Source organism: Parasutterella excrementihominis YIT 11859 (assembly GCF_000205025.1).
Taxonomy (GTDB): domain Bacteria; phylum Pseudomonadota; class Gammaproteobacteria; order Burkholderiales; family Burkholderiaceae_F; genus Parasutterella; species Parasutterella excrementihominis.
Genome location: NZ_GL883677.1, coordinates 53,579 through 110,813, shown reverse-complemented (window position 1 = coordinate 110,813; position 57,235 = coordinate 53,579). Strand labels below are relative to the sequence as shown.

At 50.8% G+C, this 57,235-nt stretch carries 53 protein-coding genes, 1 other RNA gene and 1 pseudogene (2 of these 55 cut by a window edge); 38 read left to right on the top strand and 17 right to left on the bottom strand.

Features of this window, described 5'->3' with window-relative positions:
- From serC to htpX, 10 genes and pseudogenes are all read left to right on the top strand, one after another.
- A protein-coding gene (gene serC, locus HMPREF9439_RS01230; RefSeq protein ID WP_008863398.1) for a 3-phosphoserine/phosphohydroxythreonine transaminase crosses the window boundary here: on the top strand, positions 1–865 show its 3' portion. Its footprint begins 203 nt before the window's first position; 865 of the gene's 1,068 nt are visible here — the last part of the coding sequence; the start codon falls outside the window, past its left edge; it ends in the stop codon at positions 863–865.
- A gap of 10 nt (positions 866–875) precedes the next feature.
- Positions 876–1,997 carry a prephenate dehydratase gene (gene pheA, locus HMPREF9439_RS01225; protein WP_008863397.1) on the top strand — a complete coding sequence of 374 codons (1,122 nt, stop codon included), beginning with the start codon at positions 876–878 and terminating at the stop codon, positions 1,995–1,997.
- Entirely contained in the window at positions 1,994–3,121 is a 1,128-nt protein-coding gene (gene hisC, locus HMPREF9439_RS01220) for a histidinol-phosphate transaminase (RefSeq protein WP_008863396.1), read from the top strand. The genes pheA and hisC overlap by 4 nt, the downstream gene beginning before the upstream one ends.
- Complete coding sequence (locus HMPREF9439_RS01215; protein WP_008863395.1) at positions 3,118–3,978, top strand: prephenate dehydrogenase; 861 nt, start codon at positions 3,118–3,120, stop codon at positions 3,976–3,978. Before hisC ends, HMPREF9439_RS01215 begins: the two co-directional genes overlap by 4 nt.
- A gap of 11 nt (positions 3,979–3,989) precedes the next feature.
- Positions 3,990–5,285, top strand: a complete 1,296-nt coding sequence (aroA, locus tag HMPREF9439_RS01210; RefSeq protein ID WP_008810805.1) for a 3-phosphoshikimate 1-carboxyvinyltransferase — start codon at positions 3,990–3,992, stop codon at positions 5,283–5,285.
- Positions 5,285–5,947 carry a (d)CMP kinase gene (gene cmk, locus HMPREF9439_RS01205; protein ID WP_008810806.1) on the top strand — a complete coding sequence of 221 codons (663 nt, stop codon included), beginning with the start codon at positions 5,285–5,287 and terminating at the stop codon, positions 5,945–5,947. Before aroA ends, cmk begins: the two co-directional genes overlap by 1 nt.
- A gap of 93 nt (positions 5,948–6,040) precedes the next feature.
- Positions 6,041–7,735 (top strand): 30S ribosomal protein S1, encoded by a 1,695-nt coding sequence (gene rpsA / locus HMPREF9439_RS01200; RefSeq protein WP_008810807.1) that lies wholly within the window; start codon positions 6,041–6,043, stop codon positions 7,733–7,735.
- A 17-nt stretch (positions 7,736–7,752) separates the two neighbouring features.
- Positions 7,753–8,037 (top strand): annotated as a pseudogene (locus HMPREF9439_RS01195) (integration host factor subunit beta); the annotation flags it as partial.
- Between the two features lie 165 nt (positions 8,038–8,202).
- The gene (locus HMPREF9439_RS01190) at positions 8,203–9,372 is read left to right on the top strand and encodes a lipopolysaccharide assembly protein LapB (RefSeq protein ID WP_008810809.1); all 1,170 of its coding nucleotides are present in this window, start codon (positions 8,203–8,205) and stop codon (positions 9,370–9,372) included.
- 124 nt (positions 9,373–9,496) lie between these two features.
- Entirely contained in the window at positions 9,497–10,393 is an 897-nt protein-coding gene (gene htpX, locus HMPREF9439_RS01185) for a protease HtpX (protein ID WP_008863394.1), read from the top strand.
- Between the two features lie 86 nt (positions 10,394–10,479).
- Here the strand turns inward: htpX and HMPREF9439_RS01180 are convergent, their stop codons facing one another.
- The 7 genes from HMPREF9439_RS01180 to HMPREF9439_RS01150 form a co-directional block, all read right to left on the bottom strand.
- Positions 10,480–10,806 carry a helix-turn-helix domain-containing protein gene (locus tag HMPREF9439_RS01180; protein WP_008863393.1) on the bottom strand — a complete coding sequence of 109 codons (327 nt, stop codon included), beginning with the start codon at positions 10,804–10,806 and terminating at the stop codon, positions 10,480–10,482.
- Positions 10,807–10,911: 105 nt separating this feature from the next.
- Positions 10,912–12,303 (bottom strand): MATE family efflux transporter, encoded by a 1,392-nt coding sequence (locus HMPREF9439_RS01175; protein WP_008863392.1) that lies wholly within the window; start codon positions 12,301–12,303, stop codon positions 10,912–10,914.
- A gap of 16 nt (positions 12,304–12,319) precedes the next feature.
- Positions 12,320–14,044, bottom strand: a complete 1,725-nt coding sequence (locus HMPREF9439_RS01170; protein WP_040603340.1) for an ArnT family glycosyltransferase — start codon at positions 14,042–14,044, stop codon at positions 12,320–12,322.
- A 95-nt stretch (positions 14,045–14,139) separates the two neighbouring features.
- Entirely contained in the window at positions 14,140–14,436 is a 297-nt protein-coding gene (locus tag HMPREF9439_RS01165) for a type B 50S ribosomal protein L31 (protein ID WP_008810814.1), read from the bottom strand.
- 150 nt (positions 14,437–14,586) lie between these two features.
- The gene (rho, locus tag HMPREF9439_RS01160) at positions 14,587–15,843 is read right to left on the bottom strand and encodes a transcription termination factor Rho (protein WP_008810815.1); all 1,257 of its coding nucleotides are present in this window, start codon (positions 15,841–15,843) and stop codon (positions 14,587–14,589) included.
- Positions 15,844–15,980: 137 nt separating this feature from the next.
- On the bottom strand, positions 15,981–16,301 hold the full coding sequence (trxA, locus tag HMPREF9439_RS01155) for a thioredoxin (RefSeq protein ID WP_008810816.1): 321 nt from the start codon (positions 16,299–16,301) through the stop codon (positions 15,981–15,983).
- Positions 16,302–16,647: 346 nt separating this feature from the next.
- Positions 16,648–16,893 (bottom strand): hypothetical protein, encoded by a 246-nt coding sequence (locus HMPREF9439_RS01150; RefSeq protein WP_008810817.1) that lies wholly within the window; start codon positions 16,891–16,893, stop codon positions 16,648–16,650.
- 120 nt (positions 16,894–17,013) lie between these two features.
- On the opposite strand from HMPREF9439_RS01150, the gene ffs reads away from it, so the two are divergent.
- The 10 genes from ffs to ansB all read left to right on the top strand — a co-directional run bounded on the left by ffs (position 17,014) and on the right by ansB (position 25,517).
- Positions 17,014–17,109: signal recognition particle sRNA small type (gene ffs / locus HMPREF9439_RS12855), an RNA gene on the top strand.
- Between the two features lie 21 nt (positions 17,110–17,130).
- Positions 17,131–17,640 carry a GNAT family N-acetyltransferase gene (locus HMPREF9439_RS01145; RefSeq protein ID WP_008810818.1) on the top strand — a complete coding sequence of 170 codons (510 nt, stop codon included), beginning with the start codon at positions 17,131–17,133 and terminating at the stop codon, positions 17,638–17,640.
- Positions 17,641–17,898: 258 nt separating this feature from the next.
- A complete protein-coding gene (gene dnaX / locus HMPREF9439_RS01140; protein ID WP_008863389.1) occupies positions 17,899–19,980 on the top strand; it encodes a DNA polymerase III subunit gamma/tau in 2,082 nt (693 codons plus the stop codon).
- Positions 19,981–20,015: 35 nt separating this feature from the next.
- A complete protein-coding gene (locus tag HMPREF9439_RS01135) occupies positions 20,016–20,324 on the top strand; it encodes a YbaB/EbfC family nucleoid-associated protein (protein ID WP_204901988.1) in 309 nt (102 codons plus the stop codon).
- Between the two features lie 4 nt (positions 20,325–20,328).
- On the top strand, positions 20,329–20,940 hold the full coding sequence (gene recR / locus HMPREF9439_RS01130; protein ID WP_008810821.1) for a recombination mediator RecR: 612 nt from the start codon (positions 20,329–20,331) through the stop codon (positions 20,938–20,940).
- Positions 20,941–21,065: 125 nt separating this feature from the next.
- The gene (locus HMPREF9439_RS13535) at positions 21,066–21,194 is read left to right on the top strand and encodes a hypothetical protein (RefSeq protein WP_008863388.1); all 129 of its coding nucleotides are present in this window, start codon (positions 21,066–21,068) and stop codon (positions 21,192–21,194) included.
- A 92-nt stretch (positions 21,195–21,286) separates the two neighbouring features.
- The gene (locus HMPREF9439_RS01125; RefSeq protein ID WP_008810822.1) at positions 21,287–22,330 is read left to right on the top strand and encodes an ABC transporter substrate-binding protein; all 1,044 of its coding nucleotides are present in this window, start codon (positions 21,287–21,289) and stop codon (positions 22,328–22,330) included.
- Positions 22,331–22,402: 72 nt separating this feature from the next.
- Positions 22,403–23,212 carry an ABC transporter ATP-binding protein gene (locus tag HMPREF9439_RS01120; RefSeq protein WP_008810823.1) on the top strand — a complete coding sequence of 270 codons (810 nt, stop codon included), beginning with the start codon at positions 22,403–22,405 and terminating at the stop codon, positions 23,210–23,212.
- A gap of 1 nt (position 23,213) precedes the next feature.
- The gene (locus HMPREF9439_RS01115; RefSeq protein WP_008810824.1) at positions 23,214–24,050 is read left to right on the top strand and encodes an ABC transporter permease; all 837 of its coding nucleotides are present in this window, start codon (positions 23,214–23,216) and stop codon (positions 24,048–24,050) included.
- 423 nt (positions 24,051–24,473) lie between these two features.
- The gene (gene ansB, locus HMPREF9439_RS01110) at positions 24,474–25,517 is read left to right on the top strand and encodes an L-asparaginase 2 (RefSeq protein ID WP_008810825.1); all 1,044 of its coding nucleotides are present in this window, start codon (positions 24,474–24,476) and stop codon (positions 25,515–25,517) included.
- 87 nt (positions 25,518–25,604) lie between these two features.
- Here ansB and HMPREF9439_RS01105 read toward each other — a convergent pair whose 3' ends face one another.
- The 4 genes from HMPREF9439_RS01105 to tal all read right to left on the bottom strand — a co-directional run bounded on the left by HMPREF9439_RS01105 (position 25,605) and on the right by tal (position 29,879).
- On the bottom strand, positions 25,605–27,905 hold the full coding sequence (locus HMPREF9439_RS01105) for a RelA/SpoT family protein (protein WP_008863386.1): 2,301 nt from the start codon (positions 27,903–27,905) through the stop codon (positions 25,605–25,607).
- A 110-nt stretch (positions 27,906–28,015) separates the two neighbouring features.
- On the bottom strand, positions 28,016–28,216 hold the full coding sequence (gene rpoZ, locus HMPREF9439_RS01100; RefSeq protein WP_008810829.1) for a DNA-directed RNA polymerase subunit omega: 201 nt from the start codon (positions 28,214–28,216) through the stop codon (positions 28,016–28,018).
- Between the two features lie 18 nt (positions 28,217–28,234).
- Entirely contained in the window at positions 28,235–28,879 is a 645-nt protein-coding gene (gmk, locus tag HMPREF9439_RS01095; protein WP_008863385.1) for a guanylate kinase, read from the bottom strand.
- Positions 28,880–28,910: 31 nt separating this feature from the next.
- Positions 28,911–29,879 carry a transaldolase gene (tal, locus tag HMPREF9439_RS01090; protein WP_008863384.1) on the bottom strand — a complete coding sequence of 323 codons (969 nt, stop codon included), beginning with the start codon at positions 29,877–29,879 and terminating at the stop codon, positions 28,911–28,913.
- Between the two features lie 65 nt (positions 29,880–29,944).
- Here tal and HMPREF9439_RS01085 point away from each other — a divergent pair, with 65 nt between their 5' ends.
- The 6 genes from HMPREF9439_RS01085 (at position 29,945) to greA (ending at position 37,667) form a co-directional block, all read left to right on the top strand.
- Positions 29,945–30,538: an autotransporter outer membrane beta-barrel domain-containing protein gene (locus tag HMPREF9439_RS01085; protein ID WP_341459695.1), complete on the top strand. Its 594-nt coding sequence runs from the start codon at positions 29,945–29,947 to the stop codon at positions 30,536–30,538.
- Between the two features lie 431 nt (positions 30,539–30,969).
- Positions 30,970–32,160 (top strand): glutamine-hydrolyzing carbamoyl-phosphate synthase small subunit, encoded by a 1,191-nt coding sequence (gene carA, locus HMPREF9439_RS01080; protein WP_008863381.1) that lies wholly within the window; start codon positions 30,970–30,972, stop codon positions 32,158–32,160.
- The gene (gmhA, locus tag HMPREF9439_RS01075; RefSeq protein WP_008863380.1) at positions 32,157–32,759 is read left to right on the top strand and encodes a D-sedoheptulose 7-phosphate isomerase; all 603 of its coding nucleotides are present in this window, start codon (positions 32,157–32,159) and stop codon (positions 32,757–32,759) included. Before carA ends, gmhA begins: the two co-directional genes overlap by 4 nt.
- A gap of 6 nt (positions 32,760–32,765) precedes the next feature.
- Positions 32,766–35,990 (top strand): carbamoyl-phosphate synthase large subunit, encoded by a 3,225-nt coding sequence (carB, locus tag HMPREF9439_RS01070; RefSeq protein ID WP_008810835.1) that lies wholly within the window; start codon positions 32,766–32,768, stop codon positions 35,988–35,990.
- A gap of 54 nt (positions 35,991–36,044) precedes the next feature.
- Complete coding sequence (locus HMPREF9439_RS01065) at positions 36,045–37,049, top strand: ornithine carbamoyltransferase (protein WP_008863379.1); 1,005 nt, start codon at positions 36,045–36,047, stop codon at positions 37,047–37,049.
- Between the two features lie 144 nt (positions 37,050–37,193).
- Complete coding sequence (gene greA, locus HMPREF9439_RS01060; protein WP_008810837.1) at positions 37,194–37,667, top strand: transcription elongation factor GreA; 474 nt, start codon at positions 37,194–37,196, stop codon at positions 37,665–37,667.
- A gap of 21 nt (positions 37,668–37,688) precedes the next feature.
- Here greA and yhbY read toward each other — a convergent pair whose 3' ends face one another.
- Positions 37,689–38,228: a ribosome assembly RNA-binding protein YhbY gene (yhbY, locus tag HMPREF9439_RS01055; RefSeq protein WP_008863378.1), complete on the bottom strand. Its 540-nt coding sequence runs from the start codon at positions 38,226–38,228 to the stop codon at positions 37,689–37,691.
- A 38-nt stretch (positions 38,229–38,266) separates the two neighbouring features.
- Here yhbY and HMPREF9439_RS01050 point away from each other — a divergent pair, with 38 nt between their 5' ends.
- Positions 38,267–38,911, top strand: a complete 645-nt coding sequence (locus tag HMPREF9439_RS01050; protein ID WP_008810839.1) for an RlmE family RNA methyltransferase — start codon at positions 38,267–38,269, stop codon at positions 38,909–38,911.
- A 98-nt stretch (positions 38,912–39,009) separates the two neighbouring features.
- On the opposite strand, the gene HMPREF9439_RS01045 is transcribed toward HMPREF9439_RS01050, so the two are convergent.
- The 3 genes from HMPREF9439_RS01045 to HMPREF9439_RS01035 form a co-directional block, all read right to left on the bottom strand.
- Entirely contained in the window at positions 39,010–39,573 is a 564-nt protein-coding gene (locus tag HMPREF9439_RS01045; RefSeq protein ID WP_008810840.1) for a 6-pyruvoyl trahydropterin synthase family protein, read from the bottom strand.
- 41 nt (positions 39,574–39,614) lie between these two features.
- Positions 39,615–40,007 (bottom strand): Fur family transcriptional regulator, encoded by a 393-nt coding sequence (locus HMPREF9439_RS01040; protein ID WP_040603346.1) that lies wholly within the window; start codon positions 40,005–40,007, stop codon positions 39,615–39,617.
- Between the two features lie 156 nt (positions 40,008–40,163).
- The gene (locus HMPREF9439_RS01035; RefSeq protein WP_244862363.1) at positions 40,164–41,213 is read right to left on the bottom strand and encodes an alpha/beta hydrolase; all 1,050 of its coding nucleotides are present in this window, start codon (positions 41,211–41,213) and stop codon (positions 40,164–40,166) included.
- A gap of 99 nt (positions 41,214–41,312) precedes the next feature.
- On the opposite strand from HMPREF9439_RS01035, the gene HMPREF9439_RS01030 reads away from it, so the two are divergent.
- The 11 genes from HMPREF9439_RS01030 (at position 41,313) to HMPREF9439_RS00980 (ending at position 55,505) form a co-directional block, all read left to right on the top strand.
- Positions 41,313–42,218, top strand: a complete 906-nt coding sequence (locus tag HMPREF9439_RS01030; protein ID WP_008863374.1) for a LysR family transcriptional regulator — start codon at positions 41,313–41,315, stop codon at positions 42,216–42,218.
- Between the two features lie 96 nt (positions 42,219–42,314).
- A complete protein-coding gene (dnaE, locus tag HMPREF9439_RS01025; RefSeq protein WP_008863373.1) occupies positions 42,315–45,761 on the top strand; it encodes a DNA polymerase III subunit alpha in 3,447 nt (1,148 codons plus the stop codon).
- A gap of 193 nt (positions 45,762–45,954) precedes the next feature.
- Positions 45,955–47,991 carry an ATP-dependent zinc metalloprotease FtsH gene (gene ftsH / locus HMPREF9439_RS01020; protein WP_008863372.1) on the top strand — a complete coding sequence of 679 codons (2,037 nt, stop codon included), beginning with the start codon at positions 45,955–45,957 and terminating at the stop codon, positions 47,989–47,991.
- A gap of 160 nt (positions 47,992–48,151) precedes the next feature.
- Entirely contained in the window at positions 48,152–48,727 is a 576-nt protein-coding gene (gene greB, locus HMPREF9439_RS01015) for a transcription elongation factor GreB (protein ID WP_008810846.1), read from the top strand.
- A gap of 32 nt (positions 48,728–48,759) precedes the next feature.
- Positions 48,760–49,824, top strand: a complete 1,065-nt coding sequence (gene queA / locus HMPREF9439_RS01010; protein WP_008863371.1) for a tRNA preQ1(34) S-adenosylmethionine ribosyltransferase-isomerase QueA — start codon at positions 48,760–48,762, stop codon at positions 49,822–49,824.
- On the top strand, positions 49,821–50,954 hold the full coding sequence (tgt, locus tag HMPREF9439_RS01005; RefSeq protein ID WP_008863370.1) for a tRNA guanosine(34) transglycosylase Tgt: 1,134 nt from the start codon (positions 49,821–49,823) through the stop codon (positions 50,952–50,954). Before queA ends, tgt begins: the two co-directional genes overlap by 4 nt.
- A gap of 275 nt (positions 50,955–51,229) precedes the next feature.
- Positions 51,230–51,580 (top strand): preprotein translocase subunit YajC, encoded by a 351-nt coding sequence (gene yajC, locus HMPREF9439_RS01000; RefSeq protein ID WP_008810849.1) that lies wholly within the window; start codon positions 51,230–51,232, stop codon positions 51,578–51,580.
- 104 nt (positions 51,581–51,684) lie between these two features.
- Positions 51,685–53,583, top strand: coding sequence for a protein translocase subunit SecD (secD, locus tag HMPREF9439_RS00995; protein ID WP_008810850.1), 1,899 nt, complete (start codon positions 51,685–51,687; stop codon positions 53,581–53,583).
- Positions 53,584–53,585: 2 nt separating this feature from the next.
- Positions 53,586–54,521, top strand: coding sequence for a protein translocase subunit SecF (secF, locus tag HMPREF9439_RS00990; protein ID WP_008810851.1), 936 nt, complete (start codon positions 53,586–53,588; stop codon positions 54,519–54,521).
- A gap of 131 nt (positions 54,522–54,652) precedes the next feature.
- The gene (locus tag HMPREF9439_RS00985) at positions 54,653–55,210 is read left to right on the top strand and encodes a DUF805 domain-containing protein (RefSeq protein ID WP_008863369.1); all 558 of its coding nucleotides are present in this window, start codon (positions 54,653–54,655) and stop codon (positions 55,208–55,210) included.
- Complete coding sequence (locus HMPREF9439_RS00980) at positions 55,173–55,505, top strand: hypothetical protein (protein ID WP_008810853.1); 333 nt, start codon at positions 55,173–55,175, stop codon at positions 55,503–55,505. Before HMPREF9439_RS00985 ends, HMPREF9439_RS00980 begins: the two co-directional genes overlap by 38 nt.
- Positions 55,506–55,583: 78 nt before the next feature.
- On the opposite strand, the gene HMPREF9439_RS00975 is transcribed toward HMPREF9439_RS00980, so the two are convergent.
- Entirely contained in the window at positions 55,584–56,246 is a 663-nt protein-coding gene (locus HMPREF9439_RS00975) for a response regulator (RefSeq protein ID WP_008810854.1), read from the bottom strand.
- Between the two features lie 82 nt (positions 56,247–56,328).
- A protein-coding gene (gene hypE, locus HMPREF9439_RS00970; protein WP_008810855.1) for a hydrogenase expression/formation protein HypE crosses the window boundary here: on the bottom strand, positions 56,329–57,235 show its 3' portion. Its footprint extends 143 nt past the window's final position; only the last 907 of its 1,050 coding nucleotides appear in the window; the start codon falls outside the window, past its right edge; its stop codon occupies positions 56,329–56,331.

Here is a 57,235-nt window from a genome sequence, read left to right as displayed (position 1 = left end):
AGTCATGTTCGTTCAGGGCGGCGGTCATCTGCAGTTTGCCATGATCCCGCTGAATTTTGCAGTGGGCGGAATCGGCAACTACGCCGTGGACGGCGTTTGGAGCCGCAAAGCTTTTAACGAAGCACAGAAGATCGGCGAGGCTGCCGAAGTTGCCTGCACTGAACTCAGAGCCCCTCGTCAGGACGAACTCGCAGTCACCGACGGCGCTGCTTATCTGTATTACTGCTCCAACGAAACGGTCAACGGCATTCGTTACTGGTATCGCCCGGAAGTCAATGTTCCCTTGATTGCCGATATGTCCAGTGACTTCCTGTCTCAGCCGGTCGATATTTCTAAGTACGGTCTGATCTTTGCCGGTGCTCAGAAGAACTTCGGTCCAGCCGGTCTCACGGTCGTGATCGCCCGAAAGGATCTTTTAGGCCGCGCCGAGTCGACAACGCCGACCATGCTCGACTATCAGACCTATGCGAACTTCGAATCGATGTACAACACGCCGCCGACCTTTGCGATCTACATTTCGCACTTGGTCTGCAAGTGGCTGCTTGCCGAAGGCGGCGTCAAGGAAATGGAGAGACGCTCCATTCTGAAGAGTCAGAAGATTTACGACGCGATCGATAACTCGGACGGTTTCTACTACAACAACATTGAAAAGCGGTCCCGCTCCCGCATGAACGTGGTCTTCAATCTGAAGAACGAAGAGCTCAATCAGCTCTTCATTGAAGAAGCGCTTCAGAAAGGCCTGGCCAACATCAAGGGCCATAGAATCGTCGGCGGCATGCGTGCTTCGCTCTACAACGCGGTCAGCGTGGAAGCCGCAGAAGCTCTGGCCGATTACATGAAGGCTTTTGCCGAACGTCACAGCTAAGAGCCGAGCCATGTCTGTCAACGAAGAACTGCTTCCTCTTCGTAATAAGATCGACGGGCTCGATTCCGAGCTCGTCCGCCTGCTCAACGAGCGGGCGGAGGTCGCCAAAGAAATCGGCGAGATCAAGGCTCGGGTCGGTCTCCCGGTTTACCGACCCGAACGCGAAGCGGAAGTTTTAAAAAAGATCTGCGGTAAAAACGAAGGGCCTCTGCCCAATGAATCTTTAGTGGCCATCTGGCGTGAGGTCATGTGCGCCTGCCGCGGCCTTGAGTCCGAACTGAAAGTGGCTTACCTCGGTCCTCGCGGAACGTTCAGCGAACAGGCGATGATTCGTCAGTTCGGCTCCGGTGTGGTCGGAATGCCCTCTGGCAGTATCGAAGAGGTCTTTAGAAAGGTTGAGTCCGGTGATGCCGCCTACGGTATTGTTCCGATAGAGAACTCCACCGAAGGGGCGGTCAACCGCACCATGGACTATCTGCTGAAGACATCGCTCTTCATCGTAGGCGAATGTTCCATTCCGATTCAGCACAACTTGATGACGCGCTCCGGCACGATGGAAGGCATCACTCGCGTCTATTCGCACCCTCAGTCTCTCGGACAATGCGTCCAGTGGCTCAATCGCAATGTGCCTTCTTTAGAAAGACTGACTGCTGAGAGCAACGGAGAGGCTGCGCGTTTGGCTTCCGAGAATCCGGCTTATGCGGCGATTGCCGGTGAAGTCGCGGCAAAGATTTTCGGGCTGCAGATTGTGGCGACCAATATTCAGGACTCCAACACCAACCGTACGCGTTTCCTGATCTTAGGCCGCGAGCCTGCCGAGCCTTCCGCTAATCCGCAGGAAGATAAGACCTCCCTGATTTTCTCCGTGCCGCATCGAGCCGGTTCGCTTTATCAGGCTTTAAAGCCGTTCGATGATTTCGGTGTGTCCATGATGAGACTGGACTCACGCCCTGCTAAGCGCGGAACGTGGGAATATTTCTTCTACACCGACATTGAGGGCAACATGAGCGAGCCCAAGATTCGAGAAGCGCTGGAGATTTTCCGTGAAGGCTGTGCCTCTCTGAAATGTCTGGGTTCTTATCCGACGGAGAAGAATTTTCGCCGAGCAGATACTAAAGGATCAAATTTATGACCGAAACAACAATTACCACACCTTCTTGGGTGCAGGCTTTAGATAAATACGTTGCAAGCAAACCGATTGAAGACGTTGCGGCTGATTTAGGTCTAAAAGCCGAAGAAATCATCATGCTGGTCGCCAACGAGAACCCGAACGGTATGAGTTCTAAGGTTAAAGAGGCGGTTGCAACTGCCGCCTTGAATCTCAACCGTTATCCGGATGCCGACGCCTATCATCTTCAGAAAGCCATCGCAGAAAAATACGGCGTGCCGCAGGATTGGGTTGTGATCGGCAGCGGCTCGAGCGAATTGTTGGGTTTGGCCGCCGAGACCGTTTTGTCCGAAGGTACAACGGCGATTTATCCGCAGTATTCTTTCTCGCTGTATCCGATGGTTGCTCGCTTGTGCGGAGCCGAGACGATTGAAATTCCGTCAACGGGAGACTTCAACGCCGACCTCGACGCAATGGCCGACGCCGTGGATGAGCGCACCCGTTTGATCTTCTTAACGAATCCTAACAACCCGACGGGAACCTACCTTGCCGAGAAAGACATTCTCGCCTTCCTGGATAAGATTCCGCCGACGGTGATGGTCTTGTTTGACGAAGCTTATGTCGAGTTTCTCGAGCCCGCACTGCGCTGTGACTCAATGGAAATCGTTCGTCTGCACCCGAATGTGATGGTCGCACGCACTTTCTCCAAGGCTTACGGTTTGGCAGGTGCTCGCGTCGGTTACGGTATCGCTCAGCCGGGACTGCTTTCCATGCTGAACCGCGTTCGTCATCCGTTCAACGTGAATGATCTTTCTCAGATTGCGGCTCTGGCTGCCCTGCAGGATCAGGAGTTTGTCGAGAAGACTCTGGAGGTCAACCGCAAAGGCATCAAGTTCCTTTCCGAGGCTTTTGATGCACTGGGACTCCCGTACATGGGCCTGCACGCTAACTTCATTACCGTCAAAGTCGGACCGCATGCCGACGATATCGTTCAGTACCTGCTGAAAAAAGGCATTATCGTTCGCCGCATGAAGTCTTATGACTTGCCGGAATGGATCCGCGTGTCTGTCGGGACGCCCGAACAGAACGAACGCTTCCTGGAAGTTCTGAAAGAAGCATTAGCTAAGTTCGAGGAGACATCTGCATGAAAATGGCAGTGATCGGCTGCGGCCTCATCGGCGGATCGATGGCGCTCAGCTGGAAAAGAGCCGGGATTGTCGACGAAGTGATTGCTTTCGGACACAATCCGGCCACTCTGCAGAAGGCTTTGGATAAAGGCGCAGCAGATACCGTGACGACTTCGATGGAAGAGGCTGTCAAAGATGCGGACATCGTTGTCAGCGCCGTTCCCGTGGAGGCGATGGAATCCGTTTTTACGGAAATGGCTCCGTTCCTTAAGTCTGATGCCGTGGTTACTGATGTCGGATCTACCCGTCAAACCGTGATTGCGGCTGCGCGCAAAGGACTCGGCGATAAGTTTCATCAGTACGCCCCGGCACATCCCATTGCCGGCGGCGAAATGCCGGGCGTGGATTATGCGTCTGCCGATCTTTTTGACGAAAAAGTCGTCATCTCGACGCCGGATGAAGGAATGGATCCGAAGGTCGTTACCTTCATCGAAGAGGCGTGGCGTAAGGCCGGCGCACGCGTGCAGGCTATGAGCCCGCTTCAGCATGACCTGACGTTTGCCTCTGTCAGCCATTTGCCCCATGTCCTGGCTTATGCCTTGGTGGACATGATCGCGAGAGAAGAAAACGCCCAAGAAAAACTCAAGATGGCCGGCGCCGGTTTCAGAGATTTCACGCGTATTGCTTCGAGTTCTCCGGTGATGTGGCGCGACATCTGCCTGTCCAATCGCGAAGCGTTGTCTCACGAGCTCGAACGCTATCGTGCTTCTTTGGACACACTTCAAAAATATATTGATGAGTCCGACGGAAAGGCTTTGGAAAGCGTTTTTGAAAACGCCGTCAGAAACCGTCGCGGCTTAGTCTTCCCCGGAAAATAAGGATAACAACGATGGAAGAAATTTTAAAACTTGATCCGATTATGAAGGTCGGAGGCTCGGTGGACTTACCGGGCTCTAAAAGCATCTCTAACCGAGCACTGCTTTTAGCGGCACTGTCCGAAGGGACAACCGAATTAAATAATTTGCTGGTCGCCGAAGATACGGAAATGATGATCGGCGCACTGGAGACGCTCGGTGTCAAACTCGAAGTTTCCAACGACGGCACAGAAGTGAAAGTGGAAGGCTGCGGCGGCAACTTCCCTGTGAAGAAGGCTGATCTTTTTCTCGGGAATGCCGGTACCGCTATGCGTCCGTTGTCTTCCTCTTTGGCGTTCAGTGGCGGCGAATACGTATTGGACGGCGTCGCTAGAATGCGTCAGCGCCCGATCGCCCATCTTGTAGAAGCATTGAATTCTGTCGGCGGCCGCCTCTCTTATCTTGGAGAGCCGGGATTCCCACCGATCAAGATTGAACCGGCAACCAGGATTAATAGCGACATTGTCCATGTTCGCGGCGATGTTTCCAGTCAGTTCGTTTCCGGTCTGCTGATGGCCGCTCCGCTGATTGCTCCGGAACAGGGTTTGAGAATCCGCATTGACGGAGAGCTGATCAGCTCTCCGTACGTCTCACTGACGTGCCGCCTGATGGAACGCTTCGGTGTTGAGGTAAAAACTTCCGAAAAAGACTTCCTTGTGCCTCGTACTCTGTACAAAGCACCCAGCGTTTTTGAAGTAGAAGCCGATGCTTCGAGTGCTTCATACTTCCTGGCTCTCGGTGCGCTCGTCGGTCCCCTCAAAATTAACGGTATCGGAGCCGACAGCGTCCAGGGCGATGCGGCCTTCGTCGAATATCTTGTGAAGATGGGCGCCGCGGTGACCCGCGGAGAGAACTGGATCAAGACCGGTCCGAGCCGCTACGGTCATAAACTGCACGGTCTGCAGGCCGATGTTCGTCCGATTCCGGATGCAGCGATGACGTTTGCCGCCATGGCACCGATGTGCGAAGGTCCGACAATCCTTCGAGGCATCTCCAGCTGGAGAGTCAAAGAGACCGATCGTATTGCCGCAATGCACAACGAGCTTACCAAAGTCGGCTGCAGAGTGGAAAGCACGGACGACATGATCAAAATTACGCCGCCTGTAAAACTCAGAAGCGCTGTTTTTGATACCTACAAGGACCATCGCATGGCGATGTGTATGTCCCTGATTGCTGCAGGAGGCGTGCCCGTTGAGATTCGTGATCCGAACTGCGTGAGAAAAACATTCCCCGATTACTTTGAACGTCTGGCCGGCGTTGTGGAGAAATAATGAGTCAAGTTGATGTCATCGCGATTGACGGACCGGTAGCTTCCGGAAAAGGAAGCGTTTCTTCCGGCGTTGCCAAGGCTTTGGATTTTCATGTGCTGGACAGCGGCGCGCTCTATCGTCTGACGGCTCTGGCCTGCATGAACCAGTGTGTGGATTTGAGCGACGCTGCTGCGGCGGAAAAGGTCGCCCAGTCACTTAACCCGTTGTTTAAGGACGGAAAAATCTATCTGGAAGGCAAAGAGGTTACCGATGCAATCCGTACGGAAGAAGTCGGATTGAATGCAAGCAAAATTGCTGCTTATCCAGGCGTCAGAAAAGCTTTATTTGAACTGCAGAGAAGATCTGCAGTTGCACCCGGCCTTGTGGCTGACGGCCGCGACATGGGAAGCGTGGTTTTTCCCGAAGCTCGGCTGAAAATCTTTTTAACAGCATCGGCTGAGTCGCGTGCAAAAAGACGCTATAACCAGTTGAAAGAAAAAGGAATCTCAAGTAATATTGACGACCTCGTTTCCGACTTGAAGGATCGTGACAGACGTGATATGGAGCGATCTGTGGCACCTTTGAAGCCGGCAGAGGGCGCGCGAATCCTCGATTCGTCCGGCCTTACTCTGCAGGAAACGATCGATCTGGTTCTCGCCTGGTACCGCGAGAGCAAGGCTTGAAAAAGCCTCTTTACCGTGCCCCTGACGCCCATCCGGTCGTCGGGAATTTTTAACCCGTTCTGATTATTTTTATCAGAGCAAACAGTTATTTACATGACCAACACTACTACCAAGCCTACCGAATCCTTTGCCGATTTGTTCGCAGAAAGCCTTGCTAAACAAGAAATGAAGCAGGGTGAAGTTATCCCCGCAGAAGTCGTCCGCGTTGACTACAACTACGTCGTTGTTAACGCCGGCCTCAAGAGCGAATCCTTCATTCCTATCGAAGAATTCAAGAACGACCGCGGCGAAGTCGACGTTAAGGTTGGCGATTTCGTTTCCGTTGCTATCGAAAGCCTCGAAAACGGATATGGCGACACAGTCCTGTCCCGCGATAAGGCCAAGCGCCTGGCTGCCTGGATGAACCTCGAGAAAGCCCTCGAAACCGGCGAACTCGTTACTGGTACTGTTACCGGCAAGGTTAAGGGCGGCTTGACTGTGATGACCAACGGCATCCGTGCATTCCTGCCGGGTTCTCTGGTTGACACACGTCCCGTTAAGGACACAACGCCCTACGAAGGCAAGACCATGGAATTCAAGGTCATCAAGCTTGACCGCAAACGCAACAACGTCGTTCTTTCTCGTCGCGCTGTTGTCGAAGCTTCCATGGGCGAAGAAAGAGCCAAACTCCTTGAAACACTCAAGGAAGGCGCTATCGTCAAGGGTATCGTTAAGAACATCACTGACTACGGTGCATTCGTTGACCTCGGCGGTATCGACGGTCTTCTGCACATCACCGACCTCGCATGGCGCCGCGTTCGTCATCCGAGCGAAGTCCTCGAACAGGGGCAGGAAATCACCGCTAAGGTTCTGAAGTTCGATCAGGAAAAGAACCGTGTTTCTCTCGGTATCAAACAGCTCGGCGAAGATCCTTGGATTGGCATCGCCCGCCGTTACCCGCAGGGCACACGTCTCTTCGGTAAGGTCACCAACATCACCGACTACGGTGCTTTCGTTGAAATCGAAGCCGGTATCGAAGGTCTTGTCCACGTTTCCGAAATGGATTGGACAAACAAGAACGTTGATCCGAAGAAAGTCGTTCAGCTTGGCGAAGAAGTTGAAGTCATGGTCCTCGAAATCGACGAAGAACGTCGTCGTATCTCCCTCGGCATGAAGCAGTGCAAACCCAATCCTTGGGAAGAATTTGCCGCTACACACCAGAAGGGCGACACAGTTAAAGGCCAGATCAAGTCCATCACCGACTTCGGTGTTTTCATCGGCCTTGAAGGCGGCATCGACGGTCTCGTTCACCTCTCCGACCTGTCCTGGACAGAACCCGGTGAAGAAGCCGTTCGCAAGTACAAGAAGGGCGAAGAACTCGAAGCAGTTGTTCTCTCTATCGACGTGGAACGTGAACGTATCTCCCTCGGTGTTAAGCAGATGAGCGGTGACCCGTTCAACAACTTCTGCTCCACACACGAAAAGGGCTCCGTTGTCACCGGTAAAGTGAAGTCCGTTGAAGCCAAGGGTGCTGTTATCGATCTCGGTAACGACACAGAAGGCTATCTGCGCGCCAGCGAAATCGGTCCGGACCGTGTTGAAGACGCTCGCAATGTTCTGAAAGAAGGCGATGAAGTTACAGCCGCGATCACCAACATCGATCGCAAAGCTCGCTCCATCCAGCTGTCCATTCGTGCTAAAGACCAGGCTGAAACTCGTGAAGCCATGGCTAAGATGGAAGAAGACGCCCAGGCCGGTACAACCAACCTCGGCGCTCTCCTGAGAGCTAAGCTCGAACAGAACAAATAATTTATAGCGAGGTTGCAATGACTAAGTCAGAACTCATTGCGCTGCTTGCCGCTGATCCGGCAGTCATCGGAAATCATCTGACCGCTCGCGATGTTGACGATGCTGTTAATTCGATTCTGAATGCTATGACTGCCGCGTTAGCACAAGGCAGCCGGATTGAAATCCGTGGCTTTGGAAGCTTTTCGCTCAATTACCGTCCGCCTCGCGTGGGCCGTAATCCGAAGAGCGGAGATACTGTCGAAGTTCCCGCCAAGATCGTGCCTCACTTCAAGGCCGGTAAGGAAATGCGTGAACGCGTAGACAAGTTGGCTGACGATTAGTCTCGGCTCGGCATAAGTTAGTTGCCCAGGCCCGGTTGTGTAAGCAACCGGGCCGCTTTTTTTTCGGTTCTGACGCAATGAGTTGTTCTAGGACAAGGCATTTGCGAATACAATGGATTATTTTTAGAGAAAGCTGCAGGTTATCCTATGGATTTTGAGCTTTGGTACCTTATATTGGTTCCGCTTCTTTTCGCGGCCGGCTGGTTTGCCCGTTCATTCGACATCAAAGAAAAACAGACGATCGCCAACGAAAAAGACACGCTGTACAAAGGCGTGGACCTTCTTCTCAGCAATAAACAGGACCAGGCCATTGATGCCTTTATCAATCTGGTCAAACTCGATCCGGATACGGTTGAAATGCATTTTTCTCTTGCGGGGCTTTTCCGCCGCCGCGGAGAATTTGACCGCGCAATCAAGATTCATAACGTCTTGGTTAACCGTGAAGATCTGCCGAAGAAGATTCGTTCCAGAGCCCTCTATGAATTGGGCGAAGACTACCTGAAGGCCGGTCTTTGGGATCGCGCCGAAGAGTGCTTCTTAAAGCTTTCTGACACCAGTGAGAGCTATAAAACGATTGCTCGCAAGGAACTTCTGCATATCTACGAAACGGAAAAAGAATGGCAGAAGGCCATTGACGAGGCCAACATTATTCAGCGTCAAAGCGGTGAAGATCAAAGCACGCGTATCGCACAGCTTTACTGCGAACTGACGCAGCAAAATCTCTACTTTAAGAATTTCAAGGGTGCGGCTGAAGCACTCGAAAAAGCCCTTAAAGTAGATCCCAACAATAAGCGCGCCCTGATTATCAAGGGCAAGATGCTCAAGGCAAAGGGCGACATCGACGGTGCCCTGGCGACATGGAAACAAGTCGGTCAGATTTCTCCTGTCTATGGAACGCTTGTTGTCGAACAGATTGCTTCTCTGCTTCTTGAAGCCGGACGCAAAGAAGAGGCCGTTAAATATTTGGAAGACTTGTTTAAGGACGGCTCTACCACCGATGAAGTCGATACCGCAGGTATTCTGCTCGGTAAAGCCGGCAACTCTAAGGAAGCCATTACGCTGATCCAGGAACATCTGAAGACTCAGCCGACCTTGGTAGCCTTTTACCGTTTAATCGATCTGCGTTTGGCCAATGAGCCTGAAAACGAATCGCTAAAGCAGCTGCATGGTTTATTGAAGAATATGCTCAGTAAAGCGGTTCGTTACAAGTGCACAAAATGCGGCTTTGCGACCCGTAAATTCCTGTGGAGATGCCCCGGATGTCATCAGTGGGAAACCTTCCCGCCGGTCCGTCAGGAAAACCTTTCAGGAAAGTAACAGGCTCGCTTGCAACCGCATAATTTGAAACAATTTCATCCAAATTTTGCGGAGCATGGCAGCATGCAATAAATGATAATTAGAGATGAAATAACAACATTTATCCAGGGATTGATCAGTAGATATGTTTAAAAGAATAGGTTTATTCCTCCTGACCAACGTAGCCGTTTTGGTTGTACTCGGAGTTGTTCTCAACATTGTTTCTGCCGTTTTCGGAATCAACTTCTCTAACGTTGCCGGGAAAGGCCAGAGCTATGGGACACTTCTGATATTTGCGGGGATTGTCGGTTTCAGCGGTTCCATCATCTCTTTGCTCATGAGCAAGACGATTGCCAAATCGACGATGGGCGTGCAGATGATTGACGTCAATCATCCGAGCACCAAACTCGAGGCTTGGCTCGTTGACACCGTTCACCATCACTCTCAGAAAGCCGGTATCCCGATGCCGGAAGTCGGTATCTATGAAGGCGAAGCCAATGCTTTCGCAACCGGCGCAACAAAGAATTCTTCCATGGTGGCTGTTTCCACAGGTCTTCTTTCCAGCATGAACAAAGAAGAAGTGGAGGCTGTCCTGGCACATGAGATCGCTCACGTTGCTAACGGTGACATGGTGACCATGACATTGATTCAGGGTGTCACCAACACCTTCGTCGTTTTCCTGTCTCGTATTATCGGTAACTTCGTGGACCGCGGCATTCTCCGCAACGAGGATGATGCTCCCGGTGTCGGTTACTACGTGACTTCCTTCATCCTTGACTTGGTTCTTGGTTTCCTGGCTTCCATGGTTGTGGCCGCTTTCTCCCGTCATCGCGAATTCAGAGCCGATGCCGGTGCCGCAAAGATCATGGGCAGCTCGACTCCGATGATCAACGCCCTGGCTCGTTTGGGCGGTGTTCCGACCGAAGAGCTTCCGGGGGCTGTCAAGGGTTTCGGTATCGCCGGTTCTATCGGCCAGCTGCTCGCTACGCATCCTTCCATTGAAGATCGTATCGTAGCTCTGCGCACACAGAACGCTCATTAATTGACAGACTGATTTCCAATCAAAAAGCCGCCGCAAGGCGGTTTTTTGTTACCCGTGTTGTCTCGTAGAGAACGAAATCGGGCTTTTTAGCAATCGTCGGAATGCTCAAAATTTGCCAATGCGACGACGATCTTTTCTCCTGAAGGAAGATCAACTTGCAGCGAGAGCTTTCCGCCAAGAATGTTCACGTATCTCACGAGATCGGACAATTTGACGTCCAAGGCGTTTCTTTCAATTTTGCTCACGGCAGACTGAGAGAGCTGAAGCTTCCTTGCGACTTCTTGTTGAGTCAAGTTCTGCTCGTATCGAAGTCTTGAGACGGCACACTGCAAAGACATCTGTCTAAATTCTGCTTTAACTTTCTTTCGGAAGGCCGGAGTTTGTGCGGAGAGATATTCTTCTAATGTAGTCATGTTCGATGCTGGCGGCAAATGAATTTTCGATAGCACATGCGAACTGAGGTGCTCATAAGAAAACAGCTCACAAATCGTGAGCTGTTTTCAAAGAGAAAGATCGGATTAACGTAGCCAGACTTTATGACCGTGTGCAAAAGCTCTGGCAACGTAAACGGCGCAAAGCCCGACAATGATACCCGAAAGTGTCAGGCCGATCGTAATGGCAGTCCAGTAACCTGCAGCGCCCATCGGAGCGGGACTTAAATAATCAGTAAAGGTAAGGATGCTTCCTAAACCCAGACCCAAGCCCCAAAGGAAGACACCGTAAATGATCATCGGCAGGAATGTGATTCGGTAGCCGCGCATGGAGAAGCTGCCGACACAGTTAACCGCGTCAAAAACGTGATAGATGGACGCAAAACCGATGAGGTAGGTACTGACCTTAATGACGTCTAAATCGCTCGTGTAGAGGCCTACAAAGAAGTATTTGCAGAAATAGAGCAGGGCAGAAACAAATACCGCTAAGCAAATGCAGAACTTAAGACATTTGTAGGTCGCCATTCTGGCGGTCTCAGGTGAATTGGCACCTAAAGACTGAGAAACCAAGACAGAAGAGGTCACACCGATGGCAAGAGGAGCCATGTAAAAGAGCGAGGTTAAGTTCGCAACGATCTGGTGCGCGGAAACGACGTCGGCGCCTAAACGAGAAATGAAAATCGTCATGAAGGTAAACGATGTCACTTCAAAGAAGGCGGAAAGACCGATCGGAATTCCGAGCTTAAGCAGGTTGGTTAAAGCCTTGCGGTTGGGCATGGAAATTCGCTTCTGGCGCATCTTGGCGTAGAAGCTGTCATAGTGCCAAATGACCCAGTAAAGGAACAAGCTCAGGAACGCATTGATGGTAGAAGAGATCGCACATCCTGCGCCTCCGAAACTCGGAATAAAGGCCCAGCCGAAGATAAAGATGTAATTGGTGACGGCTTTGACGGCCAGCATAGAGAGCGCGATCCACATTGCCACTTTGGGACGGGAAACAGCCGCGTTCATCGCCATATAAGCGCGTCCTGCCATGGCAGCCGGCAGACCGATAGCGTTGATCAGCAGGAAGTTTGTCGCAATTTCTGCAACACGACCGGTGGAGTTTGTCAGCGTCATCCACATCGGCGTATAGCACATCAGGCCCATACCGATGATGGCAAGAAGAATGGCGAGCCAAATAGTTTGGTGAAGCTCGAAGCCGATTCTTTCGTGATGTCCTGCACCGTAGTGGTGGCCGGCGATCGGAGAAAGTCCCTGCATGACGCCGACTAAAGCAACAAAGACCGAGACGGAAACGGCTAAGCCGATGGCAACAGCGGCCAAGTCGGTAGAACCAAGATGGCCGGTCATTAAAGTATCGAGTGTGGCTCCGCCGACAATGGCAACGTTGGAGATCCAAACGGGGAGCGAGAGCTTAAGAATTGCCCAATAGGAAGTATCCGGCGGTTGAAGCCGGCTCAAAATTCGAGTTGACATACCAAAAAGGCAGAAACTACTTTCTGCGAATTAAGAGGAACTTTTCGCTGCTTCTCGGACGGCCTTGGAAAACATCAACAACTTCGTAGCGAAGGTCAAGCGTGTTTTCATCGTAATCTCGGTCAACGGCACGCAGAACCCAAGGTGCGTCTGCCTGCTTATCAAAGTTGACACCGCCCCAGTAATTAAAAGCAGCGATATTGCTCAAAGTTAAATGAGAAGCACCGATCTTGTCGAGCGGAATTTTGTTTTCAACGACAACTGCTTTGAAGTTGTCGACAATCGGCTTCATAGAACGAGCTCCGTCAATCAAGTTGACGAATAAGCTCATGACGATGATCCATACCGCAGTCAGGCCGGTTCCGGCCATCCATGCGCCTCTCCAGGAGAAAACCGGGTGTTTGAACAAGCGCCAGAAGACGATTGCAATCCAAAGGACCGTGGCGGTAACGGCAAGGAAGAAGAGGAAAACGGAAGTTCCGTGCGGCTCAACCTCCGGGGCTAAACGAGTAAGGGAGAAAGCCATTTTGGCCGGAACGCCTTCTGTCCAGGCGAAGAAGTAAATCCAGACGGCAATTACGGCAAGTGTATAAATAATGCCGGAATACAAGTCCAGGAAGTTCTCGCGGCTGCGTTTAAGACTGACGACGCCGAGTGCGGCTAAAACAGACAGCGAAGGAACTAAAAAGAGCAGGGTGCTGTACAGCTCGGTTCCGGTGAAGATCACGGAGCAAAGTGCAACAACCGAGAAGGAAAGCGGAATAATCAGCGGAGCCTGACGAATCTGGTCTCTCCAGGCGTAGATGCCCCACAAAGCCAAAGGCCAAAGGGGGAAGGTCAGCCAGGAAATGTTTTTAAGCAGCCAAAGGTATTCGTCAGCCGGCAGCGGAGAAAGCACGGCAAGACTGGTAGAGATCCAGCTCTTGAACCATTCTGCGGCTTCTGCGGGGAAACAGGCAAAGACCAGGATCGGCCACAGCATTGCTGTTGCAAAGGCTATCGATAAAGTCAGCACGGCGCGTTTGGAACGGCTGGTGTAGTCAGGCGTCAGGAAAATCGCGACCCAAGCGCCGAAAAAGCACCAAAGGCCGGCTCCGGGACTGCTGGCTAAGGCAATTGCGCCGATAGAAAGTCCGGCAATAATGGAACCGCGCCACAGATATTGAAGACTTAATACGATGCCGTAGAAAGCCAAGGCAGAAAAAGCGAGCAGACAGGTAACCGGTGTCAGTTCGTGGAAAGCGGAAATGATGCCGTAGGTGCCGACAGTTAAGAGAACGGCAATATCGGCGACTAAGCGGCCGTAGTCTTTGCGAGCGGCTTCACCGCCGAAGGCAAAGCTCACGGGCTGAGCTTCATCGCGTCGGGAAAGAAGATAAGTGGAATACCAAATCGCGGCCGTGGTCACTGAAAACCACAAACCTGCGGTGATATGAAATGCCTCTACGTTTCCGAAAAGAGGTCCGAAAACCTTGATGCTGAGTGCTGCAAACCAGAAGGAAAGCGGTCCGACGTCGGAAGCCGGGAATCCGTTGACGTTCGGAAGAAGCCAGTCGGCAAAGGAACCGTTGGCCATGTTCCACGCAACACCGAACGAAATAAGCGACTTTCCGCTCCAGACATCCGTAGAAAAGAACAACGGCAGCACGAAGGCAACTAAAAGTGCAATCAATGCAGCTCTCGGAAGCTTACCGGCAGCCGAAGCGCTGACGACGGCCGGAGAGGAATGGTTACTTAACATCGAAGCAGTGTGGTTGTAGACCTGAAAGGTGCGATTTTACTAAAGAAAAGGGCAGCCCAAAAGGCTGCCCTTCGGATCAGTATGAAACTGAAAAATTATTTTTTAGCCTTAGCAGCCTTGGCAGCTTCAGCAGAAGCGTTAAGGGCAGCAGACTTAGCAGCGAATTTCTGACGGAATTTTTCAACGCGGCCGGCTTCGACGATACGTGTCTGAGCGCCAGTGTAGAAAGGATGAGATTCGCTGGAGGTATCAAGCTTAACCTGCGGATAGGTAACGCCGTCGATTTCGATGGTGTCACGAGCGTCGGCAGTAGAGCGAATAATGAAGGTCTTGCCGATGGACATATCGGTGAAGGCAACTTCACGATACTGCGGATGAATATTCGGTTTCATGTGTATTCCAAAAAATGTCGGTCGCCACCAACCTTGCGAGACCGCTCACCGTTGTGAGTCTTACGTCCGGCATGTCAGAACGTGCCTAAGTTAATAAAAACAAGGGCAAAATTATACCCAAATTTCCTTGTAAAGCAAACAGATGCCTGATTATCGGCGCATCATGGCAAAGAACTCAGCATTGTTCTTTGTCGGGCGCATCTTATCAAGCAGGAATTCCATTGCCTGGATTTCGTCCATGTCGTAGAGGAACTTTCTAAGAATCCAAATGTTCTGAAGTTCCTGCGGAGCTAGAAGCAGTTCTTCCTTACGGGTTCCGCTCTTGGCAACGTTAATGGCCGGGTAGACGCGCTTTTCAGCAAGACGTCGGTCCAGATGGATTTCCATGTTGCCGGTACCCTTGAATTCTTCATAAATCACATCGTCCATACGGCTGCCGGTTTCTACCAGAGCAGTGCCGATGATCGTGAGCGAGCCGCCTTCTTCCAGATTGCGGGCTGCACCGAGAATGCGTTTCGGGCGCTGCAGGGCGTTGGAGTCCACGCCGCCGGTGAGCACTTTGCCGGAAGTCGGGACGACAGTGTTGTAGGCGCGGGCCAGACGAGTAATGGAGTCAAGAAGGATGACAACGTCTTTCTTGCTTTCAGCCAGGCGTTTGGCTTTTTCGATGACCATTTCTGCAACCTGAACATGGCGGGTAGCCGGTTCATCGAAGGTAGAGGCAATGACTTCACCTTTGACGGAACGTTCCATTTCCGTCACTTCTTCCGGACGTTCGTCGATCAGAAGGACCATCAAGATAACGTCCGGATAGTTGGCTGTAATCGCGTGAGCGATGTGCTGCATTAAAACGGTCTTACCGGACTTCGGAGAGGCAACCAGCAGAGCACGCTGACCTTTACCGATCGGAGCGAGGATGTCGATCAAACGACCGGTGAGGTTCTCGTCGCCCGAGATATTGCGTTCGAGTTTGAGCGGCTGGTTCGGGAAAAGCGGAGTCAGGTTTTCGAAGAGAATGCGGTGTTTAAGAGCTTCGGGAGGAAGACCGTTAACTTTGTCGACTTTGACTAAAGCAAAATAACGCTCGCCGTCTTTCGGAATGCGGACTTCACCTTCAACCGTGTCACCGGTATGAAGATTGAAGCGGCGGATCTGAGACGGAGAAATGTAAATATCTTCCGTGCTGGCTAAATAAGAAGAAACCGGAGAGCGAAGGAAACCGAATCCGTCAGGAAGGATTTCCAAAGTTCCGTCACCGAAAATCTGTTCGCCGGCTTTCGCACGTTTCTTCAAGATAGCGAACATGAGTTCCTGCTTGCGAAGGCGGCTGGCGTTATCAACATCGAGCTCTAAAGCAATATCGAGAAGCTCGGAGACGTGCTTGGATTTAAGGTCGGATAAATGCATAGGAAATGAAGCTCTTGCAAATAAGGATTACACAACAATCCCAAGCGAAGAGATTTAAATAAAAGAGGAAAGAAGAATTAAGGGAGGAAGGAAGCAACGGTTCGATAAAGAGGAAATCGAACCGTTGTAGAGCAAAATTAGATGAAGTTCTTGAGGAATTCAGAGAACTGAGCGGAATTCATAGCGCCGGCCTGCTGAGCCTGGAGCTGACCGTCTTTGTAAACGGCAAGAGTCGGAATACCGCGAACGCCCAGCTGAGAAGCAACATCCTGGCACTCATCAACGTTGTATTTAACGATCTGAACGCCGTCGGGAAGGGTTTCGGCAGCTTTTTCAAGAACCGGTCCGAGCATGCGGCAGGGACCGCACCAGGGAGCCCAGAAGTCAACGACCACCACACCTTTTTGATTCAGGACGTCGTCAACAAAGCTGGCGTCTGTAACTTGTTTCAAGGCCATTTTTTAAATTACCTCCAATTATTGATTCCCTGGAACCGAAATCGGCTCCAACGGATGATGGGATACTATCACCGAGAGCTTTCAGGGCTTAACTAACAACCCCAAAAAGGTGAAACTCATGCTGGATTTTTGTAACTATACACATTTGAAGCAACCTTGAGGGCGTGTGTGTGCAACGTTAGATATTAACAATGTGTGAAAACTTCTTAGAACGTTGAGCGGACAAGGAAGGAAAAGCTAAGCGGGTGCAGGCCGGAGTTTTGAAAACGATCCAAATAAGCAGAACTAAAAAGCGCCGCGCAGAAACTACTTTCCGGAGCGACGCTCGTTTGACTATTGGACAAGGTTAATTTTTAGCAAACGCATACCCTTTTCGGAAAATCTTTCCTGTGTAATCGACTTTCACAAGAATGTGTTTGCTTTCAATCTGAATTTTTTCAACAACAGGTTCTTTCTGAACAAAGGCTGTTTTTTGAATTTCAAATTTACCCTGGGCGTAGGCGGCAGGATCCCAACGACCAATAAATTTAGCATTGGCCGTGCCGGAGAACGCGAGCATAAGGGCGATGAATGGAACGCTGAATCTAATCATTTTCTCCTCCTTTTCTTATAGTTAGTTCATCTTACCACTCTGAATCGTGAAAAAGGCTCTCTATTTCAGTTTCATTTTCTTTGCTGGCGCAGAATTCAAATTCATATATAATTCGTAGCCGGCGAGCCCCCTCGCATGTGAATGTCGTGAATCTGGTCAGGTCGGGAACGAAGCAGCCATAGCGAAACTAGCAGTGCCGAGGTGTGGTTCGCCTTTCCTTTTCAATAAGGTGCTCAAATGGATAACTTCAATATTCGCAATGCTCGTCCTCAAGATTGCCCGGTTATTGCCGAACTTATCCGCGGATTGGCCCATTACGAAAAACTTGACGACCAGTGTCAGGTCACTCCCGAACTCCTTGAAAAATGCCTTTTCGGAGACAAACCCGAATGTTATGCCGTAGTTGGCTGGCTGACGGGAAAAAACGGAACAGAAAAACCGGTAAGCTTTGCGCTTTATTTCTATAACTTCTCTACCTTCCTTGCGCGCAAGGGTCTCTACTTAGAAGATATTTTTGTACTTCCTGAATACAGACACCGCGGCATCGGCAAGAAGATGATGAATTATTTGGCGGCCAAAGCTGTGGCTGACGGATGCGGCCGATTTGAGTGGTCTGTTCTGGATTGGAATCAGCCGGCAATTGATTTCTATGAAAGCATCGGCGCTACTGTTATGCAGGAATGGCGTATTTGCCGTCTGACCGGTGAAAAACTTGAGCAATTTGCTCAAAAAGCACTTGCAAAATAAAGAGTTTAAAAAGTAGAAGGGCGCCCATAGCGGCGCCCTGTATTATATCTACAGCCTCTTACGGCTTAGCTCAAAGGTCCGGATGAATCGGAGAGTGTTTGGCCGACTTCTTTGACGTAAAGAAGTATTTCCTAACTCGATGACGAATAGGACAATCCGAGCAGAATTGAGATAGGATTATCCTCATGCTTAAAAGCTCGATAACGGGAGAACAGCTCTCCGCATAATCGGCTGAACAACATATTTCGGAATAGCCTAATGTCATACCAAGTTTTGGCACGCAAGTGGCGGCCTCATGATTTTTCTTCTTTGCTCGGACAGGATCACGTTGTTCGAGCTCTGACGCATGCTCTGACGGAAAATCGGCTGCACCACGCCTATCTTTTTACCGGCACGCGAGGAGTTGGAAAAACCACAATCTCCAGAATTCTTGCTAAATGCCTAAACTGTGTCGGGCCGGACGGGAAAGGCGGCATCACAGCAGAGCCTTGCGGAGTGTGCGAGGCTTGTCGCGCGATTGATGAAGATCGTTTCGTAGATTACATCGAAATGGACGCGGCTTCGACCCGCGGTATTGACGACATGGTTTCGCTTTTGGAAAGAGCCAAATATGTTCCGACGAATGCCCGCTTTAAGGTCTACATGATCGACGAAGTTCACCAGCTGACTTCCGCGGCATTTAACGCCATGCTTAAGACTTTGGAGGAACCGCCCGAATACGTCAAATTTATTTTGGCCACAACGGATCCTCAAAAGGTGCCGGTTACGGTTCTTTCTCGTTGTTTGCAGTTCAATCTGAAGAGTTTGTCTCCTCAGCTTATTTCCTCCCATATGGCAGAGCTTCTAGAGAAAGAACAAATTTCTTTTGAGAAGCCGGCTCTTAGAATGCTTGCTTCGGGAGCGAGAGGCTCCATGCGCGACGGACTTTCCCTCCTGGACCAGGCAATCGCCTACAGTGCAGGTAATGTTACATTGGAGTCAGTGCGCGAGATGCTCGGTACGATTGACTCGACGACACTGATTCGTTTGCTCGGCGCCTTGGCCAACCATGAGCCGAAAGAGATCATGAAGGTGGCCGACGAAATCGGTGCCCGCAGCTTGTCTTATACGCAGGCGATGAAGGATTTGGCCGTTCTGCTGCACCGCATTGCGATGGCGCAGCAGCTGCCGGAAATTCTGACCGATGAAGAACCTGACGCGCCCGAACTCCGTCAATTGGCGAGCGTGTTTTCTCCGGACGAAGTCCAGCTCTTTTATCAGATTGCGATTCATGGACGCAACGATATGGCGCTGGCACCCGATGAGTATGCAGGTTTCACAATGGCGCTTCTGCGCATGCTGGCGTTTGCTCCTTTAGAAGGAAAGATGCCGAAAAGCCTGCCTGCTGCTGTAACGCATAAAGAAGAGGCACCAGCCCTCCCAAAAACTGAGCCGGCTAAGACTGAGCTGCCGGCGCAGCAAAAAGCTCAGTCAGTAGATACTCAGCCGAAAGCTCCTGAAGCTCCGGCGGCTTCTGCAAAACCGGTTTTATCCACACAGGAGCTGGAAGGCATTCCCTGGGATCACAGTATTGCGACAGGCAAACCCGTCTTCGTTCCTCAAGGTTCGGAGTCCGCAGTTCCCAACTTAAAGAAGAAAGCGGCCGAAAAGTCAAAACCGGCAGCAGCGGCTCCGGCGGCAAAAGAAGTCAACCCTCAGCCGAAGGCGCCGGAAGCTGAGCCTTTTCCTCCGGAAATAGCAGCCGCTCCTGCTATCCCTTCGATCGACATGCCGGATGACGATGCGCCGTGGGTTCCGGAGACTGACAGCGTCCCCCCCGATGACCTCGATTGGATGGCGCCTCCGGCTTGGCCCGAAGAATATTCAGAAGAAGCCGGGGTCTCCGTGCTCCCGCCCGCTCCTCAGGAAAAGCAGAAGGAATATATTCCCGCTGAACCCGTTCAGATGAACGCGTGGCTTGAAGCCGCAGAAAAGATTCATTTGGATCCGGCGTCTCAGCCGTTAGTGACCAGCGCCGAGCTGGAGAGTTTCGACGGTCAGAATATGAAGCTCACCGTGGATTTGGAAAAACTGACAGCGCACGATATGGTTGCTAAACTTGCGGCCGAACTAAAGAAGGTTCTTGGGAGCGATGTCCTCGTCACAGTGACGACGGCACCCTCGAAATACCAGAATCTTCGTACGCTTTACGCTCAGAGATTTTTAGCAGAAAAGCAGAAAAAGCTCTCCGAGCTGAAGAAAGACAAAAGAATTCTTTCTTTCATGAAGGTCTTTAACGTCGAGCCGAAGGCAGAAGACTTGGACCTTTTAGATAAAGAAGGCAAAGTTAGAACAATTTAAATTTAAGAGGAATCAAAATGAAAGGATTTGGCGGAATGGGTCAGATGGGCCAGATGATGAAACAGGCTCAGATGATGCAGATGAACATTCAGAAAGCCCAGAAAGAGCTCGAAACTATTGAAGTCACCGGTGAAGCCGGCAACGGTATGGTTAAAGTTACGATGACCTGCAAGAACGTCTGCCGCCGCGTCATGATCGACGACAGCCTTGTCGGTGCCGATGCTGACCGCGAAATGCTCGAAGACCTCCTTCTGACGGCAATCAACGATGCTTCCAAGAAGGTCGAAGCCGAAACCAATGCCAAGATCAGCAAGGCAACCGGTGGTATGAAACTCCCGTTCTAATTCAATGGAACAAATCGGAGCAATTGCCGAACTGATAGATGCGCTGAAGAAGCTTCCCGGAGTCGGTCCGAGAGCTGCTCAGCGCATTGCTTATCAGCTGCTAAACGGCGACAGAAGTGATGCGAACCGTCTCGGAGAGGCCCTCTTAAAGGCCACTAAGACGGTGCATCGCTGTGCCCGCTGCAACAATCTGACCGACGGCGAGCTGTGCAGCTACTGCTCTTCTCATAACCGCGATGACTCTCTGCTTTGTATTGTTGAGAGCGTTGCTGATTTGATGGTGATTGAGCAGAGCCTTTCTTATCACGGCCGCTACTTTATTCTGATGGGACGCCTGTCCCCGTTAAACGGCGTCGGACCCCACGAAATCGGCTTGGACAAGCTGTTGGAACGAGCCGGTGAACCCGAAGTCAAAGAAGTTATCATTGCAACTTCTTTCACCGCAGAAGGAGAGGCCACTGCCTTTGCCGTCTCGGAACTTCTCTCCAAACACTATCCCCAATTAAAACTCACGCGCATTGCAAGAGGCGTTCCTGCCGGAGCCGAAATTGAATACACGGATGTCAACACCGTGGCGCAGGCAATGCTCAATAGACGTGTTCGTGAAAGCGACTAAAACGCTTTCTTTTCGATTCGAGCAAAAATTTTTCTTCTAAGTGTTATTACTTAGTTAGATTTCCGCACAAACGAGATTTAGGCGGTATTCTTTATCTGTAACTCAATTTTACAAACGGAAGAAAAGTGACGAATACAACAGGCAACCGAAACAACACTCCGGCAATCCCGGGGTTTGCGGCTGTTTGCGTCCTTTCTCTTAACGGTCTTAGCTTGGCTTTGGGCTTGCTGCGATTGCGCCTTAATGTCGGCTAGGACTGTTTTTGTATATATCGTTTCTTATCAACTAAATTCGTAGTTCAAAGACGGTCCGCCAAGCGGGCCTTTTTTATTATTGGGGAATAAAAATGAATAAATTCACACGCCGTACCGTCATCGCAGCTGCCTGTGCTGCTGCAGCTATGACTTTCGGGCCGATGTCCTTTGCTCAGCAAGCACCGGAAAAGAAAGACGTGACGATTGCCGTGGGCGGTAAGAGTCTTTACTACTATCTGCCTCTTTCTATCGCTGAACAGCTCGGCTACTTCAAAGACGAAGGTCTGAATGTCAAGATTGTTGACTTCCAGGGCGGCTCCCGTTCGCTTCAAGCAGTTGTGGGCGGCAGTGCAGACGTTGTCTCCGGAGCCTTTGAACATACCATCTCCATGCAGGCTAAAAAGCAGCCCATGACCGCCTTTGTTCTGCAGGGCCGTGCGCCTCAGCTGGCTCTCGTTGTCTCCAACAAGACAATGAAAGACTACAAACAGCTGAGCGATCTGAAGGGCAAGAAAGTCGGTGTAACCGCTCCGGGCTCTTCTTCTCAGATGGTTGCCAACTTCATCCTCAAGAAGGGCGGCCTCGGACCTAAGGACGTTGCTTTCATCGGTGTCGGTTCTTCTTCCGGCGCAGTTTCTGCCATCAGAAGCGGCCAGATTGATGCCTTAATTAACCTTGATCCGGTTATCACGATTCTTCTGAAGAACGGTGACGCCAAGCTCGTTGCCGACACCCGTAAAGTTAAAGAATCCGAAAGCTTCTTCGGCGGCACGATGCCTGCCGGCTGCCTCTACGCACCGGTTTCTTTCATCGAAAAGAATCCCCAGACTGTTCAGGCTCTGACCAACGCCATCGTCCGTGCTGACGAATGGCTCTCCAAGGCCACTCCGGAAGAAGTTGCCAAGGTTGTTCCGGCTTCCTACTTAATGGGCAACCGTGACATTTATCTTGCCGGTTTCGAAGGCAACCGTGACGCTCTGTCTCCGGACGGACGCTTCCCGGACGGCTGCGCCAAGATTTCTCTAGGCGCCCTTCAGACCGTGAACGATAAGATCGACCCTGCCAAGATTGATTTAACCAAGGTTTATACCAATAAATTTGTTGATGAAGCCTTAAAGAAATATCCGGCTAAATAAATAAAATAAGAGGCGGAGCCTAGGCGCTCCGCCCAAGAGAAACCGAATAACAACGAATACACAGCATTCAAGATGAATCAGCCAGCAGTGGAATTTGACGATGTGACGTGCAGTTTTGTCAGCGATGACAATAAACACTACACGGCCGTTAGAGATGTGAATTTAACAATCGGAGACGGTGAGTTTGTCAGCGTCGTCGGTCCGACAGGATGCGGTAAATCGACCGTACTTAATATGGCAGCGGGACTTTTAACGCCGTCAAAAGGAACCGTCAAGGTTTTCGGAGAGGAGCTTGTCGGTTTAAATAAGCGAGCCGGCTACATGTTCCAGGCCGAGGCATTGATGCCCTGGAGAACGGCTATTGATAACGTTTCTGCAGGTCTGCAGTTTAAGGGCGTTCCTGAGAAAGAACGCCATGAACAAGCCCGTCATTGGCTCTCGCGCGTGGGTTTGAGCGGTTTTGAAGACCGTTATCCGCATGAACTCTCCGGCGGTATGAGAAAGCGTGTTGCTCTGGCTCAGACGCTGATCATGGATCCGGATATCATTCTGATGGACGAGCCGTTCTCCGCTTTGGATATTCAGACCCGCCAGCTGATGGAAAACGAAGTGCTGGCTCTGTGGTCGCAGAAGAAAAAGGCCGTGCTCTTTATTACGCACGACTTAGACGAAGCTATTTCGATTTCCGACCGCGTGGTGGTTTTCTCCGCCGGCCCGGGTTCTCATCCGATCGGTGAGTTCTATATCGACATCGCTCGTCCGCGTGACGTGGCCGAAGTCCGTGTCACACCGCGCTTCATTGAACTGCACAACGCCATTTGGGCCGACCTTCGCGAAGAGGTGCTCAAGGGCTATGAGAACCAGAGAAATCGGGTGAAATAAAATGAAAAAAGGAAGCACACCTATTCTTCAGTCAAAAACCAAGTTAGTCACCTGCCAGCTCCTTCTGCTCGTTGCAATTTTCTTATTCTGGTGGCTGATGACGAAGCCCGGCCTCATTCCTCCGTTCATGTTTCAGGATGAGAACCAGGCCGCCTTCTTTTTCGGTGAACCGGTTCAGATCGGAAAGGTTATTTGGGACTGGTTTGCTGTTAACTTAGAAATCTATCCCAACCTTGCCGTTACGCTGACGGAAACTGTTCTTGCGTTTATTTTTGGTACTGCTGCCGGTCTTCTCGTCGGCCTTTGGCTCGCACTTGCTCCGACAGCTGCGGCGATTGCAGATCCTTATATCAAGGGTTTGAACTCCATGCCTCGCGTGATCCTGGCTCCGATTTTCGGTGTTTGGTTCGGTCTTGGCATCGGCTCTAAAGTTGCCCTCGGTATCACGCTGGTCTTTTTCATCGTGTTCTTCAACGTCTATCAAGGCGTTCGAGAGGTTAGCCCGAATGTGCTGGCGAGTGCTCGCATGCTCGGCGCCAATAAAACTCAGCTGCTCCGATTTGTTTATCTTCCGAGCGCGATGAGCTGGGTGTTTTCTTCGCTGCATTCTTCCGTCGGTATGGCCTTCGTCGGTGCGGTCGTCGGCGAATACTTAGGTTCCGCAAGCGGTGTCGGTTACCTGATTCTGCAGGCTGAAAGTACGTTTGATATCAACACGGTTATGGCCGGTATTTTGGTTCTGACTGCGTTTGCACTGGTCCTGGACTGGATGGTGTCTCTGGCTGAACACCATTTCATGAAGTGGCAGCCGAAGGGCGGCAGGAGCGAAAAGCTTTAAAACCAAAATTTCTGACTATTGGGTGCTTCGGCGCCCATTTTTGTAGCTGTCGCCGGAAAGAAAAGATTTGAAACAATTTTCTTGAGTCTGTTCTTCATGAGCAACAATCTCTTGCGAGTCGAAATTTACGGCATAGAAAATTCATGTTACCCATCATCCGTATTCATTAGTGGAAACCACGACAATTAATAAATGAGTTTTCAATGTTTGGGTGAAGATAAAGTTTTAATAAATTAGATAGTTGATTGATTTATAAGGATAGTTAGAAATTTAGGTGCAAATAAATTGAGTTTCTGAAAAGTCAATGACCACAAACAAGCGATTTTTAGTTAGAAACGTGGTTAATAGAATCTCCGAATCATTCAAAAGCAAGCATCAAGACCACTTTGTGATGTTTGCTTTCTTAATTCGAGGAGGAGAAGAATGATTCGTAAGGCTGTTTTAGGAACTGTTCTTGCCGCAGTATGCGGTGCCGCTTTTGCCGCTCTGCCGAACGTTGCTGTTTACGCGACTGGCGGTACGATTGCCGGACAATCCGCGGCGTCTGATAAAACCAATTACTCTGCTGCCAAGGTCGGTGTCGACAAATTAGTGCAGGCAGTCCCTGAACTTGCAAACATCGCCAATGTCACTAGCGATCAAGTTGCACAGATTGGCTCTCAGGATATGAGCGATGCTGTTTGGCTGACGCTTGCTAAGAAGATCAATGCTGAGTGCGGCAAGAAAGACGGTTTTGTGATTACACACGGGACCGACACGATGGAAGAAACCGCTTACTTCCTGAACCTCACGGCTAAGTGCAACAAACCGATCGTTCTGGTAGGTGCTATGCGCCCGTCGAATGCACTTTCTGCTGACGGTCCTGCTAACCTCTACAATGCCGTTGCTGTCGCCGGTGATCCTTCCGCTGCCGGCAAAGGTGTTATGGTTGTGATGAATGACCGTGTTCTCGGTGCACGTGACGTCACGAAGACAAACACAACAGGCGTTGAAACTTTCCAGAGCCCGAACGCTGGTCAGCTGGCAACGATCCATAACGGCAAGGTTCTGTGGGATGCAACACCAGTGACCAAACACACGACTCAGACTCAGTTCAAGGTCGACGGTTTAGACAAGCTGCCGAAGGTCGGTGTGGTCTATCAGCACGCAGGTGTTGAAGGAATTCAGGCTCAAGCCTTAGTTGATGCCAAATACGACGGTATCGTCACCGCCGGCGTTGGCAACGGCAACCTTCATAAGTCAACATTCCCGATCATCGAGAGGGCAGCTAAAGACGGCATTGCGATCGTTCGCTCCTCTCGTGTGCCGACCGGTTCTACAACCAAAGACGCGGAAGTCGATGACGCTAAGTACGGTTTTGTTTCGTCCGGTTCTCTGAATCCTCAGAAAGCTCGCGTTCTTTTGATGCTGGCCCTGACTCAGACTAAGGATCCGAAAGAAATCCAGAAGATCTTCGATCAGTACTAAACCGATAGGTTAAGAAGGCGATAGCCTTTTCAGAGACGGCAAAACCCGGGCAATTGCTCGGGTTTTGTCGTTGAAACCGTAAGGAAACTATTCGTCGATTTCGACGTCAACGGGCTTCATCGCCGGCGTACTTTCTAAATGACGGCTGACGAGTCGAACGGTATCAATCGTACGAATGGCGTTGATGATCTTCTGCAGATGTTTCGTGTCGCCCACTAAGATTGTGAGCTCGACCTTATCCACGCTGTTTTGCTGGCTCATGGCAAAGCCCGTGACGCTCGAATGCTGCTGAGCAATCATGCTGGTCAATCTTTCAAGCGTGGCATGGGTATTGGTCAATTCAATGTCTAACTTAACCGGATAGCCGCCTTTATATTGGCTGTTCCATTGCAGATCGCGCCAATTTTCAGGGTCGGTCCTCATTCCACGCTGAACGTGACTGCAGTCCTTGCGATGAACATGAAGGGTATTGGTACCGGCGATGTAATGTCCGATGATGACATCATCCATTGCCGGTGTGCAGCAGGGCGCAAGCTTGCAGATTTGGCCTTTGAGTGCTAAGACAGGTTCTTGGCTCTGTTGGACAGTAGTCGCTGTTTCGTTCCCTTTCAATGTGTAGGGGGCGGTCAATTGATGAAGAAGCAGGAGGGAGTCCTTCTGTCCCGAGCCGATTGCATCAAGCAAAGCATTCTTATCTGTGAAACCGTTCGCCTTGCAGACGCGGGTCCAATCCTCATTGGTGACTTTTGAATAGGGTAAGTGATGAGACTTGGAAGATCTCTCCAAGAGTTTGGATCCCAGTTCGATTTTGCCTTCTTCAGAAAGGGAGCGCATATATTGGCGGATTTCAGCTCTTGCCTTACCGGTTCGAACACTGGAGAGCCAAGAAGGATTAGGCGTGGGTTTGTCGCCCTTGATGATGTTAATCATTTCGCCGTTCTTGAGTTCACGAGTAAGGGGCGCCGTTTCGCCATTAATTTCACAGCCGATTGTGCAATTGCCGAGGTCAGTATGAATTTGATAAGCGAAATCAACTGCTGTTGACCCTTTAGGCAGCTGGATAATTCTGCCTCGCGGAGAGAAGACGTAAACTCGATCGGGGAAAATATCGACTTTGATATTTTCCATGAATTCCAAGGATGTTCCGCTCTGCTTTTGAATTTCCAGCAACCCGTTGAGCCAGTCCATCGTATTGCGCTGCAGCTGGTCGGACGTGTTGCGGTCGCGGTAAAGCCAGTGCGCTGTAATACCGTCTTCACAGATGTGATGCATTTCTTCCGTGCGAATCTGGAATTCGACCATGAGACCGCCAGGTCCGATGACGGTGGTATGCAGGCTCTGGTAACCGTTAGCCTTCGGGATCGCAACGAAATCTTTGAAACGTCCCGGAACTGGTTTATAGAGTTCATGAATCACGCCTAAGGCGCGGTAGCAGTCGTCCCTTGTCGGAACTAAAACGCGGAAGCTGTGCACGTCCAGCACTTCGCTAAAGCGGATCTTGCGTTCCTTCATTTTGGAGTAGATGCGCCAAAGGGATTTGTTTTTACCTTGTACGTCGCCGCGGATTTTACGAGCAGCCAGACGATCCGACGTTTCGTGATAAATCTGATCCAGAGCGTTCTTTTTGCGCATACGGGATTCAGCTACTTTCTTTTCAAGAACACGATAGCGAATCGGGTACATGTAAGAGAAGCTCATGTCGGAGAGCTCTCTATAAACAGAAAAGAGACCAAGGCGGCTCGCAATCGGAGCGTAGATATCCATGGTCTCTTTAGCAATACGGAATTTTTTATGCTGCTTAACCGCGCCCAATGTGCGCATGTTATGAAGACGGTCGGCAAGCTTAATTAGGATGACACGAACATCGCGGGACATCGCGAGCAGCATCTTGTGAAAGCTTTCCGCCTGAGCCTCTTCATTCGAAGAAAATTTGAGCTTGTCCAGCTTTGAGACGCCGTCGACAAGCTCAGCAACTTTCACTCCGAATTTTTCGCTCATTTCGATCTTGGTAATGCCCGTGTCTTCTAAGACATCGTGCATGAGACCGGCCTCAATGGTTTCGGCATCCATGTGCCAGGAGGCAAGGATTTCTGCAACTGCGATCGGATGAGTAATGTAGGGAGCACCGGAATTACGGAATTGACCTAAATGCGCTTGGTCAGCATATCGGAATGCTTCACGAATTTTCTGAACGTCGCTATTAGAGAGGTATTGACGGCAACGTTCGGCAAGCAGATTGGCAGACGCGACAGGGTTGAGTTTTTCCTCTGCGAAGGCATCCTCCTTGGGCTCCGGTTTAGTCGCCGATTTCATGCCGACGGCTGTCATGAACAAGTCTGCGGCTTTTTGTGCGTAGCTTTTTCCTGCAGTTGCGGTATTCGGGGCCATGGTTGCTCTCCTAGCTGAGGTTTTATTTTTCGTGTTTTCTTCTGCGCTTCACCAAAAAACAAAACGGGGTTCGGCTGCGAGCCGAACCCCGACTGTGCAGATAACTTCTATTATCTTATACCGTTGAGCATTTCTAAGCCTGTGACGCCCTCAGCAATTTCACGGAGTGCGGCAACAGTCGCCTTATCCTTACACTCAATCTTAGGAGTATGACCCTGAGAAAGCTGACGAGCGCGGACAGATGCTACGAGAACCATCTGGAAACGGTTCGGGATCTTTTTTAAACAATCTTCAACTGTAATACGTGCCATTGATCTAACCTATCAAATTCAGTTCGGGATTCCGAGCTGAATAAAAATATCACGACAACGAGCCGCCTGTTTATCAAAACGGAGACGGCTTGCGGTCACGATTGCGCAGAATTCATCGAGCGCATTTTCAAAAACTGAATTAATTATAACGAAGTCAAATTCACTTGCATGAGCCATTTCGGCGCCGGCGCCCAAAAGACGTCTCGTAATGGTCTGTTCGGAATCCTGTCCGCGCTTATGAAGCCTGTCTTCCAAGGCTTGGATAGAAGGAGGCAGGATAAAAATGCTTACAGCTTCGGGGAAATGTTCTCTCACCTGACGGGCTCCCTGCCAGTCAATTTCAAGAAGGACGTCGCCTCCTTTGGCCATTGTGTCCTCAATCCACTTTTTGGAAGTGCCGTAGAAATTTCCATGAACTTCTGCAGATTCTAAAAACTCACCTCTTTCGCGGGCGGCGAGAAACTCCTCGACCGTTGTGAAATGATATTCGCGTCCGTTAACTTCACCCGGACGAGGGGCGCGGGTCGTCGTAGAAATGGAGAGTGCGATACCCGGAATTTTTGCAAGGAGTGCATTGACCAGCGAAGATTTTCCGGCGCCGCTCGGGGCGGAGACCAAAAAGAGCGAGCCTGCATTTCTCGGTTTAAAAGATTGGTTTGTCATTGAAAGACTCTTTTAAAAATAGATTTTGCAATTAATCCTGCGGCCAAATCTTACCTGTCTCAGTACGCATTTGTCGCAGTGTCTCCTTGAGTGTGAGCGTATCTTTAACAAATGCTCTGATGCCTTCGTCTAATTTATAAGATGCCATTTCGTCTTCGCACATTGCGAATCTCCATTGAGCTTCCGTTAAAGGTTCAGCACGAATTGGGCTCACCTTAGCAACGTCGAGTTTTTTTTCGAATTTCTCTTCGGAGTTTGAGAGCTCTTCGATCAGTTTAGGAGAAATGGTTAGCAGGTCGCAGCCGGCAAGCGCCACGATCTGGCCTTTGTTGCGGAAACTAGCGCCCATGATCTGAGTTTTGGCGCCCAAACCTTTGAGGCGCTCGAAGATTTTTCTCACAGACTGAACGCCAGGGTCGTTTTCTCCGGCGTTTGCTTCTTCATTCCAATCGGCGCCGGCTTTTTTCTTGAACCAGTCGTAGATTCTGCCGACGAAAGGCGAGATCAAAGTGACACCGGCATTGGCAGCGATTTCTGCCTGAGCAACGGAGAAGATAAGCGTCAGGTTGCAGTGGATACCTTCTTTTTCCAGTACGCGAGCGGCTTGGACGCCTTCCCATGTTGCAGCGATCTTAATCAAGACACGTTCTTTATCAATGCCTTTTTCTTGATAGAGCTCGATTAAACGGCGAGCTTTGACGATTGTCTTTTCAACATCAAAGGACAGGCGAGCGTCGACTTCGGTAGATACACGGCCTTTGACGTATTTAAGGATCTCTGCGCCGAAGTTCACAAGAACGCGATCAGCGGCGTCTTCTAAGGAAACGGAATTTTCAACTGCTTCCGTTAAGAAAGCCCGATAGGCAGGATCTTTGGAAGCTTTCAGGATAAGAGAAGGATTGGTTGTTGCGTCTTGTGGTTGGATTTTTGCGATAGACGCGATATCCCCAGTATCAGCCACAATGGTCGTCAGGGAAGCTAATTGATCAAGCTGAGTCATGTCTTTTTATAACTTGGGTCAAATTTTTCTATTGTAAAACCCGAATATCTGTAAAAAGCGAATAGATTGTTCACATTCGGGAGAAAAGAAGAATTTCAGCTCTGCCGTGGCATTTACACCGATACCGTTGCCCCTTCGACCTCTACCAACAGAAGATCACAACTTCAATGTTGGATGGAAGAGGTGTAAGCGGTAAGGTCAATAACTTCGGTCTCGGTTTATCTGCCGAAGTCGGCAAGAAGTTCGGTTTGACTAAGGACTTCTTCGTCGAGCCCCAGGCTCAGTTGGCTTACTACTGGATCAAGGGTAAAGACTTCTCTATGTCCAACGGTATGAAAGTCGAACAAGGTGACTTCAACAGCTGGGTTGGCCGCTTGGGCCTCGTCGCCGGTAAAGACTTCAAAGATGCTGAAGGCAACACCAAGGCTCAGGTCTTTGTAAAGGGCGGCGTCAAACAACAGTTTGCAGGCAAGCAGAAGTTGTATGCCAATTCGGTTCAATTTAAGGATGAACTGAAGGGAACAAGCGGCTATTATGGTCTTGGCTTCGAAGCGAATCCGAACAAGAAGGTCAGCCTTTATGGTCAGCTCGAACGGGAAAACGGCAAGCATTACACGAAGGAAATCGAAGTGATGCTTGGGCTGAGATGTAAGTTCTAGCTATTGCCTCTCGGCTCTAACACACTCGGCATTCCGCCGAGTGTGCCAAAGTTTCAAGACAAAATTGAAAAGCAAAAATTTGTAGTAATTAGAACCCGCATTTCAAACTGCCTCAAAGCCCTCAACTGGAGGTCTTGACGGCAAATTTCCTCGGGTTTGGGTTCAAAGGCCGGAATGATGATTGTTCCGGCTTAATTTTTTGACCTTTCAAACTGTCTCAGAAATTATAGAAAACTCTCCTAAAAACAAACTTAAATAATCGCCGTCTAAGAACTTTCCTCTATAGCTAAAAACAGTATTTCATCTTTCAAGTCCGCCAAATACCCGTTGATATAATCAATTTCGCTCGGTCTCAAACACAACTTGAATCGAGCTTTTTTCTAACTGCGATCGGGACCGAAACGGCGTCTCGATGGCGATACGGAGTCATAGTGCATAATCATCTAATTAATGACGCCCGACCTGAAGCAGCATTAGTGCTTGCGGACGGAGCTGTTTTTAAAGGCCGGTCTATCGGCGTTTCCGGCATGGCCGTGGGCGAAGTCGTTTTTAATACGGCAATGACGGGCTATCAAGAGATCCTCACGGATCCTTCCTATACAGGACAAATCGTTACTCTTACTTATCCACACATCGGTAATGTCGGCGTAAACCAAGACGATGTGGAATCTTCCGATGTTCACGTTGCAGGCCTCGTGATCCGCAGCGAGTCTCCGGTGGTCTCCAATTGGCGAGGCCAGCGAAGTCTGACGGAATATCTCAAACAAAACGGTATCGTGGCTATCGCTGAAGTGGATACCCGACGTCTCACTCGAATCCTTCGTACGACCGGCGCACAAACCGGCTGCATCGTGGCTGCTGCTGAGGGCAAACTCACAGATAATGAAATTGCGGTTGCTGCCAAAACGGCAGCAGAAGCACCTCGAATGGTTGGCCAGGAACTGGCTTCTAAAGTCAGCACGACTTACCGCTACGAATGGGGCGAAGGTACTTGGCGCATGGACAACGGTCTAGGGCGCCCGGGGTCCTTCCAACCCGAAGACTATCCCTACAGCGTGGTCGCTTGGGATTTCGGCGTAAAAGAAAACATCCTTCGTTTAATGGCTGACCGCGGTATTCATGTTCATGTAGTGCCGGCTCGTACGACTTTTGAAGAAGCTATGGCGCTGCATCCGGACGGCATCTTTCTTTCTAACGGTCCCGGAGACCCTGAGCCCTGTGACTACGCAATTGAGGTTGCGCAGAAAGCGATTGCTGCCAAGATTCCGCTCTTCGGCATTTGTTTAGGTCATCAGATTCTGGGTTTGGCCGTCGGCGGAAAGACCCTCAAGATGAAATTCGGTCATCATGGTGCCAACCACCCTGTGGTCGATTTAGCAACGAAACGTGTTTACATCACGAGCCAGAATCACGGCTTTATGGTGGACGAAGCGAGTCTTCCTGAGAACGTACAGGTCACGCACAAGTCCTTGTTTGACGGTTCTCTCCAGGGCTTCGAATTAAAGGACGCTCCGGTTTTCTGCTTCCAGGGACATCCGGAAGCCAGCCCCGGTCCGCACGACATTCAGCCGCTGTTTGACCGTTTCATTGCAAATATTCAGAAGTACAAAGAGTCTTTATGACAGATAAAGTTCAGACAGTTAGAGCAGCGCTCCAAGAGGCCCGCAGCGGTTTAGAGAACCTGCTTTCCAATGAAGAAATGCTTGGAAAAGTAGTCAAAGCGGCCGACCTCATGGTTGCCTCCATGCAGCAGGGCGGTAAGGTTATGTCCTGCGGCAACGGAGGCTCTTTGTGCGACGCAATGCATTTTGCCGAAGAACTCTCCGGTCGTTTCAGACAAGATCGTCCCGCTTATGCGGCAATGTCACTGGCAGATCCCTCTCATATGTCCTGCGTTTCTAACGATTATGGATACGAAGATGTCTTTTCTCGTTTTGTAGAAGGCATAGGCAGAGAAGGAGACGTTCTGCTCGGTATTACAACGAGCGGAACGAGTAAAAACGTCGTCAAAGCAGCTCAAGCGGCGAAAGCGAAAGGAATAAAAGTCGTTGCTCTCACCGGCAAACCGAATACTCCGATTTGCGAACTTGCGGATGTGGTCATCATCACGCCTGCCGGTCGTTTTGCCGACCGCGTTCAGGAACTGCACATCAAAGTCATTCACATCCTCATCGAGTTAATCGAAGCTGGTATGGCTGAACCCAATCCATCCAAGGAATAAGAAATCATGCCTAAGCGCACTGACATTAAATCGGTTCTGATTATCGGAGCCGGTCCGATTGTCATCGGACAAGCCTGTGAGTTCGATTACTCCGGTGCACAGGCCTGTAAAGCTCTCCGTGAGGAAGGCTATAAGGTTATTTTGGTTAACAGCAATCCGGCGACCATCATGACCGACCCGCAGACTGCGGACGTAACTTATATTGAACCGATCACCAAAGAAGTGGTCGAACGCATTATTGCAAAAGAAAGACCGGATGCCATCCTCCCGACTATGGGCGGCCAGACGGCGCTTAACTGCGCCATGGAACTCGCAAAGAGCGGCGTGCTCGAAAAATACAATATCGAGCTGATCGGCGCTTCTCCCGAAGCGATTGAAAAAGCCGAAGACCGTCTGAAATTCAAAGAAGCAATGGACAAGATCGGACTGAGCAGCGCTCGCTCCGGTATTGCTTACTCTTTAGACGACGCTTTAAAAGTCCAGGCTAAGATCGGCTTCCCGGCAATTATTCGGCCGAGTTTTACGCTCGGCGGCTCCGGCGGCGGTATTGCGTACAACATGGAAGAATTCATCCAGATTTGTACCCGCGGCCTTGAACTCTCCCCGACACACGAACTCTTGATTGAAGAGTCCTTGCTCGGCTGGAAAGAATACGAAATGGAAGTTGTCCGCGACAGCAAAGACAACTGCATCATCGTTTGCTCCATCGAAAACTTCGACCCTATGGGTGTCCACACCGGCGACTCCATCACCGTGGCGCCGGCTCAGACGCTGACTGATAAGGAATATCAGATCATGCGTGACGCCTCTATCGCCATTCTGCGAGAGATCGGTGTCGACACCGGCGGCTCCAACGTTCAGTTCGCTGTGAACCCGAAAGACGGTCGTCTCGTCGTCATTGAGATGAACCCGCGTGTTTCCCGCTCTTCCGCTCTGGCCTCTAAGGCAACGGGCTTCCCGATCGCCAAAGTAGCAGCCAAGCTGGCCGTGGGCTATACGCTCGACGAACTCAAAAACGAAATCACGGGCGGCCGTACTCCAGCATCTTTCGAACCGACCATCGACTATGTTGTGGTCAAGACACCGCGCTTTGCTTTCGAGAAATTCCCCAAAGCCGATAAGCGCCTGACCACACAGATGAAGTCAGTTGGCGAAGTGATGGCCATTGGCCGTACCTTTCAGGAAGCACTTCAGAAAGCACTTCGCGGTTTGGAAACCGGTAAAGACGGCTTAAACGAAATCTCGACTGATCGCGCTACGATCCACCACGAGATCAGTGAACCGGGCCCCGACCGTCTTTGGTACTTGGCCGACGCTTTCCGTTTGGGCTACACCGTCAAAGAAGCTCATCGCGCCACCAGGATTGATCCTTGGTTCTTGGTTCAGGTTAAAGAGCTTGTCGATATTGAGAACCGTCTCAAGGAATACAGCCTGCCTGAGCTCTCTAAGGAAGAAATGCTTTTCCTCAAGAAGAAAGGCTTCTCCGATCGTCGCATTGCTAAGCTTCTGAAGGTCAAGGAAGACCAGGTTCGTGCTCGTCGTCACGAACTCGGAATTCGTCCGGTCTACAAACGCGTGGATACCTGCGCAGGCGAATTCCCGACGGATACCGCTTACATGTATTCGACCTACGAGGAAGAATCTGAAGTTAATCCTTCTGATCGCCGCAAGATCATGATTCTGGGCGGTGGCCCCAACCGTATCGGTCAGGGTATCGAGTTTGATTATTGCTGCGTTCATGCCTCTATGGCGCTCCGCGAAGACGGTTATGAAACCATCATGGTCAACTGCAACCCGGAAACGGTGTCCACCGACTACGACACGAGCGACAGGCTGTACTTTGAACCGGTCACGCTCGAAGACGTGCTCGAAATCATCGATGTCGAAAAACCCGAAGGCGTCATTGTTCAGTATGGCGGCCAAACACCGCTTAAACTCGCTCGCGCCCTGGAAGCCAACGGTGTCAACATTATCGGTACGTCTCCGGATTCCATTGACGCTGCCGAAGACCGTGAACGCTTCCAGCACTTGCTGCAGAATCTCGGACTTCATCAGCCCCCTAACAGAACCGCTCGCACCGAAGAAGAGGCCATTCGTTTGGCTGACGAAATCGGTTATCCGCTAGTTGTTCGTCCGAGCTACGTGCTTGGCGGTCGCGCCATGGATATCGTGCACGACAGAAGCGAACTCGAACGCTACATGCGCGAAGCCATTAAAGTTTCTTTCGATTCTCCGGTTCTTCTGGATCGCTTCTTGGATGACGCCGTTGAAATGGACGTCGATGCCGTCTCTGACGGTAAAGAAGTCAGAATCGGCGGCGTGATGCAGCATATCGAACAGGCTGGCGTTCACTCCGGTGACTCCGCTTGCTCGATTCCTCCGTATTCTCTTGATCCGGCCCTGGTCGAAGAAGTTAAGCGCCAGACCCGCGAAATGGCTCGCGCCTTAAACGTTGTCGGTCTGATGAACGTTCAGTTTGCGATTCAGCACGCCTTCTCCGATCATCCGGAAATCTTCGTGCTCGAAGTCAATCCGCGCGCTTCCAGAACCGTTCCGTTTGTTTCCAAGTCCACCGGACAGCAGCTCGCTAAGATCGCCGCCCGCTGTATGGTCGGCCAGAGTCTGGAAGAGCAGAAGCAGCCGGTAGAAGTTGAACTCGACCACTACAGCGTTAAGGAAGCCGTCTTCCCGTTTGCCAAGTTCTTAGGCGTTGACCCGGTTCTCGGACCGGAAATGCGTTCCACCGGCGAAGTCATGGGTGTCGGCCGCAGCTTCGGCGAAGCTCTCTTTAAGAGCCAATTAGGTGCCGATTCTGCGATTCCTAAGTCCGGGCGCGTCTTTATTTCCGTCAAGGAAGAAGACAAGCCTCGTCTGCCGCAGCTCGCTAAGAACTTCACGGAAGCAGGCTATCAGCTCGTTGCTACTCGCGGCACGGCCAAAGTCATCCGCGAAGCCGGCTACCGATGCGATGTGGTGAACAAGGTTTCCGAGGGGCGCCCGAATATTGTGGACGAATTGAAAAACGGCACTATCCAATTGGTGATTGCAGTCGCAGCCGAAAGCCGCTCTGAAATCGCAGATGCTTCCGCCATTCGAATTGCCTCATTGGCTAACCACGTGACTTTCTACACGGCTATGGCAAATGCCTTGGCAGTGATTGAAGGAATTCGTCATATGCAGGATACCGAGGTTTATGCGCAGCAAGAGCTGCACAAACACCTTCAGCACTAATTTCATTCTTATGAGCGCTTTCTTTCAAGAAGGCGCAATTAACCGGGAGTAAATATGCCCTTTAATCTGAAAAATCGTTCCTTACTGAGTCTTGTGAACCACACACCCGAAGAGATTGATTACTTGGTTTCATTGGCCGAAGATCTTAAGAAGGCCAAAAGAGCAGGTACGGAACGTCCTCAGCTTCGCGGAAAAAGCATTGCGCTGATTTTTGAAAAAACTTCTACACGTACTCGTTCTGCCTTTGAAGTGGCTGCCTATGATCAGGGTGCACATACGACTTTCTTTGATCCTGCTGTTTCACAGATTGGTCATAAGGAAAGTATTAAAGACTCCGCTCGCGTTTTGGGCTCCATGTATGACGCAATCGAATTTCGCGGCTTCAAGCAGGAAACGGTTGAAGAGCTCGCCGAGTATGCGGGCGTTCCTGTTTTTAACGGACTGACCGATGAATGGCATCCGACCCAGATGCTCTGCGACTTGCTTACCATGAAAGAGGCCAGCGGAAAGCGCTGGAAAGACATCTCTTTTGCTTATCTCGGAGATGCTCGCTTTAACACCGGTAATTCTCTGCTACTTGTCGGCGCAAAAATGGGCATGGATGTTCGTATCGGAGCACCAAAGGCTTATTGGCCCTCTCAGGAATTGATTGACATGTGCCGAGAATTCGCCAAGGCTTCGGGCGCAAGGATCACGATTACTGAAGATCCCGAAGCAGCGGTAAAAGGGGTGGACTTCATCCATACGGATATTTGGGTCTCTATGGGAGAACCAAAGGAAGTTTGGGATGAACGTATCGAAGCGCTTCTGCCCTATCAAGTCAATAAAAAACTGATGGAAGCTTCCGGCAATCCGAACGTGAAATTTATGCACTGTCTGCCTGCCTACCATAACACGGAGACAAAGGTCGGAGAAGCGGTTATCAAGGCTCACCCGGAACTCGCGGGCGGTGTGGAGGTGACTGAAGAAGTATTTGAGTCTCCTGCTTCTATTGTGTTCCAGCAGGCCGGAAACCGCCTTCATACAATTAAGGCAGTCTTAGTTTCCTCTTTGGCATAAACGACGGAAGAAACGTTGCTTGGGAGAAAGCGGGAGTTCGGCCCGCATCAGGAGCAATGAGAGAAACCTCATAACTGAATGCGCTATGATTAGCGCATTCGTTAATAAACAGGCGGTCAACGACCGCCTTTAGATTTTTAGAAAATGCCTATACCTATTACTGCCCGCGGGGCAAAGATGTTGAAAGACGAGCTTCAGCGTTTGAAAACGCAGGATAGACCTGCGGTTGTTCAGGCAATTGCCGAAGCACGTGAAAAGGGAGACCTTTCTGAAAATGCCGAATATGATGCAGCCAGAGAGTCTCAGGCCTTTATTGAAGGCCGAATTTTAGAGCTCGAGAGCAAAATTGCTCAGTTCCAGGTGATTGATCCGTCCACACTTCCGGATAACGGCAAAGTTGTGTTCAGCGCCACTGTGACGATTGAAGATGTTGAGACAGGCAATCGTCAAACGGTTCAGATTGTGGGCAACGATGAAAGCGACACTAAACTCGGTCGTATTTCCGTGGCTAGCCCGATGGCTCGTGCCTTAATCGGCAAGTCGGAAGGGGACGAGGTGGAAGTACAGGCCCCGGGGGGCCTGTCGGAATACGAAATTATTTCGGTCCAATACATCTAATTGATGCATCGATAAAGGCAGTTACTCTTCGGAGATGCCTTTATTCTTGCTGGCTAAGCGGGAGCCCAGGGTTTTGCCTTTGGCTCCCACTGCTTTTACTTGGCCCTTCGGTGTCTTGCCTTTCTTCACGGTTTTAGCCCAGGGAAGGCTCTTAGCTTCCTTGTTCTTGTTCTGAATCATTTCCGTGAGGCGCTTGCGGTTGTTGCGTGCTTTGGCGCCGGTCTTGCGAGCGGCTGCCGGAGCAGCTTTCTTAACCTTCGGGGTTTCTTCGGTTTCTTCTTTTTCAGGAATCGGACGGAACAAGACTAAAAGTTTTCCGATTTGGGTAATCTTGGCGGCGCCGAGTTTGTCAGCCAGCTCTTCAAAAATGGCCGTGCGTTCTTCTCTGTCGTCGCTCGGGACTTTGACCTTGATCAAGCCGTGAGCGGTTAAGGCGCGGTCCACTTCCTTAATCACGGCTTCTGTAAGACCGTTTCCGCCGAGCAGAACCACCGGATCAAGGTGATGTGCTTTTGCCTGAAGTAAGAGGCGAGCGTTACGATCGAGCACTAATTGTGACATTATTAACTCCTTATTTGATTTTTTGAAAGTGTAAGCCTATGCCGGTATCTGAAAAGAAACTTCGCTCTAATCCTGCGTGGATTAAGCGTCACCTGACCGATCCTTTTGTTAAGAAAAGTGTTCAGGAAGGTTACCGAGCCCGTTCGGTTTACAAGCTCATGGAGATTGATGATAAAGATAAAATCATCAAACCCGGCATGAGTGTTGTCGATTTAGGCGCTGCGCCCGGGTCCTGGACCCAAATTGTTAAAGAGCGTCTGACCGATAAGGACGGGAAAATCGACGGTAAAGTTATCGCCATGGATATCCTGCCGATGGAGCCGATTGAAGGTGTCCATTTCCTGCAGGGCGACTTCCGAGAGCAGGAAGTCGCAGACAAGCTAACCGATCTCTTGGAAGGGGAGAAGGTCGACGTCGTTCTCTCCGATATGGCCCCGAACTTGTCCGGTGTTGCCGCGGCCGACGCTGCCCGCTGCCTGCTCTTGAATGAACTGGCCTTGGATTTCGCTAAAGAGAACCTCAAGAAGAACGGTTCTTTTGTTTGCAAGGTGTTTCAGGGGAGCGGCTATTCTCAGTACGTTGAAGCTTGCAAAAAAACTTTTAGAAAGGTTTCCGTGCGAAAGCCCGAGGCCTCCAGAAGTTCTTCGGCAGAAGTGTATATTGTTGCGCGTGATTTGAAATAACCGGCTGCAAGAGAAACAGCAGGTTTTCCTTCTGAGAGAAACCCTGCTGAGATTTTTTTAACCCCTTGGGAGAGGCTACTTGTCAAAAGGTTATCGTCCTATTTGCGGTAACCGCACTTCGGGCATACGCCGTTCTCATCTAACGCGATACCGCAGAGAGGACAGCGGTCCACAGTTCCTTGAGGTTTATATTCCTGAGAAGCTGCATTTACACCGCTCGTGAAAGTGATTTTGGCAATGTTGAGTTTGTCTTTCAGCAGATCGTAAGCGATCTTGATCATTCCTTCCGTGGTGAGCGTTTCCTTTGTAACGACAAGACGGCAATCGGGATAACAGGTAATGAGGTCTGTCTTAACTGGAGCACCCTTCATTCTGTTGGAGGGAGCTCCGTTTCGAATGCCTTGTGCATCGTAGACGGCAAGGATAGCGGGAAGCAAAGGATCATCCTCTCTAAGAATCAGAGCGTGGTCGAAGTTCTTCAAAACTTCCCAAGCAGTCTTTCGAATTTCGTTGCAAGGAAAGACCATATTGACCCCGGGTTCGATCGTGTCTTCAACTTCGATGGTTAAAACACCGGTATGTCCGTGTAAATACTGGGCTTCTCCTTGAAAATTAAGAAAACGATGTGCGTACTGCAAATCAAAAGACGTGATGCTTCTCATACTTTTCTCCTTAGTGAGGACGGTATCAATTTCAATTCGGTTTAATGTTTTTTCTTGGCGCACTCGGGACAGAGCCCGACAAATGTGAGGTCATGACTCTTTATCAGATATTTATTTCTTTTTCTGACTTCCTCATCTAGAGATGCCATGTAAGGCATTTCTACATCCATTACCTTGCCGCATTGCTCGCACCTCAGGTGATAGTGATTGCTGCAAATATGGTCGTAACGTTCAGGAGAACCTGAGATGTTGCGAAGTCGAATTTCTCCTTCTTCTGCTAACAGTTTTAAGTTTCTGTAAACAGTTGCACGGCTGATGGTCGGGCAGTTTTTTTGAACTTCCTGATAAACCTCGTCAGCAGTCGGATGGTTCTGCAGCTGCCTTACTGCGCTTAATACCAGTTGTCTCTGAATCGTGTTACGAGAATTAGTCATTGCCTTTAATAACATTAAATCTTGATTGATATACTATCCTAATTAGGACAAAGTATCAATAAAAAGACTTTTGCGTATTGTAATAATTTATTTCTAATAAAAACAGAAGGGCGGCCAATAGGCCGCCCTCGAAAGGCGAATCAAGAAGCGTTTGTTTTAAGAAAAACTCTTTTTGTAGAACGCAACGATTTCCCTCATAGGAATATATTTTATGTTGTCGTAGAGATCCGTGTGATTGGCTGCCGGAATAATCATGAGTGTTTTGTTGTCGCCGGTGAGCTTCTTGAAAGCGTCTTTGCTGAAATACAGAGAGTGGGCTTTTTCTCCGTGGATCATCAGCACCGGACTTCTAATTTCGTCAGCGAAAGTCAGCAGCGGTGTATTGATGAAGGAGAGCGCCGAAGTCTTGTTCCAGTGTCCGTTGGAGTTGATGGACCTCGGATGGAAGCCTCTCGGTGTCTTGTAATACTCCCAGTAATCTTTTACGAACTGAGGTTCATCGCCGGTAAGTTTATCAGGCAGACCTGCGCCGGGTGCGTAGGTTCCGTCTTTGGTGTCTTCGGTACGCTGGGCATTCAATTCCTGCTTCAATGCATAGCGAGCATTTTTATCCATCTTGTCGAAATAGCCATAGGTGTTCACACGGCTCATGTCGTACATAGTGGAGGTGACGGTAGCTTTGATGCGGGTGTCGATTGCAGCGGCGTTCAATGCAAAACCGCCGAATCCGCAGATGCCGAGCACCCCGATCTTGTTGTGGTCGACGCCCTTGAGGTTCGACAGATAATCGACAGCTGCGGAGAAATCTTCCGTACTGATGTCAGGAGAAGCTAGATTGCGGGGGAAGCCGGAGCTTTCCCCGGTAAAGGACGGATCAAAAGCTAAAGTCACGAAGCCGTTTGCGGCCAATGTCTGCGCATAAAGTCCCGAAGCCTGTTCCTTGACTGCTCCGAACGGGCCGCAAACAGCGATAGCCGGCAGGTCGCCCGACACGCCTTTGGGGCAGTATAGGTTACCGATTAATCTCGTGCCGAAGCGGGTATAAAAAGATACTTTTTTATGTTCGACCCTGTCGTCCTGCGGGAACGTTTTGTCCCATTTCTCTAAATTGTTCATCTTTGTTTTTCCCTCCGAGGAGCGTACAGGCCCCGCAACGGTTAAAGCGGTAAGTGTTGCAGCTCCGATAATGAAAGATCTTCTTTGCATGATTTTCGACTGACGTTGAAAACGAGTAGGGACAGAATAGAAGCTTTGTTTTAACATATCAAATACTTATTTAACAACTAAGATATGCTTTTTTAGTATATGAATTTGAGAAGTCTTCGTTTCTTCCTTGCTGTCGCAGAAAACAACGGCGTTCAAAAGGCCGCGGAATCCCTGCATCTGACTCAGCCGAACATCTCTCGGGCGCTTAAGGCCTTGGAAGAAGAGTTGAACGCGCAGTTGTTTGTTCGCACGGCCCGCGGAGTGGAAATCACTGAGGAAGGCGAACTTCTCAGAATGCGGGCGGAAGAAATCTTGTCTTTGGTGGACAAGACCAAGGCCGAATTTGTAGATTCAAAGGGTAGTGAGCTGAGCGGGGAAGTGCGGATCGCTGCCGGTGAGTCTGAAGGCATGCGCAATGTCATTCGGGCGATGTCGCTTTTTAAAGCTATACATCCGAAGGTTGAGTTCTCAGTGACGAGCGGCAACAGCGCTAATGTGGCCTATCAGTTGAATGTCGGTCTCTCCGACCTCGGAATTGTGTTTGATCCTTTTGACGTCTCGAAATACGAATACACCCGCTTGCCCTGGAAAGAAGATTGGTGCGTCTATCTGCGCAAAGACGATCCGCTCGCAGAAGAGCCATTCGTTACACCTCAGATGCTTCGAGATCGTCCGCTGATATTGTCAGCACAAACCCGAGGTGCCGGCTTTTTGAAGTCTTGGCTTGGGCGCAGTCTTGAAGAGCTAAATGTGGTGGCGTATTTCACGCTGATCAACACGCCGAAACTCATGGTTGAAGAGGGCCTCGGTCTGATGATCTCTTTTGATAACTTAATTGACCTGGATCCAAACGGCCCCTTAATGATTAAGCCCTTAGCGCCCAAACTTCATTCTGCTACCTATCTCATCAGAAAGAAGGAAAAAGTGCTCTCCCGCGCGGCGCAAGCCTTCCATGAATATTTGAAAGACTACGCATTGAGCGCAGAAGCAGCTCAAAACAATTAAGCCGAAGAACGGATCGAGGATGTTTGGCAGCTGCGCTAAACTTTCCTGCACGCTTCGAGCTCCGTTTTAAAACAGCATCTTTTTATTTTGGAAAATATGACTCAAGATTTCGTCCATCTTCGTATGCATACCGAGTTCTCAATCAAAGACGGTATGCTCAACCCGAAGAAAGTAGTACATAAGGCGATTGCCTCCGGGATGAAGGCGCTGGCGATTACAGACGCCACGGCGATGTTCGGTGATGTCATTTTCTATAAAGCCGCATCAGCCGCCGGTATCAAGCCGATTCTCGGCGCGGACTGCTCGATTACGAATCACTACAACCGTGATGATTATCTGCGCCTCTTATTTTTAGCGAGAAATCATCAGGGGTACCTGACGCTTTGCGACCTGCTGAGTCGTGCGTGGCTCACCAATCAATATAAAGACAGAGGCGAAGTCGACCTCGACTGGATTACGCCGGAAATGGCCGATGGCTTGATTGTGCTCTCCGGCTTCAATACCGGGGCGATCGGTAAGGCTATCCTGAACGGAAGTTCATCGGCTGCCGAACAGGAAGCCCGCAGATTGTCCCAGAAATTCCCGCACTTTTTTATGGAGCTGCAGAGAGTGGGGCGCCCGAATGACGAAATGCTCATCGCCGAATCCGTCAAGCTCGCCAAGAAACTCGGGCTGCCGGTTGTTGCTACTCAGCCGATTCAGTTTGAGAACCCGGAAGATTTTGAATTCCATGAAGCTCGCGTGGCGATTGCCGACGGCTTCACGCTGGCAAATAAGGCTCGTCCTCGTATTTACACGCCTCAGCAGTATTTCCGTACGAAAGAAGAAATGTGCGAGCTCTTCAAAGACATTCCTTCTGCGATTGAAAACAGCGTTGAAATTGCAAAACGCTGCAATGTCACGATCAAACTCGGGAAACCGCAGCTGCCGATTTTCCCGACGCCCGACGGTATGTCTCTCAAAGACTACATGGCACAGCTCGCGCGCGAGGGTCTAGACCGCCGCCTGAAAGTCTTATATCCGGATGAGAAAAAACGCGAAGCAGCGTTCCCGCGCTACAAGGAACGCCTGGAGCGTGAGATCAAGATCATTCAGGACATGGACTTCCCGGGTTACTTCCTCATCGTGCAAGACTTTATTAACTGGGCCAAGACCCACGGCTGTCCTGTGGGTCCGGGCCGCGGTTCGGGTGCCGGTTCCTTGGTGGCTTACAGCTTGGGTATTACCGACTTGGATCCGCTTGCGTACGACTTGCTGTTCGAACGCTTTCTGAATCCGGAACGTGTGTCCATGCCTGACTTTGACGTGGACTTCTGCCAGAACAACCGCGGACGCGTGATTGAGTACGTGAAATCCAAGTACGGCGAAGAGTCCGTGAGCCAGATTGCGACCTTCGGTACGATGGGTGCCAAGGGCGTCATTAAAGATGTCGGCCGTGTTCTCGATATGTCGTATTCCGAGGCCGATCGCCTTTCCCGCATGATTCCGACGCGCCCCGGTCACAACACGACCCTTGAAGAAGCGCTCAGCGAAGAGCCGCAGTTCCGCGCTGAAGTTCGCAACAATCCTCAGGCCCGCAAACTCATTGAGTACGCCTTGAAATTGGAAGGCACCACCCGAAGCTTGGGCATTCACGCAGGCGGCGTGCTGATTGCACCGGGCAAACTGATTGATTTCTGTCCGCTCTACGCAGCAGGCATGCTGCCGGAAAACGTCATCAGTATGTATGACAAAAAGGACGTGGAAGCCGTAGGTCTGGTGAAGTTCGACTTCCTTGGTCTGACAACGCTCACGATTATTGAACGTGCGCTCGACTACATCGAAAAGAACATCGGCGTTCGTCCGGACATCGAGCACATGGAGTGTGATGATGAGGACACGTACAAGAAGATTTTCCAGACCGGAGATACGGTTGCCGTGTTCCAGTTTGAATCTCCGGGTATGCACAAGCTTCTGATTGATGCGAAACCGACTCAGCTTTCCGACTTGATCGCTTTGAACGCCTTGTATCGTCCGGGCCCGATGGACCTGATTCCGGACTTCCTGGATATTCGTGCCGGACGCAAGAAAGCCGAATATGCGGATCCCCGTTTGATTCCGATTCTGGAAGATACGGCCGGCATTATGGTGTATCAGGAACAGGTGATGCTGGTGGCGCAGAAGATCGGCGGCTACTCACTCGGCGGCGCTGACATTCTTCGACGCGCCATGGGTAAGAAAGACGTCGCCGAAATGGAACGCCAGAGCAAAGTGTTCATCGAAGGTGCGGCAAAGAACGGCGTTTCTGAGGAAGTGGCCGCTCACTTATTCGAGTTAATGCGTAAGTTCGCAGGCTACGGCTTTAACAAATCCCACGCTGCTGCATACTCTTATGTTGCCTATAAAACCGGCTGGCTGAAGAATTACTACCCGGCAGAATTCCTGGCTTCCTCTTTGAGTGAAGTGATGACCGATCCGGAGAAGTCTCTGAAGATTTTGATGGATGCTAAACGCCATAGTGTCAAACTTCTCGGGCCGGATATCAACGAGAGCGAATTTAACTATACCAGTCCCAAGACGATGGAAATTCGTATGGGCTTAGGCGCCCTAAAGGGTGTGGGTTCAGCACCTGCAGAAGCTATCAAGGCCGAAAGAGAACAAAATGGTCCGTTCAAAGACCCGTTCGATCTCGTCAAACGGGTGGGCTCTCAGCTCATCACGAAGAAGATTATCCAGGTCTTTGCAATGGCAGGCGTCTTTGATTCCATTGAGCCCAATCGCCGCAAGTGGTTTGAAAATGCTGACGTGGTAGTTCAGTCTGCTCAGGAAAACGAAAAGGCGGCTGACCAGTTCAGCCTCTTCGGAGAAGAACCGTCTAACGAAGTACCGATCAAGGAAGTTGCGCCTTGGAGTGACCGCACTCGGATGGAAAAAGAGCAGTATGTTCTCGGCTTCTATTTCTCGGGTCATCCGCTGGAAGCCTATCAGTCGGAACTCAAGCGTAATTTCGGAGCTCTTGTGGCAGGTACCGAATCTGAGAATCCGGGGGAATACCTCGTTGCCGGTATGTATCTCGGCTGCGAACAGCGCCGCGGCAAGGACGGTTCTCCGTTCGTTACGTTGCATTTGGCGACGCCCGACGGTCCGGTGGACTACAGCGTTAAGAACCAGTACTTCGAACAGGAAAGAGTCCGAATCAAAGAGATTCCCAAAGGCGAGATTGTGGTCGTGGAACTTAAAAAGTCTCACAGTAAGAAGAGCGGAAAGACCTGGGCAAGTCCCGGAGCCTTCTATCCGCTTTACGAACTGCGCCATCGCCAGAGAGCGCATATTGTCATTCGGCCGGCGGAAGAAGCTGATCCGAAGGAGCTCGAGCGCCTGATTTTGGACGTCCAGATGACGCATCCCGAAGAAGCGATTCGCGTGGACTTCGAATTCTCGGACGACCGCAGTTTCCGTGTTCGTCTTACCTGTCCGTATAAAGCAGCCGCCGATTGGACATTGGTCCGAGATTTAGAGGATTCGCCCTCTATTCGGCAGGTTGAAGTGGCTTACGGCTTGTAACTTCAGCTCCCGAACTGAGAAAAAATTAGGTTTTTAGGCTAAGTATTATTCATAATTTATAGAAATCGCAAGAAAAGGTAAGAAAGGCCTTTTTTGTTACTCGGTTTTTGGTATTGTTTGATAACCAGGGCGGGTTTCGCCCTTATAAATCGACAACCGACGGCCCTATAGGCCGTGCATTTGAGGTGAAATTTTGAACAAAAATAATTTATTCGCCAAAGTTGCCGTATGGATCGTGATTGCCTTAGTGCTGTTTACTGTATTTAAGCAGTTTGACGGCGCCAAGAAGATGGTGGCTAATGAACCGTCCACGAGCTATACGCAATTTATGGACCAAGCCAAGGAAGGCAAAATTAAACGCGTCGATGTTCAGGGTCGTACGCTTACCGTCACTCCGACGGAAGGAGCTGCCTATAAGATCACAGCTCCTGGAGACCTTTGGATGGTTGAAGACCTCCGTAAGGCCGGCGTTCAGGTCTACGGTCAGCCTGATGAAGAACAGAGCTTCTTAGCTTCCATCTTTATTTCTTGGTTCCCGATGCTCATCCTCATCGGCGTGTGGATTTTCTTCATGCGTCAAATGCAGGGCGGCGGAAAGGGCGGTGCTTTCAGCTTCGGCAAATCTAAAGCCAGAATGCTCGACAGCTCGAATAACAATGTCACTTTTGCCGACGTCGCCGGCTGCGATGAAGCCAAAGAAGAAGTGACCGAAATCGTGGATTACCTCAAGGATCCGAGCCGTTATCAGCGCTTAGGTGGTCGTATTCCCCGCGGCGTGCTGCTCGTCGGCTCTCCGGGTACCGGTAAAACACTTTTGGCCAAAGCCATTGCCGGCGAAGCTAAAGTTCCCTTCTTCACAATTTCCGGTTCCGACTTCGTTGAAATGTTCGTCGGTGTCGGTGCCGCTCGTGTTCGCGACATGTTCGAGAACGCTAAGAAGAATTCTCCCTGCATCATCTTCATCGACGAAATTGATGCGGTTGGCCGTCAGCGCGGCGCCGGTCTCGGCGGAGGCAATGACGAACGCGAACAGACTTTGAACCAAATGCTCGTCGAGATGGACGGTTTCGACACCAACAGCAGCGTCATCGTGATCGCTGCCACGAACCGCCCTGACGTTCTTGACCCCGCATTGCTGCGTCCGGGCCGCTTTGACCGTCAGGTCGTGGTTCCGCTGCCCGATATTCGCGGCCGTGAACAGATTCTGAAAGTTCACATGCGCAAGATTCCGGTCGGCGCCGACGTGGACGAGTCTGTCCTCGCTCGCGGTACGCCCGGCTTCTCCGGTGCCGATCTGGCTAACCTCGTGAACGAAGCGGCCTTGTTTGCCGCTCGCCGCAACGGCCGTGTGGTTGCCATGGAAGACTTCGAACGCGCTAAAGACAAGATCATGATGGGCGCTGAGCGCAAAGCCATGGTCATGTCCGAAGACGAAAAACGCAACACGGCTTACCACGAATCCGGCCATGCTCTGGTTGCACGTCTGATGCCGAAGAGCGACCCCGTACACAAAGTCACGATTATTCCTCGCGGACGTGCGTTGGGTCTGACGATGCAGCTGCCTGCCGAAGACCATTACTCTTATGACAAGCAGTATCTGCTCTCTCGTATCGCCATCCTGTTCGGCGGACGTATTGCCGAAGAAGTTTTCATGCATCAAATGACAACGGGTGCGTCTAATGACTTTGAACGCGCCACTCAGATGGCTCGCGACATGGTCGTCCGCTACGGCATGAGCGATGTGATGGGCCCGATGGTTTACGGTGAAAACGAGAACGAAGTGTTCCTCGGCCGCTCCGTGACTCAGTCCAAGCATATCTCCGAGAGCACGATGGAAAAGGTCGATGCAGAAGTTCGCCGCATTATTGACGAACAGTACGCAATTGCCCGTAAGCTCATCGAGTCTCATCAGGAAGAAATGCACAAGATGGCGCACGCTCTGCTCGAATGGGAAACCATTGACGCCGAGCAGATCGACGACATCATGAACGGTAAGGATCCGCGTCCTCCCAAGCAGCTGAGCAAGGTTCGCAGAAAGAACGAAGAAGCGGCTCAGCCGGCTGAAGGAGAACAGACCGCTCAGGCAGCTCCGGCAGAAAAGAAGACGGAGCAGGCTCCGCAGACCGAGTCGCCTGAACCTGAAGCGAACGCTAAACTGGCTGAAGCTCCTTCCGAGGAAGTGAAACCGGAAGATAAGCCGAAGGATTCCGACGATCGTCCTAAAGCCTAAAATAACGATTGCAATAGAAGAGGCCGCTTCCGCGGTCTCTCTATTTTTAGTGCGGAAGGACAGTGACAGCTCATCGAAGAAACGCAGTAAAAACTTCGTAAAAGCTGTTTGGTTCAGACGCGGGATTTAAATCATTTCATCTGTTCATCGAGCTTTAAAAATGAACGAAGATCTTGAATTCAAAGATATCGACGAAGACGACGAAGAAGAAGTCAAAATTCCCGAGATTCACGGGACAAAGAACTATATGACGCGCGCCTGCTACAACCGGCTTCTTGATGAGCGCAAGAACCTGGTTTTAGTCGAGCGCCCGAACGTCGTGAATGTCGTTGCTTGGGCGGCTTCCAACGGCGATCGCAGCGAAAACGCCGACTACCAGTACGGCAAACAGCGTCTGCGTGAAATCGACCGCCGCATCCGCTTCCTGAATAAGCGAATCGAGGCGAGCGAGGTCATCGATATCGATAAAAGACCGCCGACAGATCAGATCTTCTTCGGCGCCACCATCGTTTATGCCAATGAGCAGGGCGATGAATCCAAGATTCGTATTGTCGGGATCGACGAGGCTGATGCCTCGGTAGGAGATGTTTCCTGGATCTCTCCGATCGCGCGAGTTTTCCTCAAACATTTTGAGGGAGACACCGTGCTTCTGCCGACACCGAAAGGCGTAAAGAAACTTGAGATTTTGGAAGTGACTTACGTCAACGATCCTCCCGGGAAACCCCACATTATTTAACTTTTCACTTTTTGCAATTGGCCGGTCAAGCCATGGAAACGAAAGAACAACACTTATCAGATTTTGATTTTGAACTGCCCGAATCTTTGATCGCGCAGTATCCGCTGAAAGATCGTGCGGCCTCGCGTCTTCTGCACGTCAAACCCGACGGCTCCGTAGAAGACCTGCATTTCAGAGACATTCTGAATTTGCTCAAGCCTGGCGATCTTCTTGTCTTTAACAACACGAAGGTCATTAAGGCCCGCTTGAACGGTAAGAAAGAAACCGGCGGTGTCTTCGAAGCAATGACCGAACGCGTCACCGGAACCTATGAAGCCATTTCGATGATGCGTGCCAGTAAAGCGGCAAAACCGGGAACGATCCTGTATTTCGATCATCCGGAAGGAAAAGAGCCGGCAAGAGCCGAAGTGCTCGGCCGCGAAGGCGAATTTTTCCGTCTCAAATTTGATCATCCGGTTCTGGAAGTGTTAGATGAATACGGCAAAGTTCCGCTGCCGCCCTATATTCAGCATGCCGCTGAAAAATCCGACGAAAGCCGTTATCAGACGGTCTATGCCAAGTATCCCGGTGCCGTTGCCGCACCGACGGCAGGGCTCCACTTCACGGATGAACTGCTTCAGCAGATTCGCGATAAAGGCTGTGAAGAAGTTTTCGTGACGCTGCATGTCGGCGCCGGTACTTTCCAGCCCGTGCGTGTTGAAAACCTCTCCGAGCACGTCATGCATTCCGAGTGGTACAGCATCTCTCCGGAAGCAGCCGAAAAGATTAACAAGGCCAAGGCCGAAGGACGCCGTGTTGTCTGCGTGGGTACCACGAGCTTGAGAACCGTCGAGGCGAGCGCCTCCCAAAATCCGGAAGGCAAGGTCAGGGCAGAAAGCGCCGATACGCGCCTCTTTATTAAACCCGGCTATGAATTCAAAGTCTGCGATGCAATGGTGACGAACTTCCATCTGCCCAAGTCCACCTTGGTCATGCTGGTGAGCGCCCTGTGCGGACGAGATGAAATCCTGGCGGCCTACAAACATGCCGTCGATGAAAAATATCGTTTCTTCAGCTATGGAGATGCGTGCTTCCTTGAGCAAAAGGTAAACCAATGAGTCTTACATTCAAACTCCACAAAACTGAAGGATTTGCGCGCCGCGCTGAAATCCATCTGAACCACGGCGTTGTTCAGACGCCAGTGTTTATGCCGGTCGGCACCTACGGTACAGTCAAAGCAATGAGCCCGCTTGAGCTCAACGAAATCGGAACACAGATTCTGCTCGGCAATACGTTCCATCTTTGGCTCAGACCCGGTCTGGAAGTCATCGCCGAGCACGGCGGTCTTCACGGCTTTATGGGATGGGAGAAACCGATTCTGACGGACTCCGGCGGCTTCCAGGTCTTCTCTCTGGGCAAACTGCGCAAAATTACCGAAGAAGGCGTGCGTTTTGCTTCTCCGATCAACGGTGAGCGGCTCTTCCTGACGCCTGAAGTTTCGATGGAAATCCAGAAGGTGCTGAACTCCGATATCGCGATGATTTTCGACGAATGTACACCGTATGAGATCGACGGCCGCCCCGCCACGGAAAAAGAAGCTGCGGACTCCATGCGCCTTTCTCTGCGTTGGGCTCGCCGCTCCCGCGATGAATTCGATCGTCTGCAGAATCCGAACGCACTGTTCGGTATCGTCCAGGGCGGCATGTTCGAGCACCTGCGCGACGAATCTCTCGAAGGTCTTAAAGCCATCGGCTTTGACGGCTACGCGATCGGCGGTCTCTCCGTCGGCGAACCGAAAGAAGAGATGATGAAGATTCTTGATCATCTCAAGACTCGTATGCCTGAAGATAAACCGCGCTACCTGATGGGCGTCGGTACGCCGGAAGACTTGGTGGAAGGCGTCAAGCGCGGTATCGATATGTTTGACTGCGTGATGCCCACCCGTAACGCAAGAAACGGCTGGCTCTTCACTCGTTACGGTGATATAAAGCTTAGAAACGCTAAACATAAGCATGACCTCCGTCCGCTCGACGAGAGTTGCGACTGCTACTGCTGTCGCAACTTCTCCCGCGCCTACCTGCACCATCTGCAGAAGGTCAATGAGATTCTCGGCGCCAGACTGAACACGATTCACAATCTGCACTACTACTTGAATCTCATGAAGGAAATTCGAGAGGCCTTGGATCAGGGCAATTTCGAAGCCTGGTGCAAGAAGTTCGCAGAAGACAGAGCCCGCGGAACAGACTAATAACTTCGGGCAATTTCCACGAACTCCGTGAATTTACTGAGTTTTTTATAAGATTGCCCGATTTCTGCAAGCTCAACTTAAGCGAAAGAAAGTAGAATACAAAGTTTGAAAAGGGCGGGGCGCGCCCGGATTGCCCTTTGCATTCTTTTGAGAGGCAAAGGGAACCGTGACAGGACTCGGATTTACAGAAGAAATTCTTAAGAGACCTTAGCACTGGACGTCGAAAAATTTTCACTGCCCTCAGTGAACCCATATCTCACAGTTGGAGTTTTAAATTGTTTATTTCTGAAGCATATGCACAGGCAGCCTCCGGCGCTGCTGCGCAGCCCGGCGGACTTGAAAGCATGTTCTCGTCTTTCGGCGTAATGATCCTCATTTTTGCCGTTTTCTGGTTCCTTTTGATCCGTCCTCAGCAGAAACGTCAGAAAGAACACAAGAAGATGATCGATTCTCTTACCACCGGAAATGAAGTGATCACTGCCGGCGGTATCTGCGGCAAGATTGTTGCTGCCGATGAGAACTACATCAACCTTCAGATTGCTGCTGTTGACGACAAACCCGTTGTCATCACTTTCCAGCGCGTTGCAATTCAGGCTGTTCTCCCCAAAGGCACGGTCAAGTTCTAATTTTCAAGTGATAGCTTGATAGGACGACCGTTCCCGCTTTTTGAGACGGTCGTTTGTGTTGTACCTACCTTTATGTGCCGGCGTAAGCCGGCACAACGATAGTTATGAATCGATACCCTCTTTGGAAATATATATTGATTGCGGTGATTTTGATCGTCGCAGCGGTATATACGCTCCCCAATTTCTACGGTGAGTCTCCGGCCGTTCAGGTCAGCCCGGGTAAGGCAACGGTTAAAGTAACCGAACAGACGTTAAAGACGGTTGAAGACGCACTTGCCGCCGCTCAAATCAAACCCAACGGCGTTTTCTTTGAGCAGGGCGCTCAGCAGAACTCGGTTCGCGTACGTTTTGCTCCGACAGACGGCGAACTTCAGCTTCGCTCCCGCGACGTGCTTGAAAAAGCACTGAATCCGGACCCTGCCGATCCTTCTTATATCGTCGCGCTTAACCTCGTTCCGAATACTCCGACTTGGCTGCTTAAGATCAACGCGCTTCCGATGTATCTCGGTCTTGACCTTCGCGGCGGTGTGCACTTCCTGCTCGCCGTTGACATGAAGGCGGCCGTGACAAAACGCATTGAAGCTGCGACCGGCGAAGTCAGAACACTGCTTCGTGACCATAAGATCCGTCATGCCGGTATTGTCCGTGTCGGCGACACACTTGAAATCTCTTTCCGCAATGAGCAGGATCTTGAAGCGGCTATGGATGTTCTCCGTAACCGTCAGACCGATCTCACCTTTGCGAAAGAAGATCAGAACGGCAAGTTCATGATTCGCGCTACGATGTCTCAGAAAGCGATGAGCGACGTTCAGTCCTACGCTTTGAAGCAGAACGTGGCGACTCTGCATAACCGAATCAACGAACTCGGCGTGGCCGAACCTGTGATCGCTCAGCAGGGTGCAGACCGTATTGTGGTTCAGCTCCCGGGTGTTCAGGACACGGCTAAAGCCAAGGACATCTTAGGTCGTACCGCAACGCTTGAAGTGCGTATGGTCGACGACAGTCCCGAAGCGCTGGCCCAGCTTTCTCAGGGCACGGTTCCTTTCGGTACCGAGCGCTTTAAAGACCGTGAAGGCCGCGACATTCTGGTTAAACGTCAGGTCGTCCTGACCGGTGACAACCTCAATGACGCTCAGCCGGGCTTTGACAACCAGACGCACGAGCCGACGGTTAACCTGACGCTGGATGCTAAGGGCGCACGTATTTTCAAAGACGTCACTCGTGAAAACGTCGGCAAACGCATGGCCATTATCCTGTTTGAAAAGGGTAAGGGCGAAGTCGTGACGGCTCCCGTAATCCGTCAGGAAATCGGCGGCGGACGCGTTCAAATTTCCGGCCGTATGACTACGGTTGAAGCCACGGACACCGCCTTGCTGCTTCGTGCCGGTTCCTTGGCCGCTCCGATGGAAATCATTGAAGAACGTCTGGTCGGTCCGAGCTTGGGTGCCGCAAACATTAAAGCCGGTTTCGAATCCACGCTGTGGGGCTTCATCGCAGTTTCCGTGTTCATGGTCATCTACTACCACCTCTTCGGTGTGTTCTCTGCGATCGCTTTGACCTGCAACCTGTTCCTGCTGGTTGCCATCCTCTCGATGCTGCAGGCAACACTGACCCTGCCGGGTATTGCTGCTATGGCGCTGACACTCGGTATGGCTGTGGACGCGAACGTGCTGATTAACGAACGTATTCGTGAAGAGCTGCGTGAAAACCGTACGCCGCAGCAGGCGATCAAAGAGGGCTACGATATGGCGTTCAACACGATTTTGGACTCCAACATTACGAGCTTGATCGCCGGTATCGCGCTGTTGATTTTCGGTTCCGGCCCGGTCAGAGGCTTCGCGGTGGTTCACTGCTTAGGTATCTTGACCTCTATCTTCACGTCCGTGATGGTGTCCCGCGCACTCGTCAACCTCTGGTACGGGCGCCGCAAGAAACTCACTTCGCTTTCTATCGGTCAAATTTGGCGTCCTGACGCCGACAAGTCAACGGCGAAAGGAGCTTAACCATGGAACTATTTAGAATCCACAAAACGATTCCGTTCATGAAGTATTCCAAGATACTGAACGCGATTTCGTTTATTTCTTTCTTTATTGCGATTGGGCTCTTGGTCGTTCGCGGTTTGGCTTTCTCCATTGAGTTCACCGGCGGTTTGGTGATGGAAGTCAACTACCCGGATGCCGTTCCGGTGCAGGAGCTGCGCGTGGACTTGGAAAAAGCCACGGGCGGTGAAGTCCAGGTCGTGAACTTCGGTACAGCCCGCGACGCTCAGATCCGGCTTCCTCTGAAAGGCAACAAGACTTCTGCTCAGATGAGCGAAGAAGTCATGAAAGTCATTCATGAGAAAGCTCCGGAAGCTCAGCTGCGCCGCACGGAATTCGTGGGACCGCAGGTCGGTGAAGAACTCGCTACCGACGGTCTGACGGCTCTGCTCCTGGTGATCGTCGGTATCATGATTTACTTGGCCTTCCGTTTCGAATGGAAGTTCGCTGTTGCGGCCATTATCGCGAATATGCACGACGTTTTCCTGGTGCTCGGTGTCTTCTCGCTGTTCCAGTGGGAATTTTCTCTGCCGGTCCTGGCGGCCGTTCTTGCGGTTTTGGGTTACTCGGTCAACGAGTCCGTGATTATTTTCGACCGCTGTCGTGAATGCTTCCGTAAGATCCGTAAAGGCACGCCGGTGGAAATCGTCGATACCGCGATTACGCAGACCATTTCCCGTACGGTGATCACTCACAGCTCGACCTTGATGGTTACGCTGTCGATGTTCTTCTTCGGCGGTCCGGCTCTGCATTACTTCGCGCTGGCTCTGACCATCGGTATTTTGCTGGGCGTTTATTCTTCTGTGTTCGTGTCCGCTGCGATTGCCTTGTACTTAGGAGTCAAACGCGAGGACTTGGTGAAGAAGGTTCGCAAAGACGAAATCTCCGATATGGTTCCGTAATTCCGTTCGGATATTGTTCTAAAGAGAGGGGGCTTCGGCCCCCTTGCTTTTTGGATAGACCTAATCGGGTAATCAAACAGCCGAATAATTCGTCATCCTCCTAAGATGGAAGTCTTAAGGGGATTTGTTGAATGAAGATTGCATTTCGTTGGTTTATTTTTTCCGTCAGCCATGTGGAGGATTTCCACGGACGCGCAGGAAGAGTCGAAGTGTGGAGCTTCGTATTTTTTCAATGCATCTTTCTTGCGCTGGCGGCAGGCATTGATTTGCTTTTCACCGGTTTTCCGATCGTCCTGCCGATTTATGCGGCTTTAACATCAATTCCTTCCGTTCTATTGTTTATTCGCCGATTACATGACTGCGGATATTCGGGTTGGTGGGTTTTTCCTGCTATAGTTCCTCCGATTTGCTTTTTTGTCATGTGCTGGGCTCCTGATCCGGCACAGCCGAACAAGTACGGAACGACCGAGCGTCTGCCTTCGAAGAATCTGCGAGCGAAAACAGTGCCTCCGTTAATTGACGGCATTGAGTATTTGACGCCGCCTCCGATGCCTTTTGAACCGGCAGTAAAAAGACGCGAAGAATTGTTCGAAAAAGAGCAGAAAGAAATTATTGAACAAGAGAAAGTACCTAACAGCAAGGAGACACAAAATGAAAAAGACATCCGCCAAACAGGCCAAAAAGATTGAAAAACGCATTCTCGCCGTTGTCGCTGATCTGAAGAAAGCCAAAAAGGCCCGTAAGATCGAACACATCGAAATGGCTGAGAAGTTCCTGGCCAACCTGACTGCAAAACTTGATGTTGCAGCTGCCGATCTGAAAGCTAAGAAAGAGAAGCTGATCTTGGCTCAGGAAGCTAAAGAGAACGCCAAGGCCCAAGCAGCCGAATACAAAGAAGGCGGCAAAGAAGCTAAGGCTGAAGAAAAAGCTGCTGATGAAGGCAAGGCTAAAGAAGCTAAAGTTAAAGAGGCCGCTGCCAAGTAATCTTCACTTAAAGCGCATAAGAAAACCTCTGAACCGAACTCGGTATCAGAGGTTTTGCGTTAGTAGAGGCTCTAAAAACTAATCTACGTTAAAGCCGTTGCGTCGGGCAGCAATGAGTGCTTCCGTACGGTTTCGTGCGTCAAAAGCGCGATAAAGGGCCGTAACATGGGTTTTAATCGTACCCTCGGAAAGATCCATCTTGCGGCAAATCGTCTTGATGGAATCGCCCTGGCTCAAAAGCTTCAATACCTGACACTGACGAGTAGTCAAGTGAACCTTTGAAGAGGGATTGACAACCGGCTGCTGAGGGCTCATTCCCATCGACTGCTGCTGAGAGAGAATCTTCGAGGGAATGTAGACACCGCCCTCGAGAACGAAATTGATCGTGCTCTTAAGCAGGTTGGCGTCAAGTGTCTTCGGTACGTAGCCGGCGGCACCTGCGGAGAGTGCTTTGAGGATGCTGTCCGGATCACAGTTGCCGGAGAGGACCAGAATTTTGAGCGCCGGATAATTTTGTAAAAGTCGTACTAAGAGATCGGTGCCTTGAGAGTCAGGCAGGCCGAGGTCAAGAATCATCAGATCAGCGGAGTCGCCGTATTTTTCAGCCAACTCAACAGCCTCTTTTGCCGTCGCTCCGACGTGAATCTGCACGTCCGGATACATGCTTTGCAAAAGAGCAGACATGGCCGTCGTAATAAGCGAGTGATCGTCCACCAATAAGATCGTCTGCGGTTTAACCAACTGAGTCTCCTTACCTATTTTTCAATTATTTGGAGCGCACGACTCAACCCAAAGTATCACGAAAGCCGTGCTTATTCAGAGTTTAACAAATTCGAGGGAGTTGTTCGCCTGTCAGCCAGTCCACCATGCGGACGCCGCCGAATCCTGTTTCCATTTGGACGAAGTGATTTTCATCTTCGATGCAGCGGCCGATGATCTGAGCATTCTTGCCAAGAGGATCGTCTCTCATGATTTGAAGCATCTTTTCTGCCTCTTCAGGTGCGCAGATGGCAATGACCTTACCCTCATTGGCGACGTAGAGCGGGTCGAGACCTAAAAATTCGCAGGCGGCTTCTACGGATTCTTTAACCGGGATCTTGTCCTCTTCAAGAACCATGCCAACGGAAGACTGCTTAGCGATTTCATTCAGCGTGGTTCCGAGTCCGCCTCGTGTCGGATCGCGCATGCAGCGAAGGGACGGAATTTCTGCCACGAGTTTTTCGGTCAGACGGTTCAGGCTTGCGGAGTCGCTCACGACACCGGTTTCAAACCCTAAGTTCACGCGCTGGCTCATGACGGCTACGCCATGGTCTCCGATATCACCGGAGATCGCGATGACATCGCCCGGACGGCAGTTGGCGCCCGAGAGACGAACGCCTTCAGGCAGGACGCCTACGCCGCAGGTGTTGATGTAAATGCCGTCGGCTTTGCCGCGTTCGACGACCTTGGTGTCGCCGGTCACGATTTTGACGCCGGCTTCTTTAGCGGCAGCGGCCATACTCTCCACGATGCGTTTGAGGTCACTCAAGGGGAAGCCTTCTTCCAAAATAAAGCCGCAGGAAATGTAGAGAGGCGTAGCACCGCAAACGGCTACGTCGTTAACCGTACCGTGAATGGAGAGGCCTCCGATATCGCCTCCCGCAAAGAAAATAGGGCTTACGACATGCGAGTCAGTGGCCATAACAAGTTCGCCTTTAGGCTGAGGAAGTCTGGCGCCGTCATCGCCTTGA

What these genes read in the sequence shown, in the direction of transcription:
- HMPREF9439_RS01190 (WP_008810809.1), top strand. Translation starts at nt 8,203, where the DNA reads ATGGATTTTGAGCTTTGGTACCTTATATTGGTTCCGCTTCTTTTCGCG.
- HMPREF9439_RS00980 (WP_008810853.1), top strand. Translation starts at nt 55,173, where the DNA reads ATGAAAAAGACATCCGCCAAACAGGCCAAAAAGATTGAAAAACGCATT.
- hisC (WP_008863396.1), top strand. Translation starts at nt 1,994, where the DNA reads ATGACCGAAACAACAATTACCACACCTTCTTGGGTGCAGGCTTTAGAT.
- secD (WP_008810850.1), top strand. Translation starts at nt 51,685, where the DNA reads ATGAATCGATACCCTCTTTGGAAATATATATTGATTGCGGTGATTTTG.
- HMPREF9439_RS01115 (WP_008810824.1), top strand. Translation starts at nt 23,214, where the DNA reads ATGAAAAAAGGAAGCACACCTATTCTTCAGTCAAAAACCAAGTTAGTC.
- queA (WP_008863371.1), top strand. Translation starts at nt 48,760, where the DNA reads ATGGAAACGAAAGAACAACACTTATCAGATTTTGATTTTGAACTGCCC.
- dnaX (WP_008863389.1), top strand. Translation starts at nt 17,899, where the DNA reads ATGTCATACCAAGTTTTGGCACGCAAGTGGCGGCCTCATGATTTTTCT.
- greA (WP_008810837.1), top strand. Translation starts at nt 37,194, where the DNA reads ATGCCTATACCTATTACTGCCCGCGGGGCAAAGATGTTGAAAGACGAG.
- HMPREF9439_RS00985 (WP_008863369.1), top strand. Translation starts at nt 54,653, where the DNA reads ATGAAGATTGCATTTCGTTGGTTTATTTTTTCCGTCAGCCATGTGGAG.
- tgt (WP_008863370.1), top strand. Translation starts at nt 49,821, where the DNA reads ATGAGTCTTACATTCAAACTCCACAAAACTGAAGGATTTGCGCGCCGC.
- HMPREF9439_RS01150 (WP_008810817.1), bottom strand. Translation starts at nt 16,893, where the DNA reads ATGATTAGATTCAGCGTTCCATTCATCGCCCTTATGCTCGCGTTCTCC.
- yhbY (WP_008863378.1), bottom strand. Translation starts at nt 38,228, where the DNA reads ATGTCACAATTAGTGCTCGATCGTAACGCTCGCCTCTTACTTCAGGCA.
- HMPREF9439_RS01050 (WP_008810839.1), top strand. Translation starts at nt 38,267, where the DNA reads ATGCCGGTATCTGAAAAGAAACTTCGCTCTAATCCTGCGTGGATTAAG.
- HMPREF9439_RS01145 (WP_008810818.1), top strand. Translation starts at nt 17,131, where the DNA reads ATGGATAACTTCAATATTCGCAATGCTCGTCCTCAAGATTGCCCGGTT.
- ansB (WP_008810825.1), top strand. Translation starts at nt 24,474, where the DNA reads ATGATTCGTAAGGCTGTTTTAGGAACTGTTCTTGCCGCAGTATGCGGT.
- HMPREF9439_RS01040 (WP_040603346.1), bottom strand. Translation starts at nt 40,007, where the DNA reads ATGACTAATTCTCGTAACACGATTCAGAGACAACTGGTATTAAGCGCA.
- pheA (WP_008863397.1), top strand. Translation starts at nt 876, where the DNA reads ATGTCTGTCAACGAAGAACTGCTTCCTCTTCGTAATAAGATCGACGGG.
- HMPREF9439_RS01120 (WP_008810823.1), top strand. Translation starts at nt 22,403, where the DNA reads ATGAATCAGCCAGCAGTGGAATTTGACGATGTGACGTGCAGTTTTGTC.
- rpsA (WP_008810807.1), top strand. Translation starts at nt 6,041, where the DNA reads ATGACCAACACTACTACCAAGCCTACCGAATCCTTTGCCGATTTGTTC.
- htpX (WP_008863394.1), top strand. Translation starts at nt 9,497, where the DNA reads ATGTTTAAAAGAATAGGTTTATTCCTCCTGACCAACGTAGCCGTTTTG.
- tal (WP_008863384.1), bottom strand. Translation starts at nt 29,879, where the DNA reads ATGACTCAGCTTGATCAATTAGCTTCCCTGACGACCATTGTGGCTGAT.
- HMPREF9439_RS01180 (WP_008863393.1), bottom strand. Translation starts at nt 10,806, where the DNA reads ATGACTACATTAGAAGAATATCTCTCCGCACAAACTCCGGCCTTCCGA.
- HMPREF9439_RS01135 (WP_204901988.1), top strand. Translation starts at nt 20,016, where the DNA reads ATGGGTCAGATGGGCCAGATGATGAAACAGGCTCAGATGATGCAGATG.
- HMPREF9439_RS01125 (WP_008810822.1), top strand. Translation starts at nt 21,287, where the DNA reads ATGAATAAATTCACACGCCGTACCGTCATCGCAGCTGCCTGTGCTGCT.
- greB (WP_008810846.1), top strand. Translation starts at nt 48,152, where the DNA reads ATGAACGAAGATCTTGAATTCAAAGATATCGACGAAGACGACGAAGAA.
- dnaE (WP_008863373.1), top strand. Translation starts at nt 42,315, where the DNA reads ATGACTCAAGATTTCGTCCATCTTCGTATGCATACCGAGTTCTCAATC.
- HMPREF9439_RS01165 (WP_008810814.1), bottom strand. Translation starts at nt 14,436, where the DNA reads ATGAAACCGAATATTCATCCGCAGTATCGTGAAGTTGCCTTCACCGAT.
- rpoZ (WP_008810829.1), bottom strand. Translation starts at nt 28,216, where the DNA reads ATGGCACGTATTACAGTTGAAGATTGTTTAAAAAAGATCCCGAACCGT.
- HMPREF9439_RS01030 (WP_008863374.1), top strand. Translation starts at nt 41,313, where the DNA reads ATGAATTTGAGAAGTCTTCGTTTCTTCCTTGCTGTCGCAGAAAACAAC.
- cmk (WP_008810806.1), top strand. Translation starts at nt 5,285, where the DNA reads ATGAGTCAAGTTGATGTCATCGCGATTGACGGACCGGTAGCTTCCGGA.
- aroA (WP_008810805.1), top strand. Translation starts at nt 3,990, where the DNA reads ATGGAAGAAATTTTAAAACTTGATCCGATTATGAAGGTCGGAGGCTCG.
- HMPREF9439_RS01035 (WP_244862363.1), bottom strand. Translation starts at nt 41,213, where the DNA reads ATGCAAAGAAGATCTTTCATTATCGGAGCTGCAACACTTACCGCTTTA.
- recR (WP_008810821.1), top strand. Translation starts at nt 20,329, where the DNA reads ATGGAACAAATCGGAGCAATTGCCGAACTGATAGATGCGCTGAAGAAG.
- HMPREF9439_RS01175 (WP_008863392.1), bottom strand. Translation starts at nt 12,303, where the DNA reads ATGTCAACTCGAATTTTGAGCCGGCTTCAACCGCCGGATACTTCCTAT.
- gmk (WP_008863385.1), bottom strand. Translation starts at nt 28,879, where the DNA reads ATGACAAACCAATCTTTTAAACCGAGAAATGCAGGCTCGCTCTTTTTG.
- HMPREF9439_RS01105 (WP_008863386.1), bottom strand. Translation starts at nt 27,905, where the DNA reads ATGGCCCCGAATACCGCAACTGCAGGAAAAAGCTACGCACAAAAAGCC.
- HMPREF9439_RS01045 (WP_008810840.1), bottom strand. Translation starts at nt 39,573, where the DNA reads ATGAGAAGCATCACGTCTTTTGATTTGCAGTACGCACATCGTTTTCTT.
- HMPREF9439_RS01215 (WP_008863395.1), top strand. Translation starts at nt 3,118, where the DNA reads ATGAAAATGGCAGTGATCGGCTGCGGCCTCATCGGCGGATCGATGGCG.
- gmhA (WP_008863380.1), top strand. Translation starts at nt 32,157, where the DNA reads ATGACAGATAAAGTTCAGACAGTTAGAGCAGCGCTCCAAGAGGCCCGC.
- HMPREF9439_RS01065 (WP_008863379.1), top strand. Translation starts at nt 36,045, where the DNA reads ATGCCCTTTAATCTGAAAAATCGTTCCTTACTGAGTCTTGTGAACCAC.
- trxA (WP_008810816.1), bottom strand. Translation starts at nt 16,301, where the DNA reads ATGGCCTTGAAACAAGTTACAGACGCCAGCTTTGTTGACGACGTCCTG.
- HMPREF9439_RS01170 (WP_040603340.1), bottom strand. Translation starts at nt 14,044, where the DNA reads ATGTTAAGTAACCATTCCTCTCCGGCCGTCGTCAGCGCTTCGGCTGCC.
- rho (WP_008810815.1), bottom strand. Translation starts at nt 15,843, where the DNA reads ATGCATTTATCCGACCTTAAATCCAAGCACGTCTCCGAGCTTCTCGAT.
- carB (WP_008810835.1), top strand. Translation starts at nt 32,766, where the DNA reads ATGCCTAAGCGCACTGACATTAAATCGGTTCTGATTATCGGAGCCGGT.
- secF (WP_008810851.1), top strand. Translation starts at nt 53,586, where the DNA reads ATGGAACTATTTAGAATCCACAAAACGATTCCGTTCATGAAGTATTCC.